General features: G+C 67.4%; 42 protein-coding genes and 1 tRNA gene. 38 read left to right on the top strand and 5 right to left on the bottom strand.

Features of this window, described 5'->3' with window-relative positions; genetic code table 11:
- Positions 1-94: 94 nt before the first annotated feature.
- Positions 95-1,678, top strand: a complete 1,584-nt coding sequence (locus EFAMC1_RS06105) for a YbhN family protein (protein ID WP_154053418.1) — start codon at positions 95-97, stop codon at positions 1,676-1,678.
- An 816-nt stretch (positions 1,679-2,494) separates the two neighbouring features.
- Here EFAMC1_RS06105 and gltX read toward each other — a convergent pair.
- Both gltX and EFAMC1_RS06095 read right to left on the bottom strand, forming a co-directional pair.
- Positions 2,495-3,985: a glutamate--tRNA ligase gene (gene gltX / locus EFAMC1_RS06100; protein WP_154053417.1), complete on the bottom strand. Its 1,491-nt coding sequence runs from the start codon at positions 3,983-3,985 to the stop codon at positions 2,495-2,497.
- A gap of 211 nt (positions 3,986-4,196) precedes the next feature.
- A complete protein-coding gene (locus tag EFAMC1_RS06095) occupies positions 4,197-4,973 on the bottom strand; it encodes an aldo/keto reductase (protein WP_154053416.1) in 777 nt (258 codons plus the stop codon).
- 384 nt (positions 4,974-5,357) lie between these two features.
- On the opposite strand from EFAMC1_RS06095, the gene adhE reads away from it, so the two are divergent.
- Positions 5,358-7,979 carry a bifunctional acetaldehyde-CoA/alcohol dehydrogenase gene (gene adhE / locus EFAMC1_RS06090; protein WP_154053415.1) on the top strand — a complete coding sequence of 874 codons (2,622 nt, stop codon included), beginning with the start codon at positions 5,358-5,360 and terminating at the stop codon, positions 7,977-7,979.
- A gap of 103 nt (positions 7,980-8,082) precedes the next feature.
- Positions 8,083-8,847 (top strand): phosphotransferase family protein, encoded by a 765-nt coding sequence (locus EFAMC1_RS06085; RefSeq protein WP_154053414.1) that lies wholly within the window; start codon positions 8,083-8,085, stop codon positions 8,845-8,847.
- A gap of 496 nt (positions 8,848-9,343) precedes the next feature.
- On the opposite strand, the gene EFAMC1_RS06080 is transcribed toward EFAMC1_RS06085, so the two are convergent.
- Complete coding sequence (locus EFAMC1_RS06080) at positions 9,344-11,572, bottom strand: YhgE/Pip domain-containing protein (protein WP_154053413.1); 2,229 nt, start codon at positions 11,570-11,572, stop codon at positions 9,344-9,346.
- Complete coding sequence (locus EFAMC1_RS06075; protein WP_154053412.1) at positions 11,572-14,286, bottom strand: YhgE/Pip domain-containing protein; 2,715 nt, start codon at positions 14,284-14,286, stop codon at positions 11,572-11,574. The genes EFAMC1_RS06080 and EFAMC1_RS06075 overlap by 1 nt, the downstream gene beginning before the upstream one ends.
- 954 nt (positions 14,287-15,240) lie before the next feature.
- On the opposite strand from EFAMC1_RS06075, the gene EFAMC1_RS06070 reads away from it, so the two are divergent.
- From EFAMC1_RS06070 to rpoD, 22 genes are all read left to right on the top strand, one after another.
- Entirely contained in the window at positions 15,241-16,572 is a 1,332-nt protein-coding gene (locus EFAMC1_RS06070; RefSeq protein ID WP_154053411.1) for a hypothetical protein, read from the top strand.
- A gap of 319 nt (positions 16,573-16,891) precedes the next feature.
- Complete coding sequence (locus tag EFAMC1_RS06065; RefSeq protein ID WP_261981800.1) at positions 16,892-18,208, top strand: MFS transporter; 1,317 nt, start codon at positions 16,892-16,894, stop codon at positions 18,206-18,208.
- Between the two features lie 520 nt (positions 18,209-18,728).
- The gene (locus tag EFAMC1_RS06060; RefSeq protein ID WP_187324580.1) at positions 18,729-19,409 is read left to right on the top strand and encodes a cyclodeaminase/cyclohydrolase family protein; all 681 of its coding nucleotides are present in this window, start codon (positions 18,729-18,731) and stop codon (positions 19,407-19,409) included.
- Positions 19,410-19,477: 68 nt separating this feature from the next.
- Positions 19,478-20,380, top strand: a complete 903-nt coding sequence (locus tag EFAMC1_RS06055) for a bifunctional 5,10-methylenetetrahydrofolate dehydrogenase/5,10-methenyltetrahydrofolate cyclohydrolase (RefSeq protein ID WP_154053409.1) — start codon at positions 19,478-19,480, stop codon at positions 20,378-20,380.
- A 1,024-nt stretch (positions 20,381-21,404) separates the two neighbouring features.
- Entirely contained in the window at positions 21,405-22,709 is a 1,305-nt protein-coding gene (gene metK / locus EFAMC1_RS06050; RefSeq protein ID WP_154053408.1) for a methionine adenosyltransferase, read from the top strand.
- A 242-nt stretch (positions 22,710-22,951) separates the two neighbouring features.
- A complete protein-coding gene (gene yhbY, locus EFAMC1_RS06045) occupies positions 22,952-23,245 on the top strand; it encodes a ribosome assembly RNA-binding protein YhbY (RefSeq protein WP_154053407.1) in 294 nt (97 codons plus the stop codon).
- A 791-nt stretch (positions 23,246-24,036) separates the two neighbouring features.
- Complete coding sequence (locus EFAMC1_RS06040) at positions 24,037-24,438, top strand: GntR family transcriptional regulator (protein ID WP_154053406.1); 402 nt, start codon at positions 24,037-24,039, stop codon at positions 24,436-24,438.
- Between the two features lie 178 nt (positions 24,439-24,616).
- Entirely contained in the window at positions 24,617-25,729 is a 1,113-nt protein-coding gene (locus EFAMC1_RS06035; protein WP_154053405.1) for a DUF1648 domain-containing protein, read from the top strand.
- A gap of 135 nt (positions 25,730-25,864) precedes the next feature.
- Positions 25,865-26,899 carry an RluA family pseudouridine synthase gene (locus tag EFAMC1_RS06030; protein WP_261981799.1) on the top strand — a complete coding sequence of 345 codons (1,035 nt, stop codon included), beginning with the start codon at positions 25,865-25,867 and terminating at the stop codon, positions 26,897-26,899.
- Between the two features lie 54 nt (positions 26,900-26,953).
- On the top strand, positions 26,954-28,273 hold the full coding sequence (locus EFAMC1_RS06025) for a glycosyltransferase family 2 protein (protein ID WP_154053404.1): 1,320 nt from the start codon (positions 26,954-26,956) through the stop codon (positions 28,271-28,273).
- Positions 28,274-28,422: 149 nt separating this feature from the next.
- On the top strand, positions 28,423-29,934 hold the full coding sequence (locus tag EFAMC1_RS06020; protein ID WP_154053403.1) for an IMP dehydrogenase: 1,512 nt from the start codon (positions 28,423-28,425) through the stop codon (positions 29,932-29,934).
- Between the two features lie 111 nt (positions 29,935-30,045).
- Positions 30,046-32,613, top strand: a complete 2,568-nt coding sequence (gene leuS, locus EFAMC1_RS06015) for a leucine--tRNA ligase (protein ID WP_154053402.1) — start codon at positions 30,046-30,048, stop codon at positions 32,611-32,613.
- 106 nt (positions 32,614-32,719) lie between these two features.
- Positions 32,720-33,196, top strand: a complete 477-nt coding sequence (locus EFAMC1_RS06010; protein ID WP_154053401.1) for a PASTA domain-containing protein — start codon at positions 32,720-32,722, stop codon at positions 33,194-33,196.
- A gap of 276 nt (positions 33,197-33,472) precedes the next feature.
- On the top strand, positions 33,473-33,967 hold the full coding sequence (gene rimP / locus EFAMC1_RS06005) for a ribosome maturation factor RimP (RefSeq protein WP_154053400.1): 495 nt from the start codon (positions 33,473-33,475) through the stop codon (positions 33,965-33,967).
- 30 nt (positions 33,968-33,997) lie between these two features.
- Positions 33,998-35,254, top strand: coding sequence for a transcription termination factor NusA (nusA, locus tag EFAMC1_RS06000; protein ID WP_154053399.1), 1,257 nt, complete (start codon positions 33,998-34,000; stop codon positions 35,252-35,254).
- A gap of 49 nt (positions 35,255-35,303) precedes the next feature.
- Positions 35,304-37,970, top strand: coding sequence for a translation initiation factor IF-2 (gene infB / locus EFAMC1_RS05995; protein WP_154053398.1), 2,667 nt, complete (start codon positions 35,304-35,306; stop codon positions 37,968-37,970).
- A 187-nt stretch (positions 37,971-38,157) separates the two neighbouring features.
- Positions 38,158-38,577, top strand: coding sequence for a 30S ribosome-binding factor RbfA (rbfA, locus tag EFAMC1_RS05990; protein ID WP_154053397.1), 420 nt, complete (start codon positions 38,158-38,160; stop codon positions 38,575-38,577).
- A gap of 7 nt (positions 38,578-38,584) precedes the next feature.
- Positions 38,585-39,619 carry a DHH family phosphoesterase gene (locus tag EFAMC1_RS05985; RefSeq protein ID WP_154053396.1) on the top strand — a complete coding sequence of 345 codons (1,035 nt, stop codon included), beginning with the start codon at positions 38,585-38,587 and terminating at the stop codon, positions 39,617-39,619.
- Positions 39,616-40,551 carry a tRNA pseudouridine(55) synthase TruB gene (truB, locus tag EFAMC1_RS05980; RefSeq protein WP_154053395.1) on the top strand — a complete coding sequence of 312 codons (936 nt, stop codon included), beginning with the start codon at positions 39,616-39,618 and terminating at the stop codon, positions 40,549-40,551. Before EFAMC1_RS05985 ends, truB begins: the two co-directional genes overlap by 4 nt.
- Positions 40,548-41,723, top strand: a complete 1,176-nt coding sequence (locus tag EFAMC1_RS05975) for a bifunctional riboflavin kinase/FMN adenylyltransferase (RefSeq protein ID WP_154053394.1) — start codon at positions 40,548-40,550, stop codon at positions 41,721-41,723. The genes truB and EFAMC1_RS05975 overlap by 4 nt, the downstream gene beginning before the upstream one ends.
- Before the next feature lie 2 nt (positions 41,724-41,725).
- Entirely contained in the window at positions 41,726-43,714 is a 1,989-nt protein-coding gene (gene dnaG / locus EFAMC1_RS05970) for a DNA primase (RefSeq protein WP_154053393.1), read from the top strand.
- 220 nt (positions 43,715-43,934) lie between these two features.
- Positions 43,935-45,275, top strand: coding sequence for an RNA polymerase sigma factor RpoD (rpoD, locus tag EFAMC1_RS05965; RefSeq protein ID WP_154053392.1), 1,341 nt, complete (start codon positions 43,935-43,937; stop codon positions 45,273-45,275).
- Between the two features lie 457 nt (positions 45,276-45,732).
- Here the strand turns inward: rpoD and EFAMC1_RS05960 are convergent.
- Positions 45,733-45,807: transfer RNA gene (locus EFAMC1_RS05960), tRNA-Asn, on the bottom strand.
- A 266-nt stretch (positions 45,808-46,073) separates the two neighbouring features.
- Here EFAMC1_RS05960 and EFAMC1_RS05955 point away from each other — a divergent pair.
- The 13 genes from EFAMC1_RS05955 (at position 46,074) to thiI (ending at position 57,572) form a co-directional block, all read left to right on the top strand.
- Complete coding sequence (locus EFAMC1_RS05955) at positions 46,074-46,883, top strand: ABC transporter permease (protein ID WP_154053391.1); 810 nt, start codon at positions 46,074-46,076, stop codon at positions 46,881-46,883.
- 11 nt (positions 46,884-46,894) lie between these two features.
- Positions 46,895-47,677, top strand: coding sequence for an ABC transporter ATP-binding protein (locus tag EFAMC1_RS05950; RefSeq protein ID WP_222838656.1), 783 nt, complete (start codon positions 46,895-46,897; stop codon positions 47,675-47,677).
- A 5-nt stretch (positions 47,678-47,682) separates the two neighbouring features.
- Positions 47,683-48,807 carry a glycosyltransferase gene (locus tag EFAMC1_RS05945; protein ID WP_154053390.1) on the top strand — a complete coding sequence of 375 codons (1,125 nt, stop codon included), beginning with the start codon at positions 47,683-47,685 and terminating at the stop codon, positions 48,805-48,807.
- Between the two features lie 324 nt (positions 48,808-49,131).
- Positions 49,132-49,716 (top strand): bifunctional pyr operon transcriptional regulator/uracil phosphoribosyltransferase PyrR, encoded by a 585-nt coding sequence (gene pyrR / locus EFAMC1_RS05940; protein WP_154053389.1) that lies wholly within the window; start codon positions 49,132-49,134, stop codon positions 49,714-49,716.
- Between the two features lies 1 nt (position 49,717).
- The gene (locus EFAMC1_RS05935; protein WP_154053388.1) at positions 49,718-50,650 is read left to right on the top strand and encodes an aspartate carbamoyltransferase catalytic subunit; all 933 of its coding nucleotides are present in this window, start codon (positions 49,718-49,720) and stop codon (positions 50,648-50,650) included.
- A complete protein-coding gene (locus tag EFAMC1_RS05930; RefSeq protein WP_154053387.1) occupies positions 50,637-51,926 on the top strand; it encodes a dihydroorotase in 1,290 nt (429 codons plus the stop codon). The genes EFAMC1_RS05935 and EFAMC1_RS05930 overlap by 14 nt, the downstream gene beginning before the upstream one ends.
- Positions 51,927-52,026: 100 nt before the next feature.
- Positions 52,027-52,824 (top strand): dihydroorotate dehydrogenase electron transfer subunit, encoded by a 798-nt coding sequence (locus EFAMC1_RS05925; RefSeq protein WP_261981798.1) that lies wholly within the window; start codon positions 52,027-52,029, stop codon positions 52,822-52,824.
- 59 nt (positions 52,825-52,883) lie between these two features.
- Positions 52,884-53,792, top strand: coding sequence for a dihydroorotate dehydrogenase (locus EFAMC1_RS05920; RefSeq protein WP_154053433.1), 909 nt, complete (start codon positions 52,884-52,886; stop codon positions 53,790-53,792).
- Between the two features lie 309 nt (positions 53,793-54,101).
- Positions 54,102-54,833, top strand: a complete 732-nt coding sequence (gene pyrF, locus EFAMC1_RS05915; RefSeq protein ID WP_154053386.1) for an orotidine-5'-phosphate decarboxylase — start codon at positions 54,102-54,104, stop codon at positions 54,831-54,833.
- Between the two features lie 180 nt (positions 54,834-55,013).
- Positions 55,014-55,322 (top strand): integration host factor, actinobacterial type, encoded by a 309-nt coding sequence (gene mihF / locus EFAMC1_RS05910; RefSeq protein ID WP_154053385.1) that lies wholly within the window; start codon positions 55,014-55,016, stop codon positions 55,320-55,322.
- A 2-nt stretch (positions 55,323-55,324) separates the two neighbouring features.
- Positions 55,325-55,891 carry a guanylate kinase gene (gene gmk / locus EFAMC1_RS05905; RefSeq protein ID WP_154053384.1) on the top strand — a complete coding sequence of 189 codons (567 nt, stop codon included), beginning with the start codon at positions 55,325-55,327 and terminating at the stop codon, positions 55,889-55,891.
- A gap of 12 nt (positions 55,892-55,903) precedes the next feature.
- On the top strand, positions 55,904-56,191 hold the full coding sequence (locus tag EFAMC1_RS05900; protein ID WP_154053383.1) for a DNA-directed RNA polymerase subunit omega: 288 nt from the start codon (positions 55,904-55,906) through the stop codon (positions 56,189-56,191).
- A 4-nt stretch (positions 56,192-56,195) separates the two neighbouring features.
- Positions 56,196-57,572 (top strand): tRNA uracil 4-sulfurtransferase ThiI, encoded by a 1,377-nt coding sequence (gene thiI, locus EFAMC1_RS05895; protein WP_154053382.1) that lies wholly within the window; start codon positions 56,196-56,198, stop codon positions 57,570-57,572.
- Positions 57,573-57,671: the final 99 nt, after the last annotated feature.

Here is a 57,671-nt window from a genome sequence, read left to right as displayed (position 1 = left end):
ATGCTGTGAGGGTGAAGGTCGGCTCAGGGCAACAGGGTAGAATTGTTAGGTAATCGTTAGACGGCGCCATCGGCGCAGGTATCGCGGGAGCCACATGACGCAGTTGGACGACAAGAAGACTGGTGCGCTCTCTTTGGGAGACGCTCGCGGAGAGGTACGGTCATCGGCGGCGGGCACTCCCATACCTGTGGCAGCCGGGGCCAATGGCCTGGCCGCCGACGACTCGCAGGGCTCGGCATCCGCGTCGGCTCACACGTCTACCAACGCTGTGACCTCTGCCCAGTCCGTCGCATCCGCTTCTGCACGCGATTCGTCTGCCGAGGCCGACCATTCCGCTCACGATTCGTCTGCCGAGGCTGGCCATCCTGTTACTCAGACACCGCACAAGCCCCGTGCCCCCAAGCCACGCATCGCCGGCTCCTCGCGCGTTGGCGCACGCCCTGGCTTCCGCAAGCACGGCTCTCGCGAGGAGGAAAAGGCTGCCGACCCCGACAAGAAGCAGGCCGCTCACGGAGCCCAGTTCATCGGCCTCGTCTTTGGCGCGTACGTGGCGTTTCTGTTCTTCTCCGGCCAGATCGAGGAGTTCGTCACGGCGTTCCAGAACCTCGAGTTCGGCTGGCTCGTGGGTGCGCTTGTGTGCATCGGCATGTACTTCGTGCTGGGGACGCTTGCCTACGTCACCGCGGTCTACCTCGACCATGACTCGCCGGTGGGAATCCGCGACCTCATGGCCGTCGAGGCCTCGGGCAACTTCTTCGGCAACCTCACGCCCATGCAGATGGGCGCACTGCCCTCGCAGATCTACCAGCTCACCAAGGCTGGGCTCTCCGTTGGCGCTGCCTCGGCCACGCAGTTCACGCGCTTCATCATGTTTCAGCTGGGCGTGGTGCTGTTTGCCGCGGTGATGCTCTGGGCCAAGCTGGGCTTCTTCATCGACAGCTACGGCGACATCGTGTTCCTCAACCTGCTCGTGTTCGCGGGCCATGCGCTCGAGCTCGTGGGACTCTTCGTGGTGTGCCTCTGTCCGGGGTTCGTGCGGCGCGTGGGCGGCTCAATCCTTCGTTGGGCGAGCGGGCACGGCTGGGTCAAGAACCGCGCCAAGTGGGACGAGATGCTGAACGTGCAGGTGGGCCAGTTCTCGAGCGCGTTTCGGCGCTCGGCGGCCAACGTGCCTGACATGGTCATCACGCTCGTGATCACCATCCTGCAGCTCGCGTTTCTCTACACGATTCCCTGGTTCGTGCTGCATGCGTTTGGCGTCGAGGCCGACTTCGTGACCTGCCTGGCTGCCGGGTCGATGGTGCAGCTCGTGTCGAGCGCCGTGCCGCTGCCGGGCGGCACGGGCGGTGCCGAGGGCGGCTTTGCCCTCTTCTTTGGCGAGATGTTCGGCGTCTATGCCACGGCGGGCTTTCTCGTGTGGCGTGTGGTGACGTTCTTCGTGCCCACGTTCATGGCGGTGCCGCTCATTGGCCTCAAGAGCTCGCATCGCGACAGCATCTACCACAGGCTTCACCGAGTGATTGGCCACGGGGTTCGCGGCGGGCGGGGCGCGCGCGGTGGGATTGCCTACAAGCCCAAGCAGGCTGCCGCGACGTCGCATTCGGCCGGGACCATTAAGTCCGGCGTGAGGTTCGTGGTAAAGTCGCCCCGCGGGGACGGGGCGTCCAAGCCCCGCTAGTGCGCTTCGCTCTCACTTTTTCCAAAGCTGTCCAGCCTTCTTGTCATGCAGCCTCGTTGCTTATGGGCGTGGGAGCCGGGCAGCTCTGGATGGTTTGTCTTGTGGGTTGCGCTGTCTGAATGTGACTATCAAGGGCCACCGAGGGTGCTTTGCGATCTATTTTCTTCTTTGCTGCCACGAAAACGCAGTTTGTGGGAAACGGTCTCACGGTCGGGGTCTCTGCGCGCCAGGCTGATCTCTTGGCGTTGGTCGGCCGAGCAATCAAAACTGCTGTCAAGCTATGATGACACGAACTCGATTTCTCTGGTTTGCCAAATGGAAAGACACTTCTGCGCTCATGCGGTGGGACGTTCCTGTAAAGGGCAGCTGGTTGTTTCCCACAAACTGCGTTTTCGTGGCAGAAAAGGCAAAATCTCTTCGCGGCGGTTCTGGGCTTGCAAGCAGTGCGTCCCATGTGGCCTTTCCTGTTTACCTTCAGGTCCATTCTCATAGATTTGCTAAGCAGGGCGGTGAGGCCTTGCTTTGGGCATTCTGCTTCGTGAGGATGCGGACAAGAACTTGGGTCGCCTGGTCCTGGAGGAGGCCCGCACGTATGATTCCGATGACGTGGAGCTTTCGATGCTCGCGCCGGCGGAGGGCATGAGCCCCAGGGAGGCCGGGGAGCTCGTCGGCACCGGGCGGGGACCGTCCGCCGGTGGGCGGCGGGTCTGTCCTGACAACGAAAGCCTGGTCGGAGGCGGGACGGTCTCGAAATCAAAAAAGCCGGCCACGACGGTTGCGTCGTGGCCGGCCTTGCACTGAGCAAGTTGCCTGTACCTACTTGGCCATCGTCTCCGCGCGCGTGATGCGGGCGAGGGCGTCGGACTTGCCGACGAGCTCGAGCACGACGCCGAGCGGCGGGCTCACGAGGTTGCCGCAGACGGCCGCGCGGATGGCCTGGAAGACCACGCGCTTCTTGGCATCCAGCTCGTCGGGCAGTGGGTCGAGAGCGGCGTCGATGGCGTCGGCGGTCCAGCCGTCGTCCGGGATGGCCACGAGCTTGGAGCTCGCGGCCACGAGGATCGGCTTCACGCCCTCCTTGGCAAGGCCCTTCTTGACGGCCTTCTCGTCATACTCGAGCGTGTCGGCCGTGCCAAACACCATGCCGCAGATGCCGGCCACGTCACCAAGGTGCTTCGTGCGCGGGCGCACCACGCTCGCAAGCGTGAGCAGCCACTCGCGCGGGCGGTCGTCGCCAGAGCCGACGAGGCCGGCGCGCACGAGCTCGGGCACCATGACCTTGTCGGTGAACTCTGCATCGCTCATGGCGTCGAGGTAGGCGGCGTTGATCCAGTCGAGCTTGGCCGGGTCGAACGTGGCCGGGTTCTTGGACACGCGCTCGAGCGAGAAGGTCCGGGCCAGCACGTCACGCGGCACGATGGTGGTCTCGCCGTCGGGGCTCCAGCCGAGAAGCGCGAGGTAGTTCACGAAGGCGTCGGGCAGGTAGCCGGCGTCGCGGTACTCCTCGACGCTCGTGGCGCCGTGGCGCTTGGAGAGCTTCTTGCCGTCGGCGCCGAGGATCATCGAGATGTGCGCGAACATCGGCACGGGCGCGCCAAGCGCCTCGTAGACCATGACCTGGCGCGGCGTGTTGGAGAGGTGGTCGTCGCCGCGGATGACGTGCGTGATGCCCATCATGGCGTCGTCCACCACGGTGGCGAAGTTGTAGGTGGGTGTGCCGTCGGAGCGGAAGATCACGAAGTCGTCGAGCTCCCTGGCGTCGAAGGTGACGTCACCGTGCACCGCGTCGTGGATCACGACGTCGCCGCGGTCCTCGGGCACCTTGATGCGCAGCACGTAGGGTTCGCCGGCGTCGATGCGGCGCTGGGCCTCCTCGCACGAGAGGTGACGGCAGCGGCGCTGGTAGCCCTGGAACGGGTCGTGGCGATCCTGGGCCGCCTTCTTGTCGGCCGCGAGCTGCTCGGGTGTGCAGAAGCACGGGTAGGCGTGGCCCTCGTCCCAGAGACGCTGGGCGGCCTGCCTGTAGAGGTCGAGTCGCTCGGTCTGCTTGTAGGGGCCGTAGTCGCCGCCCACCTCGGGGCCCTCGTCCCAGTCGAGGCCCAGCCAGCGCATGGCGCGCAGGATGATCTGGGTGTTCTCCTCGGTGGAGCGGGTGGGGTCGGTGTCGTCGATGCGCAGGATGAAGGTGCCGTGGTTCGCGCGGGCAAAGGCCCAGTTGAAGATGGCCGTGCGCGCGCCGCCCACGTGGAGCTTGCCGGTGGGCGAGGGTGCGAAGCGAACGCGTACGGGCTTGGTGTCGTCGGACATGTATCGTCCTCCCTGGAGGCTGGTCACATACGTCGAAAGTATACCTCGGCTTGGAATGGCCAGCGGGAGGGACGAGTCGGCGGTGCAAACGGGAGGGGGCTGGAGCGCCGTTGGCGGGAGGGTGATGCAATGGCTCGACTGGAAAGGGGAATGGACGGCAGTGCGACTGGAGGCGGCCCAGGCCGTCCAGCCCGGGCCGCCCGCAAGCGGACTATGCCTTCGCCAGCCCCGACGCCTCGTCGATGGCGGCGAGCTCGTCGTCCGTGAACGTCGTGTTCTCGAGCACCTTGACGTCGTCGACGACTTGCTGGGGCTTGGGGGCCCCGATGAGCACGCTCGTCACGGCCTTGTGGGCAAGCAGCCACGCCACGCTCATCTCGGCGAGGGTCTGGCCGCGCCCCTGGGCGATCTCGTTCAGCCGCACGATGGTTGCGTGTGCGCGCTCGACGTCGGTGGGGTGCAGGAAGCGCGGGTCGTGCGCGGCACGCGAGTCGGCGGGGATGCCGTCGAGATAGCAGTCGGTGAGCAGGCCCTTCGCGAGCGGAGAGAAGCAGATGAGCCCCTTCTGCAGGCGCTCGGTGGCCTCGAGCAGGCCGTTGTCCTCGACCGTGCGGTCGAGGATGCTGTAGCGGTTCTGGTTGATGACGAACGACACGCGCAGGTCGGCCAGCACGCGCGTCGCGGCCTCGAGCTGCTCGCCGTTGTAGTTGGAGAGCCCCACATAGAGCGCCTTGCCGCTCGTCACGGCCTGCGCGAGTGCGCCCATGGTCTCCTCGAGCGGGGTGTCGGGGTCGGGGCGGTGGTGATAGAAGACGTCCACGTAGTCGAGCCCCAGGCGCCCCAGGCTCTGGTCGAGCGGGGCCGGTGCCCACGCGCGCGGAATAGCCGCAGGACAGGCGGCGGAGGGACGCCGACACGCCGCCGTTCGCGGAATCGGGCGATTCGGCGAGCGGGCGAACGGTAGGTTTTCGCAGGTGAGCGGTACCATCCCACAACTCGTCCAGAGATTGCTCGGCGCGTCGGCAGACAGGCCTCGCTATGCATGGCCCTCACGGCTGACCAGGCCGGTATACAGCGGGTCATTGTCCCCAGCTAATGTGAAATAAACAACAATATACTTAAAATATGCAATTACCATTACTCTTGAACAGCCTGACCTAGTCAACTGCCCGTCCCATCCGGCCGTCTAGATGACCATGCTATTCTGCTCAAGCGCAGGTAGACGAACTACCGCTCACCCTATGCGTCAGATTTGAGGCACATTCTCCGGTATCATTGATGCCAGGCACAGAGGCATGGTTTTATGCATGCCCAAGGTTCCGTGGTCATTTGGGCGCCCCAGCGGCGTCCCGTATCCAATCTGGAGGTAGCTATGGCAAAGGCGGAAAAGGTCATCGACAGCCTCGACGCGCTGAGCTCAAGGCTCGCGTCTATGCGCAAGGCCCAGGCCGAGTTCGCGACGTTCAGCCAGGAGCAGGTCGACAAGATCTTCCACGCGGCGGCCATCGCGGCCAACAAGGCGCGCATCCCGCTTGCGAAGGACGCCGTGGCCGAGACGGGCATGGGCATCGTCGAGGACAAGGTCATCAAGAACCACTACGCGGCCGAGTACATCTACAACAAGTACAAGCACATGAAGACCTGCGGCGTCATTGAGGACGACCAGGAGTTCGGCTACAAGCGCATCGCCGAGCCCTACGGCATCGTGGCGGCGGTCATCCCCACGACCAACCCCACGTCGACGGCCATCTTCAAGTGCCTCATCTGCCTGAAGACCCGCAACGCCATCATGATCAGCCCGCACCCTCGCGCCAAGAAGTGCACCATCGACGCCGCGCGCATCGTGCGCGACGCCGCCGTCGCCGCCGGCGCGCCCGAGGGCATCATCGACTGGATCGGCTCGCCCTCGCTCGAGCTCACCAACGAGCTCATGCGCTCGGCCGACATCATCCTGGCCACCGGCGGCCCCGGCATGGTCAAGGCCGCCTACTCCTCCGGCAAGCCCGCCCTGGGCGTCGGCGCCGGCAACACGCCCGCCATCATCGACTCCACGGCCGACATCAAGCTCGCCGTCAACTCGATCATCCACTCCAAGACCTTCGACAACGGCATGATCTGCGCCTCCGAGCAGTCCGTGACCGTCCTCGCCGACGTCTACGACGAGGTCAAGGCCGAGTTCAAGGCCCGTGGCTGCTACTTCCTCAAGGGCGCGGAGCTCGATAAGGTCAGGAAGACCGTCATCATCAACGGCTCCGTCAACGCCAAGATCGTCGGCCAGAGCGCCCATACCATCGCTAAGCTCGCCGGCTTCGACGTGCCCGAGAAGACCAAGATTCTCATCGGCGAGGTCACGAGCGTCGAGCCGTCCGAGGAGATGGCCCACGAGAAGCTCTCGCCGGTGCTGGCCATGTACAAGGCCCAGACCTTCGACGAGGCCATCGACAAGGCCGAGCACCTCGTCATGGACGGCGGCCCCGGCCACACGAGCTCCCTCTACGTCGCCACGACGGAGAAGGAGAAGATGGCCAAGCACGCCAATGCCATGAAGACCTGCCGCATCCTCGTCAACACGCCCAGCTCCCAGGGCGGCATCGGCGACCTCTACAACTTCAAGATGGCCCCGTCGCTGACGCTCGGCTGTGGTTCCTGGGGCGGCAACTCCGTCTCCGAGAACGTCGGCCCCAAGCACCTGCTCAACTACAAGACGGTCGCAGAGAGGCGGGAGAACATGCTCTGGTTCCGCGCACCCGAGAAGGTCTACTTCAAGAGGGGCTGCCAGCCGGTGGCACTCGACGAGCTTGGCACGGTCATGCACAAGAAGCGCGCCTTCATCGTGACCGACCAGTTCCTGTTCAAGAACGGCTACATCAAGCCGATCGAGCAGAAGCTCGACGAGCTGGGCATCGAGCACGCCTGCTTCTGGGACGTTGCCCCCGACCCGACGCTTCAGTGTGCGCGTGAGGGTGCCAAGATTCTCACGAGCTTTGAGCCCGACGTGATCATCGCCTTCGGCGGCGGCTCGGCGATGGACGCCGGCAAGATCATGTGGGTCCTCTACGAGCACCCCGAGGCCAACTTCGAGGACATGGCCATGGACTTCATGGACATCCGCAAGAGGGTCTTCACCTACCCGGAGATGGGCTCCAAGGCCTACTTCGTGGCCATCCCCACCTCCTCGGGCACGGGCTCGGAGTGCACGCCGTTCTCCGTCATCACCGACGCCGACACGGGCATCAAGTGGCCGCTCGCCGACTACGCGCTGCTGCCCAACATGGCCATCGTCGACGCCAACAACATGGACTCGCAGCCCAAGGGCCTCACCTCCGCCTCCGGCCTCGACGTCCTCACGCACGCCCTCGAGGCCTACGTCTCGGTCATGGCGAGCGACTGGAGTGACTCCATGGCGCTCAAGGCCATGAAGCTCGTCTTTGAGTACCTGCCGCGCGCCTACGACAAGGGCGCCGCCGATCCGGAGGCCCGCGAGCGCATGGCCAACGCGAGCTGCCTCGCCGGCATGGCCTTCGCCAACGCCTTCCTCGGCCTCAACCACTCGATGGCGCACAAGCTGGGTGCCTACCACCACATTCCGCACGGCCTGGCCAACGCCGTCATCCTCACGCGTGTCATGCGCTACAACGCGGCCGAGAGGCCCACGAAGATGGGCACCTTCCCGCAGTACGCCTACCCGCACACGCTCGAGCGCTACGCCGAGGCTGCCCGCTTCTGCGGCGTCACCGGCAAGACCGACCAGGAGGTCTTCGATAAGTTCGTCGACAAGATCGAGGAGCTCAAGGCCCACTGCGGCGCCAAGAAGACCATCGCCGAGTACGGCGTGGACGAGAAGTACTTCCTCGACACGCTCGACGAGATGACCGAGAACGCCTTCAACGACCAGTGCACGCCGGCCAACCCGCGCTACCCGCTCATGAGCGAGATCAAGGAGCTCTACCTCGACGCCTACTACGGCCGCGAGCCCAAGAGCTACGAGGACTAGGCAGGTCTGTGCCGGCCGTGGCGCACGGACTCGGTGCGTCTCCCGAGGCGCCCCACGGCCCGGCCGGCATGCAATGGAGGGTCAACCCAAAGGAGGGTGAGCCATGGAGCTTCCCGAGAGCAAGGTCGAGCTAGTCCGGCGCGGCAACAAGGTCGTCTACGACTGCGGCGACCGCATCGTCAAGGTGTTCAACGTCTCCAAGCCCGAGAGCGACGTCTTCAACGAGGCGCTCAACCTGGCTCGCATTCAGGAGACGGGCATCCGCGTGCCCAAGATCCTCGAGGTCTCGAAGAGCCCGGAGGGCTGGGCGCTCGCGACGGAGAAGGTGCCGGGCACCACGCTGGCCGAGCGCATGCAGGCCGACACCAAGAAGAACCAGGACCAGTACCTGGAGCAGTTCGTGCGGCTGCAGCTCGAGGTGAACGGCCATACGGCGCCTCTGCTCAACCGTCAGCGCGACAAGTACGCGCGCATGATCAATGGCCTTACCGAGATCGATGCCACCACGCGCTACGAGCTGCTCATTCGCCTCGACGGCATGAAGGCCGAGAACAAGGTCTGCCACGGCGACTTCAACCCCACGAACGTGATCGTGGGCGAGGACGGTCTGCTCTACGTCTGCGACTGGGCGCACGCCACACAGGGGTCGCCTGCGGCCGACGCTGCCATGACGTACCTGCTCTTCGCGCTCGAGAACCTGGACCTGGCGGACAGGTACCTCATCATGTTCTGCAAGATGGCGGACATGCCGATGCAGGTCGTACGCCGCTGGACGAGCATCGTGGCCGCGAGCGAGCTGGCGCGTCACCGTGACGCCCACGAGGAGGAGTTCCTCCGCAGCTGGATCGACGTGGCCGAGTACCAGTAGGCCATGGCGCGGCCGACTTTTCCGGCCTTGCTTGTACGTTCGAGGGGCCTGCAGGCGGCGGTTGCCGACCCGCAGGCCCCTTTATGCTTGCTTTCGATAGGCGGGGATTGCTGTTTTGAGCGTACTGATGCTGCGCGATAAGGTTCCGTCGCCGTTCTGGCCCCCTGTTTCGCGCCCTTCCGTACGTTGCCTGCTGGCATCAGGTGGGGCTGGTGCAGTTGTTGCGGATGTGTGTATCGACTTCGAGGGGCCTTCATAGTTGCGTGCAGTTTTGTCGGTAATGGGTGCTTGCTTGTTACCCATAACCGTCAAAAACGCACGCAGTTTGACTGGCGTTACGAGGGGATACCCATTGCCGTCTAAAACGCACAACCAGTCAACGAGGCACGCAGAACTGGGTGCTCGGGGCGTCTACGTTACGACGAGAAGCGCAGGGCTGGGCGCCCAGGTGCGTCTACATCGCGGCGACGTGCGCAGGCCTGGGCGCTCGGAGCGCCTACATCACCTTGGTGCTCTCGATCTTGTGCTCGACCCACTCGTTGAGGCGGATGACGGGCCGGCGCAGCACGAGGCCAAGCAGAAGGAATGGGATCGTGAACGAGAGCAGCGTGACGAGCTCGGCCCAGTAGTCGGCGCCGTAGAGGCCGAACATCGCCGCGCGCATCGCGTTGGCGCTGTGAACGAACGGTAGGTAGGGATAGATGGCCTGGAACGGTGCGGGCAGCATCTGCATCGGGAAGGTGCCGCCCGAGCCCGCCACCTGCAGCACCATGAGCACCACGGCGATGGCCTTGCCCACGTCGCCGAACGACGCCGTGAGCGCGAAGATGATGTTGATGTAGGTGAACGACGACACGAGCCCCGCGAACACGAAGAGCACGGGGTGCGCACACTGGACGCCCAGGAAGTAGAGGTCGCCCAGGCAGATGAGCAGCGTCTGCAGCACGCCCACGCTCAGGAACAGCGCGATGCGACCCACATAGGACTCGCCGTGGCCGCAACCCGTCTCGCGCAGGGCCGCCTCTGAGGGCGAGGCCTTCACGAGGGCGCACAGGATGACGCCGCCGATCCAGATGGAGAGTGTGGTGTAGAACGGCGTCATGGCGCTTCCATTGTTCTCGATGGGGAAGATGGCGTTGCGGTCGATGCTCACCGGTGCGGAGATGAACGAGGCCAGCTGGCTGGGGCTCGCCGAGAGGATGTCACGCACCTGGTTGATGTCGTCGGAGTCGAGCGCGTCCTTGACCTGGGCCTGCAGGCCCGAGAGGCGCCCGGCGAGCTGGTCGAGCTCCGAGGCGGTGGCGTCGAGCGAGTCCTTGGCGCCGCCGAGCGAGCCGGAGGCGTCCTGGGCGGCCGAGCCCACCGAGTCGAGCGTCTGCCTGATGGAGCCCACGATGCTGTCGGCGTTCGCGGCGGCGGAGTCGATCTGGCTCGCGAGACCCTGGAGCGACCCGCGAACGCTGTCCTCGTAGTCCTTTTGCACCTGAGCAAGCGACCCCTTGGCGCTCGCCACCTGGTCCTTGAGCTTGTCACGGGCGGTCTGGGTGTCGGCTGTGCCGGCCTTGAGGTCGTTGATGGTTTTCTCCAGCTCGTTGGAGAGACCCGTGAGCTGTCTGATCGTCTCCTGGACGCTCTTGTTGAGGCCCTGGATGGTGAGGCGCGTCTCGTGGATGGTGGTGATGGAGGCGTCGCCCTCCTGGAAGCTCTCCTCGAAGGACTTGTAGAGCGTGTCGGAACCGGCGAGCTTCTCGGACAGGGCCTTGAACTGGTCGTTTATGGCGTCGACGGAGGTCTTGGCCTGCGCGAGGCCGTCCTCGAGCTTGCCCACCTGGCCGTCTGCGGTGTCGAAGGCCTGGTCGATGGCGCCCGACACCGAGTCGACGCTCGAGGCACCCGTGGCGATGGCGTCGTTGATGGAGTCCGTGGTGCCGTCGAGGGCGTTGCCGAGCCCGCGGATGCCGTCAGCGGTGTCGCGCAGCGTGCCGCCCACGTTGGCCGCGCTCTCGAGCGAGGCGGACGCGAGACCCGAGCCGCTGCCGAGCAGGTCCTGCGTGGAGGAGATGATCGCCGAGTAGGCGCGCACGTTCTCCGTGACGTCGCCCACCTGCGAGATCGAGCTCGTGAGCGCCTGGTCGAGCTTGCTCGCCGCCTGCATGACCTGCGCGTCGGAGAGGGTGGAGTCGAGCTCGTCGAGCAGCGACGTGCCCACCTTCACCACCGATGACGAGAACGAGGTCTCGATGTCTTGCTGGATCTGGGTCGAGGACTTGTCCGTCACGATCGTGGCGATGGAGTTGGCCTTCTCGTTCTGGTAGAACTCGACCGTGGGCTGGGTGGGGGAGTCGGACAGGATGCTCATCATGTTGCGCGAGAACTCGGCCGGGATCACCACGGCCGCGTAGTACTTGCCCGAGCGCACGCCCTCGACGGCGTCGTCCTCGCTCGTGACCTCGTAGCCGAAGGTCTCCGTCTCGCGCAGGTCTGACACGACGCGCTCGCCGGCGTTGACCTCGACGGGCGCGAGCTCGCTCGCGTAGCCCTCGTCGTTGTTGGCGACGGCGACCTTGAGGTTGGCGGTGTTGCCGTAGGGGTCCCAGCTGCCCGCGATGTTGAACCATGCGTAGAACGTGGGCACCACGATGATGCCGAAGATCACGACGAGCGCGATGACGTTGCCCCTGAGGTGGGCGATGTCCCTGCGGATGAAGCGAAGGATGTGGCGCATCAGCGCTCGCCTCCCGTCTGGTCGTGGTCGTCTGGGAGCTTCTCGGTGGGCTGGGCTGGGGCCACCTGGGTGGCGTCGGCGGGGTCCTCCTCGCGTGCCTTGCGGTCGAGGCGCATCTTCTGGATGGGCGCGAACGCCATGAGCTCGCTTCTCAGCTCGTCGTCGAGAAGGCCGTAGAGCTGCTCCCTGTCCATGCTCGCGAGTGCCGTCTTCTGGCCGATGCGGCTGTGGAGGTACTCCACCACGATGAGGAAGGTGCAGATGGCGATCATCGACGCGATCCACAGCACGAGCATGAGGTACTTGGCCGGCAGGATGAACAGGAGCGCCACGAGCAGAAGCGGGATGGCCACGAGCGCCTGGAAGCCGCGGCGCACGAGCGTGGGGTACATGAGCTCGAACTTGGCCGCGCGCTGCAGGAACACCTGGCGGTAGCTGCCCGAGTCCATGAGCACCTTCACGATGGTGGACAGGCGGAAGTAGGAGCCCCTCATCCCCACGCGCTCGGTGTACATCATGTCGGTGTCGGCGAGACGGCGGTCGAAGAGCGCGTTGATGTTGAGGAGGTGACGGCGCGCGGCGATGCCGATGAGGGCCGCCGGCACGAGGTAGACGAGCAGGACGGCGATGTCGGTGGCGTAGTAGCCGTCATAGAAGCCCGCGATGGCCTCGCGCATGGCGTTGATGCCGTAGGTGAACGGCAGCCATGGGTGCAGGGCCTGGAAGAAGTCAGGCTGGAGCTCGATGGGGTAGGTGCCCGAGGCGCCCGGGATCTGCAGGATCACGAGAAGCACGCCGAGTGCCTTGCCGATGTGCTTGAACGCCACCGAGATGGAGTAGATGAACGACACGTACACGAACGAGCACACCATGCCCGCGCCCACGAAGGCGGCCGGGGACACGCACTGGATGCCGAGGAGCAGGTCTCCCAGGCAGCAGATGAGCGCCTGCACCTCGCCGAGCAGCATCATGAGCAGCCATCGGCCGAGGAACCCCTGCCAGGGCTTGAAGGTGCCGATGCCCTCGCGGTCGACCTCGAGCTTGTAGATGGCCACGAGCACGAAGCCGCCCACCCAGAGCGCCAGGTTGGTGTAGAAGGGCGTCATGCCCGAGCCGTAGTTGGCCATCGGGAAGATGCGGTTGCCCTCCATCTTCACCGGCGCGCCCAGAAGCGTGCCCGTCTCGTCCGGGTCGAGCCCGAGGACCTTCTGCACGGCGTCGAGCGACTGCAGGCTCTGGATGCCGGCCACGTCGTCGGCGAGCGACCCCACGTTGTCGGCCGCCTTGTCGAGCAGGCCCGCGGTCTGGGTGAGGGTGGTGGCGCCCTGGGCCAGGATGTTGTCGAGCTCGGCGAGCGACGAGTCGGCCTGGCGAAGCATCGGCGAGAGCGCGCCCACGGTGCCCACGAGCTTGCCGCCGGCGTCGGAGAAGGAATCGAGCGAGCCCGAGAGCTCGGGCATCGTGGTGCTGGCGAGCTTGGACTGCAGGTCGACGAGGCCCTGCGTGCTCTCCTGGATGGTGTCGTTGACCGAGCCGGAGAGGTTCCTCACCGAGTCGTTGTCGGCCTTGATGTCGTCGGATATCTGCTTCAGGCGCGCGAGCTGGTCCTTCTGCGTCTTCGTGAGCTGGACGAGGAGGTCGACCTCCTGCTGGAGCTCGGTCTCGACCTTGTGCTTGGTCTCCCCTGTGGCGCCGTCGGGCAGCTTGATGCTCGTGATAGTCTCCTTGGACGTCTCGAGCGTGGTCTTGAGGCTCTGGGTGGTGCCGTCGAGCGCCTGGATCTGCGCGATGGCGGCGTCGACCTTGCCTTGGGCCCAGCCGATGTCGCCCGTGATCTGGCCGATGTCGTAGTTGGCCGTCGACGAGATGCCCGAGACGGTGGAGACGCCCGTGCCGAGCGCCTGCGAGAGCTTGGTGGTGAGCGTCTGGGCGCGCTTGCGCGTGTCGGAGAGCGAGCCCATGGCGTCGTTCAGGGTGCCGGAGAGCGAGTCGGTGGTGCCGGCGAGCTTGGTGAGCGTGCCGCGTGCGCTCGAGATGGCGTCGCGCGTGCCGGAGATGGAGCCCTGCGCGTCCGAGAGGTCCTGCGCGAGCCCCGAGAGCGAGGACTGGGTGTCGCGCAGCTCGCCCACGATGCTTGCGTTGGCGTCGTCGACCTTGCCCATGGCCTCGGATACGCCCTGCTGGAGCTTCTCGGACACGGTGGAGCCCACGACGCTCACGAACTGCTCGGCGATCTGCTGCTCGAGCGTGGTGGCGCCGGTGTCGGTGACCTTGGGCGAGATGGCGTTGACCTTCTCGTTGACGTAGTAGGCGATGTGGGCCTGGTCGGTGTTGCCGTCGAGGACGTCGGCGAGCGAGGAGGTGAAGTCCGACGGGATGACGAAGGCGGCGTAGTAGGTGCCGGCCTCGACGCCCTGCTTGGCCTCGTCCTCGTCCACTAAGGTCCAGCCCAGCTGCGTGTTCTCCTCCAGCCGGTCGTGGATCATGTCGCCGGCGTTGGTGTAGCCGATGCCGGGGATGTCGGCCCCGGCATCGTTGATGGAGACGGCCACGGGCACGGTGCTCGTGTTGTTGTAGGGGTCCCAGTTGGCGAGGATGTTGATCCAGGCGTAGAGGGAGGGGATGAGGCACACGCCGAACGCGATGATGACCGTGACCGGGTTGATGGCTATTCGCTTGAAGTCACGCAGGAAGATGCGCAGGGCTGTCTTCACGTCGTATCCCGTCTGTCGAGCGTGCGCGGCTGGGGCGTCGCACGGTGTCGTGTCCCCTGCGGCCGAGGTTGCGGCTGGGGGTGGAGGCGCCGGGTGCGATGGTGGTGTGATGGCGTCCTGCTTGCGGCCGGGGTGGGTCCGGCCTGGGGCTGTGAGCCCCCTGGTTGTGGGCACGGGCGAGCGAGTGCGGCACCCGACTTGGGCCTGGGGGCTGTGGTCTGGTGTCGAAGTCTAACGTCTACCCATTGTAGGGAGGCCATGCCCTCGCCCGCATGCGACAACGGACAAGTTTACATAATTCTGGCATAGCCGGTTGCGGAGGGCGAGGTGGCGGCTGGCTCCGGGGCGCGACCTTCGGGTCGTCGTGATTCCCCGTCGCCCGTCTCCTCTGCGCCGCTCCGCGCCCGACTCCTCTGCGCCGCTCCGCGCTCGCCTCTGCTGCGCCGCTCAACGCCAGCCTCCGTTGCGCCGCTCCGCGCTCGCCTCCGTTGCGCCCCCCAACGCCAGCCTCCGCTGAATCCCGCCTCCCTCTCCTCCACTGTCTCTCTTATCGAACGTGCGTTCAACCGACTTTTTTGGCTTGTGACGGCCTCTATTTCTCGGTTATCCGCACGTTCGATCGGGGAGCAGCGATCGCAGCCTGGCTTGCCCGCACCGGTGGAGGCCTCTCCCGCTGTGTCGCCTCCTGTCGCGCTACCTTCTCCGCGCCGCCTCCCGTCGTGTCGGTTGCGCGCCTGCGGGTCCGTGCGGCTCCTGCCTTGGTGTATAGTCATTGCAGCTTGGACGTGGGGTCGGGGCTCGTTTTTCCCGCCGGGCGTCTGCATTTTATATATGTACTCGAGTGGCGGCACACGAAGATGACACGAACCCAGCCGTTGCCCGATCGGTCGCCCGCCGCGCGCGGGCCGGCCCGTCGAGCGCAGTCACCTGGCCGCCCCGGAGGGGGATTGGCACATGGGAATCGTGCGTCGCAATCCGGCCGTCTACGCCGGCCTTGCCGGGGCGCTCGCCTGGGCGAGTCCCGTCTCGGCGTCTGCCCTCTCCGTCTTTGGCCGCGAGATTCCCTCGGGAGATCCCGGGGTGGCCTTCGTGTCGGGTGCCGTCATGGGTGCCTTCTGCGCCACGTGCGTGACGCTCGTGGCGACGCACGCGGGCAGGCGGCGCGAGGCTCGTGGCGATGCTTTTGCCTCCGCTTATGGCGTGCGCGGCGTCGGTGCCGCGGATTCGGCTGAGGAGGGGCCCGTGGGCGAGCGGCCGGTCCGGTCGGGCACGCACGCGGCCGTGCGCCGGGAGGGCGCGCCTTCGCACGGGGTGCCCCTCGAGCCCGCCGACCTCGTGGAGGTGGACGCCGACGTCACGGCCTCGGAGGTTGGCGGGCCCCATCGCAAGCGCTCGGGCGTGACCGGTTCCATCTACCTGCCCGACCTCGACGAGGCCGCCGGCGCCTCCGCGCTCGCCGACGCCATGGAGGCCGAGCGACGCTCCGCGGAGGTGCGCCCTGGCGAGGCTGGTGCTTCGAGCGGTCCCGCCCGCGAACTCTCCGACCTCGAGGAGGCGGCCGAGCGCTACGTGCGTGGCTTGGAGCTGGGGCGTCGCATGGCTTCGAAGGCGCGCGGCGTGGCAAGCGTGCTCGCGGAGCGTCTCGAGACCTCGCACATGGATGGCATCCCCGTGATCGAGCGCGCTGACGGTACGGTGGCCGACCTCGGAGAGCCGTGGTGGAACGGGGCCATGGGCGACCACGTCGTCGCCGGTGCTGAGACCCGCGCGCCCGGCGGCGAGGGCGTCGAGGATGGCTTGGCCGGAAACAGCGTGGCCCTCTTCACGGCGCAGACCTTCGAGGAGGATCAGGCGGCGCGCGAGGCGTGGCTGAGCACGCAGGCCGAGAAGGGCGCGTGGGCCGAGGGCGCCACGGCTGCCGCCCCGCCCGCTCGGGCCGCACTGGCTCCCGTCGCCGGTCCGGCCAGGCGCGCGCCCCGCCACATGGCCGCGTCAGACAGCTTTGGTGCAGAAGCGTCCGAAGCCTCGACACCCGAGGACCCCATCGACCATCATGTGGAGGAGCTTGTCTGGCAGGAGATGCTCTCCAGGAGGCACTCCCCGCGCCACGCCGCCAAGTCGGGCCCACGCCACATGGCCGACGTTCCCGCGCACGACCAGTACGCCGTCCGCGCGCCCGAGCCCAAGCCGCGCCGGCGCTTCCGCCGCCCCTCGGACTCGCACGGCTACCTGCGTGTCATTGACGGTACGGGCCCCTTCGCGCACCACGGGGCGCGCGAGCAGTAGGGCGCGGGCGTCTCGTGAGGCTGTGGCTTGCCTGGGGGCGGCCGCTGCTTCCCGGCCCGTCTCGCCCTGGTGTCTCGCCTTGCCTGCGTGCCTCTCCTTCGCATCCCTCCTCGGCATGGCCCGCGGCCCTCGGCGTGCTACACTGGGCCCCGACGAGTTCGTGCATCCAACGCACATAGGGTGGGACCGGTCATCGTGGCTGGTCCCGCCTTTTTTGTTGGCCCGGGCCCGTCGCGCGGCACCCGTCGCGCGGCGGCGGCCCAGGCCGGGTAGTCCCGGCGTTGGCGGGGTGCCGTCCCGACAAGCGGCAGAGAGGCTTGTGGTCCTTGTGGGAGAGAGCGCGACTGGCAGCGGCGTCCGCGGCGGGCAGGGGAGCGGCGGGCGCACCTTCAGCCGATGGGCGATTCTGCTCACCGTCCTCGTCATGACGTTCATGGTCTGCCTCGACTCCAGCATCGTCACGGTGGCCCTGCCCGTGATGCAGAAGGAGCTGGGCGTGGGCATCGACCAGATCCAGTGGGTCTCGTCGGTCTACCTCATCAGCACCTGCGTGGGCGTGCTGTCGTTCGGCCGCCTCGGCGACTTGCGCGGCAAGGTGTACGTGTTCCAGGCGGGCGTCGTCATCTTCACGGTGGGCTCGCTTCTGTGCGGCCTCGCCCAGACGATGCCGATGCTCATCGTGGGCCGCGTCGTGCAGGGCATCGGTTGCGCGGCGGCGATGGCCAACAACATGGGCATCATCACCGAGGCGTTCCCGCAGCATGAGCTGGGACGCGCCATGGGGCTGCTCGCCACGTTCGTGTCGCTCGGCATGATGGCCGGTCCCTTGCTGGGCGGCATCATCGTCTCCACCTACGCGTGGGAGGGGATCTTCCTCATCAACGTGCCGGTGGGCATCGCATCGTTCGTGGTCGGACTCAAGACGCTGCCTCACGTGCGGCCTTCGGCCGACGCCTTCTCCCGCGCGGGCTCGATGCTCGACGCCGCGCGCCTGTGCTTCTCGAACCCCACGTTCGCCATCAACCTCCTTACCATGCTCATCGTGTTCATGGGCATCGGCTCCTACGAGTTCGTGCTGCCGTTCTACTTCCAGGACGCCCACGGGCTCTCGGCCGGCGTGTCGAGCCTGCTGTTCATGGTGCTGCCCATCGTGAACGCCGTGGTGGGGCCCATCTCGGGCTCGGTGAGCGACCGCGTGGGGTGCGAGGTGCCCACGTGCGTGGGGCTGGGCGTGTACGTGGCGGGCCTCCTGGCTGCCTCGACGCTCGACGAGACGAGCCCCATCTGGCTCGTCGTCTGCTTCGTGGGGCTCATCTCGATGGGCAACTCGATCTTCCAGGCGCCCAACAACTCGCTGTTCATGGCCTCGGCGCCGACGAGCGCGCTGGGGTTTGCCGGAAGCGTGTCGAGCCTGGCGCGCTATGCGGGCATGGCCGTGGGCATCTCGAGCGCGTCGGCGATGCTCTATGGGCGCATGGGCCAGGCCGCGGGGCATGCGGTCACGGGCTATGTGGAGGGACGGCCGGACATCTTCCTGGCGGGCTTCTCGTTCGTGTTCTACGTGCTGGCGGCGGTGGCGGCCGTGGGCCTCGTGCTCACGCTCGTGCGCCTGGTGCTCAGCCGTCGCGAGGGGTAGCGAGGGTTGGCCCGGCTCGGCTGGGGGCGGCGGGTTCGTCGTCCTGCCTCGGCTTGGCCTGGGAACGGCGGATGCGTCTGCCCGGCCATCCAGGCCAGAGGACGTTTCTGAAAAAGGTATTTCGTGCAATTCCCTTTTCAGAAACGCCCTTTGCGGTTGTGGCAGAGGAATCCCTTTTCAGAAACGTCTTTTGGTCGGGCTGCGGGACAATCCCTTTTTCAGAAACGTCTTTTGGTCGGGCTGCGGGACAATCCCTTTTCAGAAACGTCTTTTGTCCGCGCCTTCGGCCTGGCGGGTCGTTGTGACTGGTGGGCCGTTGCGTTACTTTCCGCCGATGAGAGCCTTTATCGGAATCCTTTCGCCGGCCGAAACGGGCAGGCCGAGAAGGGTGAGCCGAGGCGGGCTGGTCAACCAGCCCGACCCCGTGGCCTCGCCATGGGGTGGTACCATCTCGCACGGAGGAATCCGAGGGGTTGGCGCCGCCGCATCGCGCGCTGCCGGCCAAAGACGGGGTGGTTGGATGAGCACAGAGAAGCTGGAGTCGGGCGAGGCCGCGGAGCCTGTCGCCCCGGCTCGCGTCACGGACGACACTCTCGAGGGATACCTCGACGCGGTCGCCTCGACGGCGCCGGTGCCGGGTGGCGGCGGCGTGTCGGCGCTCGCGGGGTCGCTCGCCTGCGCGCTTGGCTGCATGGTGGCCGGTCTCACGGTGGGCAAGCGCGCCTGCGCCGACTTTGACGAGGGCGCCCGCGAGGCGCTCAGGAGCTGCGAGGAGCTGCGCCGCCGCATGCTCGAGCTCTCCAACGCCGACGCCGAGGGCTTCGTGCCGGTGACAGCGGCGCTCAAGCTGCCGCGCTCCACGCCGGAGGAGGCCGCCGCCCGCGCCCGCGCGCTCGACGACGCGCTGCTCGGCGCCTGCGACGCGCCGCTCGAGGTCCTGAGCCTCTCGCTCTCGGCGCTTGGGGCCCTCGGCGCGCTGGCCGAGCGTGGCAGCAAGATCGCCGTGGTCGACGTGGGCGTGGCCGCGAGCCTGGCACGCACCGCGGCCGACGGCGCCGCGCTCACGGTGCATGCCAACGCCCGCATGATGGGCGACCAGTCCCGCGCCAAGGAGCTCCGGGACCGCGCCGACTCGCTCGCGGGCCTCGCCGAGGTGCGCTCGCGCGAGGTGTACGTGACGGCCAAGCGCCGCTACCTGTGACGATATGACGACAAGCCGCGCCAGGGCAGATGCTCTGCGCCGGTCCGGGGCGCGGGGGAGAAGTGACCATGGAGAACGAGAAGAGCGCGGGCGCCGATTGTGCCGGCCGTGAGCCCCGCGAGCTCAGGGGCGCACCGGTGGCCAAGGCCATCTGCGGGGCCCTGGCCCCGCGCGTCGAGAGGCTCGCGGATGCTGGCGTGACGCCGAGGCTCGCGATCGTGCGCGTGGGCGAGGGTGCCGGCGAGCTTGCCTACGAGCGTGGTGCGCGCTCGAGGATGGCCAAGGTTGGCTGCGAGGTCCAGACCTCGGCGCTTGCCTCGGACGTCTCGCAGGCGGAGCTCGAGCGCACGCTGCGCGAGCTGGCCGACAACCCCGCCGTGCACGGCATCCTCATGATGCGGCCGCTGCCGCCCGGGCTCGACGAGGCCACGGCCATCGCCTGCGTGCCGGCTGCCAAGGACGTCGACGGCATGACGACGGGCTCGCTCGCCGCGACCTTCTCCGGCACGGGCGAGGGGTTCGCGCCCTGCACGGCCGAGGCGGTCGTGCGCCTGCTCGAGCACTACCAGGTGCCGCTTGCGGGCGCGCGCGTCACGGTCCTGGGCCGGAGCCTCGTGGTTGGCCGCCCTGTGGCGCAGCTGCTGCTTGCATGCAACGCCACGGTGACCGTGTGCCACTCCAGGACGCGCGACCTTACGGCCGAGACGCGCCGCGCCGAGGTGCTCGTGAGCTGCATGGGCCGGGCGCACGCCGTCACGGCCGACATGGTGTCGCTGGGCGCGGTGGTCGTCGACGTGGGCACGAACGACGACGGCAACGGTAGTATCACGGGCGACGTCGACTGCACGGCTGTCTCGCAGGTGGCCGCCGCCGTAACCCCGGTGCCGCGGGGCGTCGGCTCGGTCACGACCTCGGTCCTCGCCGAGCACGTGGTCGCCGCCGCCGAGCGTGCGCAGGCCGCGGCCCGTTAGTTTCGGCCTGTCCGGTTGGCGGCGTCGTCTGATCGCGCGGATGTCGTCCGGATGAGCCTCCTTATTGCGTTGGGCCCCTGAGGGTCAGAATGTTGTACCAATTTGGCCGACGTGCTGACCCCAGGGGGCCTACGCGTTGGGGCGGCTTAGTTAGTTGCGTGTGCGGCGGTTATCGGGTGCCGGAAGGCCGGTTGACTGCCGCATGCGAGACGGAGGCCGTGAGGTTGTCTTGTCGGATGCGAGGGTCCAGTTGGCCGCAGGGACTGCTGGGTTTGCAAAGCGAACGTGCGGAAAACCGAGAAATAGTGGCTGTTGTGGCGTCTGGAACTCGGTTTTCCGCACGTTCGATTGGATGGGCCTCTGGCTGAGGCCGATTGGACAGGCCGCGGCTGTGGACAGCGGTGCGTGCGGGCTTGCGGCGGATGCGGGCTAGCGGCGGATGCGGGTAAGCGGCGTCCGCGGGGTAAGCGACGGGTTAGCGGCCGAGGGCGTTGGCGGGCGAGTCGTCGCCGACGAGGGGCCGTGAGACCGCACCCCGCATCGCCAGGCCCCGCGCGGGTGCGCAGCCTGGTGGCGAAGAAAACAGGTTTACACATTATCGATTGGGGAATACACTGACCGTGTCCTTACGAGGACGCTCGTCAAGAGGCGCATGCGGAGGGCGGCCACACCTGTCCAAGGGGTTCCAAGATCGGCACCAACAACCCCGTCTGCCTGCGCAAAGAGCCGAGGGACCGAGCCCTGTGACGCTCCGGCAACCCACCTCGCGGCGCACGCCGCCGGGCAGGGTGCCAAGTCTCGGCGGCCGCGCAAGAGCGTGGTCGGAAGACGGGGGAGCAGTGACCAGGCTTGGCTGTCATCGACGTCCCCTTTTCGGAGGGGACGTTTTTCGTTCCCGGGTGGGCATGCGCCCGCCGCGCCCATCTGCCCGGGCGCGGGGAGGCCTGCCCGCCTGCAGAGCCGGGACGCGCACGTGCGGGCGCGGCCCACGTCCGGCGAGACCCTCGCCGGGAAGGAGCTCAGGATGGCAGACAAGGCAACCAACGTGACGGCCGCGGGCGACGTGCCCGAGAGCGGCAGCTACTACTTCACCTCCGAGTCGGTGACCGAGGGGCACCCCGACAAGATCTGCGACCAGATCTCGGATGCCGTGCTCGACGCGATCCTCGAGAAGGAGGCGCGCCTACAGGCCGACGGCTACATCGCGCCCAACGGCCAGCCCGCCAACGTCGACAACGTGCGATGCGCGTGCGAGACGTTCGTGACCACCGGCACCGTCGTCATCGCCGGCGAGATTCGCACGCAGGCCTACGTGGACGTGCAGCACATCGCCCGCGAGACCCTGTGCCGCATCGGCTATGACCGCGCCAAGTACGGCTTTGACTGCGACACCTGTGGCGTCATCAACATGATTCACGAGCAGAGCCCCGACATCGCCCAGGGCGTGGACGAGTCCTACGACGCCCAGGCCGGCAAGACCGTCGACCCGCTCGACCTCATCGGCGCGGGCGACCAGGGCATGATGTTCGGCTACGCCTCCGACGAGACCGACGTGCTCATGCCGATGCCCATCTACCTGGCGCAGAGCCTGGCCAAGCGCCTCGCCGACGTGCGCAAGTCCGGCGAGCTTCCCTACCTGCGCCCGGACGGCAAGACGCAGGTGACCGTGCGTTACGAGGGTGGCAGGCCCGTCGCGGTCTCGGCCATCGTGGTCTCCACGCAGCACGCGCCCGAGGTCAAGGACATAGGCATCATCAAGCGCGACGTCGCCGAGCACGTTATCGCGCCGGTGCTCGATGAGGTGGGCATCGAGTGGCGCGGCGCCGAGATCTACGTGAACCCCACCGGCCGTTTCGTGGTGGGTGGGCCCATGGGCGACACGGGCCTCACCGGCCGCAAGATCATCGTCGACACCTACGGCGGGATGGGTCGCCACGGCGGCGGCGCGTTCTCGGGCAAGGACTGCACCAAGGTCGACCGCTCGGCCGCCTACGCCGCGCGCTGGGTTGCCAAGAACATCGTGGCCGCGGGTCTCGCCCACAAGTGCGAGGTGCAGCTGGCCTACGCCATCGGCGTGTCGCACCCGCTCAGCATCCTCGTGGACACAAAGGGCACGGGCAGCGTGAGCGACCGCGTGATCGAGCGCGCCGCCGAGCGCGTCTTTGACCTGCGTCCGGGCGCGATCATCCGTGACCTCGACCTGCGCCGCCCGATCTTCGAGAAGACGGCCGCATACGGCCACTTCGGCAGGAACGACCCCGACTTCACCTGGGAGGCCACGAACCGCACGACCGAGCTCCGCGAGGCCGTCGCCGACCTCACCCGCTAGTTCGCCTGTCACATTTCCTTCCGGATGATTTGTCACATTCTGGCGGGCCGCTTTCGGGCGGCCCGCCCTTTTGTGCCCCACATCAATGGCAATAAGAGAGAAATGTGGCAACAAGAGAGAAATGCCACGGCCTGGCGGATCCGAGTGCGCGGAGGCGATGGAGGGGAGGTCGATGCCGGGGACACCCCCTCCTCGCGCCATGGTAGAATTTCCAACCGTTCATCCTGAGGAAAGTAGGATACATGGCTCTTACAGGCGCCCAGGTTCGCGCGCTGCGCTCGAAGGCTCACCATCTCGACCCCATTGTCTCCGTTGGCAAGGCTGACATCACGGATGCTGTCATCAGCCAGGCGGATACGGCGCTCGAGAACCACGAGCTCATCAAGTGTGGAGTTCAGAACGGCAGCACGCTCTCCACTCGCGAGGCCGCCAACATGCTCGCGGCTGCGGTCAAGGCCGAGGTGGTGCAGGTCATCGGGCACAAGTTTTCCCTGTATCGCCTGAGCCACAAAGAGGACGTCGAGCACGTTCTCTAGTATGGGGTGACTATTCGCTCTTCCAAACATGGCCGTGGGCCTGAATCGTCTCTTTGCCCGCCTCAGCGCCTTGGACTAGGGATCAGTCCGAGGGGTGGGGGGTCTTTGTTCGAAGGCTCTTTTTTGCGGCATGAGCGGTATGGCACGGCGTTCGTTTTTGCATCTGTGGTCACGAACACACGATAGTTGGCACCTCGGTCAATCATCGAGGCCGAGGCGACGTCCTTGTGACGGGAAACTCTTTACATAAGCCCTGATAATTCGTCTGTTATTGCGCCGGATCTGCTTGCCTTGGCTTTGGTTGATAAACCGCCCGGCGTAAAACCGGATGCTTGGGCGGATTCTACCGCGTATTCCGGCGAGAAAAAGCCAACTATCGTAGTGCCGTGACCATCGTCTTAATCATGAATGACCGTGCGAAGCGCACTGGCGCCGTAACGTGGATATCAAATGGACAGACAAGGCAAAATAGACGTGCTGCCTACTCGTTTGCCGTCAATCCAGGCCCCGTGCATGGCTTTCCAATGGCGCGTCCGCCGGAGTGGCCACGGGAAGTTACGTAGGCGGGGTGCCCGTTGAATAGTCTCGTGTCAATTCGACGTCTCCGCCCTGTTTGGCCGCATTCCGGGCTCAGGCTTTCAACGAGTACGCTGTGATGGCGGCTCTATTCCCAAAGACTGTAAACTCATTGTACTACTTGTACTATAACAGTATAATGTAGTGATTGCCGTATTCTGTACCTTCCGGTCATTTTGCATGACGAGGACCAAATATGTGGGGAGGGGCTGGACATGGCGCTTGTGATAACCGTCGACAAGCTCAGCGAAGAGCCGCTGTACGAGCAGATTCGCAGGCAGGTTGTCGCCGCGATCGCTGCGGGAGACATTCGACCCGGTGACGCGTTGCCAAGCGTTCGCTCGCTGGCGCAGGACCTGGGCATCAACCTGCATACGGTCAACAGGTCCTATGCGACGCTTCGCGACGAGGGCTTTGTAATTCTACTCGGCAGGCGCGGGGCCTTCGTGGCCGATGTGGCGTCCGAGCCCTCGACGGGACTGGGGGAGGCTGAGCTGGAACGTAGGCTTGCTCGTCTTGCCACCGAGTTCTTCGCGAGTGGCGGCACTGGCGAGGAGTTCCTTGCTGCCGCGAGTCGCGCGGCATCCGCTTCTTCCAGGCGCGTGACTTCCTCCTGACGCATCCATATCGGGGCGCTCGCGAGGCCTCGGTTGCAAGCGCATCGGGGCGCTCATGAGGCCGCGGTTGCATGTGCATCGGGACGCTCGCGAGGCTGCGGCCATTGCGGAACCCGTCACCGCGTGTCATAAGTCCCGCTTGCCAGGACTAGAACGTAGCCCTTAGAAAGGGGTTGCCATGTTCGATTCTCCAGAGGCCATGACTTTTGGCGTGCGCATCACGCTGCTCGTCTGCGTGCTTGCCCCGGGACTGCTCACGGCCGCGACACCCTGGCTCATGCCAAGGGGCGAAGTCTTTGCCGTGACGCTGCCCGCCGCTGCCCTGCGTGACCCACGGCTGCTGGGACTGCGCCGCCGCTACGCGCTTACCATGGTCGCCCTGACCTTCATCCTTGTCGTCATTGCGCTGCTCAACATCGAGAACGTCGCGATCTTCGTCGCAGTCTCGCTGCTTCTGCCGATCGCCGGCTTCTTTGGCATGCTCGCGTGCCGGTCTCGCGTTCTTTCCCTCAAACGCTGCGAGGGCTGGAGCCTCACGGGGTCCCGCACCATGTCTGTCAAGCTGCCGCCGGAGGCTCCCGGCCCCATCTCGCTTCGGTGGAACCTGCTCTATGTCCCCATCATCCTCGCAACTATCGTCCTTACGGTGGAGCTCTATCCCGCGATGCCCGAGCGCCTCGTCATGCAGGTGGGCTTTGACGGGCAGGCCACCAGCTTTGCTGGCAAGACGCCGTGGTCGGCGGGCCTTCCCGTCATCATGCAGCTCTTCATGTCGGGGGTCCTCGTGGCGTGCCACATCGCCATCGCCCAGAGCAAACGGCCTGGTGCGTCGGCCTCGCCGATCGCAACGGCGCTGGGCTACGGCATGTTCGCCCAGGGACAGACCATCGTGCTGCTTGGCACGGGCCTCGGCCTTACGGCGGGCATGGCGACGATCACGCTCGCAGATGCCGGGATCGTCAGCCTGACCTCCGCGGTTGCCGTGCTACTGGCGGTGACCCTTGCTGCCCTGGCGGCGTCGATTATGGTCGCGCTTCGCTATGGGCAGGCTGGCTCCCGGCTTGGCGCGGACGTCGAGGAGTCGGCTGCGCCAGACTCCGCCACGTCCGACGATGACGCCCATTGGAAGGCCGGTGTCATCTACGTGAATCCGGGCGACCCGAGCGTCGTGGTGCCAAGGCGCTTTGGTGTTGGATGGACGCTCAACCTGGGCAACTGGCGCGGCTGGCTTGCGCTTGCGGTGCTGGTGGGCGTGACCGTCCTGTTCTGCGCTGCCGTCGCGGCAATCTGATTCCCGGTCTGCCGCGCGTCAGTCCGTGGACGCGGAAGCCCCGCCGTGGCGCGTCCCAACCCGCGCGTGCTATGGTCTTTTGGCGCGCCGGCGCATTCCGGCGCGTTGCCCGATACAGAACGTCGAGGAGCCCCCGTGTCCCAACGCATCGTCAACCTGCTCGTCGGACCGGAGTCCGAGGACATGCGCCTCGACGCCTTCCTCGCCTCCGGCGCCGGCATGCCGTCACGGTCGGCCTGCGCCAAGCTCGTCGAGGCGGGCCAGGTCACCATAAACGAGACGCTGGCCACCTCCAAGTCCGAGAGGGTGCTGCTCGGCGACCGCGTTCGCGCCCTCGTCGACGAGCCCGACCCCGCCACCTCAGACCCCACGCTCGCCCCCAACCCCTACATCCCGCTCGACATTCGCTTCGAGGACGAGCACCTCATCATCCTCTCCAAGCAGGCGGGGCTCGTGTGCCACCCCAGCCCCGGCCACGTCGACGACACGCTCGCCAACGCCCTCGTGGCCCACTGCGGCCCCGAGCACCTGGGGCGCCTCCAGGGAGACGACCGGCCTGGCATTGTGCACCGGCTCGACATGGACACCTCGGGCCTCATGCTCGCGGCCAAGGACGACGCCACGCAGAGGGCGCTCCAGGACCTCATCCGCCTGCGCACGCTCGACCGCCGCTACGTCACACTGGTCTGGGGCTACGTCGCGGCCGATTCGGGCACCATCGACACCGGCATTGCCCGCTCCACGCGCGACCGCATTCGCATGGCCGTCTCGGACGACCCGGGTGCGCGCGAGGCCATCACCACCTTCCGCGTCCTCGAGCGCTTCGAGGCGGGCCGGCGCGACGAGGGCTACACGCTGCTGGAATGCCACCTCTACACGGGCCGCACCCACCAGATCCGCGTGCACATGCGCCACATCAACCACCAGTGCATCGGCGACCCCCTCTACGGCAGGGGAGACCTCGCCCAGAACCTGGGTCTTACGCGGCAGTTCCTCCACTCGTGGCGCGTGAGCTTCGCCCACCCCGTCTCGGGAGAGACCATAGAGCTTTGCGACACGCTGCCGGACGACCTCGCGGCTGCGCTAGAATCGCTGGATGGCCGCTCCATGGGCCGCACGCGGGCGGGCGACGAGATCGTGCCCCGGCTGCTCGGCGAGCCAGCGGCCTAAGGCGTCGCCCCTGGCCCCGCCGCCTCGACATGACCGCACGTGGAAGGGTCTTCCGTGCAACTCAACCGCCTGGGCCTCACGCCCATCGTCATCTTCAACCTCATCGTGTGGGCGTTCTTCACGTTCGCGTACTTCTACCAGTTCGTCTACATCTTCGTGACGTGGCGACGCGGCTCGGTCCGCCTTCCCAAGGCCAGGCGCAACCACCGCTACGCCTTCTTCATCGCGGCGCACAACGAGGAGAGCGTCATAGCCAACCTCGTGCGCTCCATCAAGGAGCAGGACTACCCTGCGGAGCTCATCGACACCTTCGTGGTGGCCGACGCCTGCACGGACAACACCGCCGAGGAGGCCCGCCGCGCCGGGGCCATCGTCTACGAGCGCAACGACCTCGCGCGCAAGGGCAAGAGCTGGGTGCTCGACTACGGCTTCGACCGCGTGCTCGACGAGTACCCGGGCAAGTACGAGGCCTTCTTCGTCTTCGACGCCGACAACCTCCTGAGTCCCACCTACGTGACCGAGATGAACAAGGTCTTCGACGCGGGCTATCTCGTCTCCACGAGCTACCGCAACTCCAAGAACTTCGACTCCAGCTGGATCAGCTCGGCCTATGCGCTGTGGTTTTTGCGCGAGGCCAAGTTCCTCAACAACTCGCGCATGCTCCTCGGCACGAGCTGTGCCATCTCGGGCTCGGGCTGGATGGTGAGCTCGCGCGTCATCCAGGGCATGCACGGTTGGGACTTCCACACGCTCACCGAGGACATCCAGTTCTCGACCTTCTGCGCGGCCAACGGCATCCAGATCGCGTACGCGCCGGCCGAGTTCTTTGACGAGCAGCCCATCACCTTCGCGGCCTCCTGGACGCAGCGCATGCGCTGGACCAAGGGCTTCTACGAGGTGTTCTTCTCCTACGTGGGCGACCTCTTCCACGGCATGGGCAAGAAGCGCTTCGCCTCCTACGACATGCTCATGACCATCGCGCCGGGCATGCTCCTCACGCTGCTCTCGGCCTTCGTGAACGCCACCTACCTCATCATCGGCGGCATGAGCAGCGGCTACCTCGCCACGTCCAACGAGCTCGCCATGTGCGTGGGCTCGCTCGTAATGACGTTCGGCTCCATGTACGTGACGTTCCTCATCCTCGCCATCATCACGACGGTCTCCGAGCGCAGCCACATCCGCGTGCGCAAGAGCCGCCGCTGGCGCGTCATCGCCAACATATTCACGTTCCCGCTCTTCATGATGACCTACATCCCCATCACGGTGGCGGCGCTCTTCAAGAAGGTGGAGTGGGTGCCCACCAAGCACACGGTGTCGGTCTCAATGGAAGACATCGAGGCCGAGCCCACCGACGCCGCCGAGTCCGCGAAGTAGGCGCCGGCCACGCCGCTCCCGCGTGCGGCGGACGCGGGCCCGCCCGTGGCCCTGGCCGAGGCGGCGCGGCACCGAGGTCGCGTTGCGCTACAATACCGACCAATTATGTCCAGCTAGTGGCCGCGCATGCAGCCGGAAGGGGCTACCACATGGCAACGTTCTTCGAGGGCGAGTCGCACACCTTCTCCGAGTACCTGCTAGTTCCTGGCTATTCATCCCACGAGAACATACCTGCCAACGTGTCGCTCAAGACGCCGCTCACGCGCTACCGCAAGGGCGAAGAGCCCAGGATCACCCTCAACATCCCCATGGTCTCCTCCATCATGCAGTCGGTCTCCGGCCCGCGCATGGGCGTGGCGCTTGCCACCGAGGGCGGCATGAGCTTCATCTTCGGCTCGCAGACCGCCGAGTCCGAGGCCGACATGGTCCGCTGGGTCAAGGACTACAAGGCCGGCGTGGTCGAGAGCGACTCCACGCTCACCCCGGACATGACTATGGAGCAGGTCATGGACCTCAAGGCCAAGACCGGCCACTCCACCATGCCCGTGACCGACGACGGCACCCCGCACGGCAGGCTCCTCGGCATCGTGACGAGCCGCGACTACCGCCCCAGCCGCGACGACCACCAGGCCAAGGTCGCCACGTTCATGACGCCGCGCGAGAAGCTCGTCGTGGCTTCCGAGGACACCACGCTCAAGGTCGCCAACGACATCATCTGGGAGCACAAGCTCAACGCGCTGCCGATTGTCAAGGCCGACGACACGCTCGTGGGCATCGTGTTTCGAAAGGACTACGACTCGCACAAGTCCAACCCCGACGAGCTGCTCGACGCCAACAAGCGCTACATGGTGGGCGCGGGTATCAACACGCGCGACTACGCCACGCGCGTGCCGATGCTGCTCGAGGCCGGCGCCGACGCCCTCTGCATCGACTCCTCGGAGGGCTTCTCCGAGTGGCAGAAGCTCACCATCGACTGGATCCGCGAGCACTACGGAAACGACGTCATCGTGGGTGCCGGCAACGTGGTGGACGCCGAGGGCTTCCGCTACCTCGCCGACTGCGGCGCCGACTTCGTGAAGGTGGGCATCGGCGGCGGCTCGATCTGCATCACGCGCGAGACCAAGGGCATCGGCCGCGGCCAGGCCACGGCGCTCATCGACGTGTGCCGTGCACGCGACGAGTACTTCGAGCAGACCGGCGTCTACGTGCCCGTGTGCTCCGACGGCGGCATCGTGTACGACTACCACATGACGCTCGCCCTCGCCATGGGCGCCGACTTCATGATGCTCGGCCGCTACTTCGCCCGCTTCGACGAGAGCCCCACGCAGCGCGTGAACGTGAACGGCCAGTACATGAAGGAGTACTGGGGCGAGGGCTCGGCGCGCGCCCGCAACTGGCAGCGCTACGACCTGGGCGGCGCCGCCAAGCTCAGCTTCGAGGAGGGCGTCGACTCCTACGTGCCCTACGCGGGCGCGCTCAAGGATGGCGTTGAGTCCACGCTCTACAAGGTCAAGTCCACGATGTGCAACTGCGGCGCCAAGACGATCAAGGAGCTACAGGAGAAGGCGCGACTAACCCTCGTGTCCTCCACGTCCATCGTCGAGGGCGGCGCGCACGACGTCGTCCTCAAGGACCACAACCAGTCCGTGAGCTACCGCTAGGCCCCCGCGCCCGTGCCGGTGGCAATACCTGCACCGACGCGCCCGCACGTAACAACCGCAATGCCGCGTCGCACCTGCCCTGGCGGGTGCGACGTCTGTGAAGGAGCAAGCATGCCCGCACCCACCAAGGACTTCCCCGCCTACGACGCCGAGGCCATCGAGACCAAGTGGCAGCGCGTCTGGGAGGAGAACCAGACCTACAAGACCGACACCGACCCCACCAAGCCCAAGAAGTACGTGCTCGAGATGTTCCCGTATCCCTCGGGCGACCTGCACATGGGCCACGCGCGCAACTACACCATCGGCGACGCGATGGCGCGCCAGGCGCGCATGAGGGGCTTCGATGTGCTGCATCCCATGGGCTTCGACGCCTTTGGCCTGCCCGCCGAGAACGCGGCCATCAAGCACCATACGCAGGCCAAGAAGTGGACCTACGAGAATATGGACAACGCGCTCGCCACGATGCGGCGCATGGGCTTCTCGTACGACTATGACCGTCTCGTGCGCACCTGCGATCCCGAGTACTACAAGTGGGGCCAGTGGATCTTCGAGAAGATGTACGAGCGCGGGCTCGTCTACCGCAAGAAGAACCCGGTCAACTGGTGCCCGAAGTGCAAGACCGTGCTCGCCAACGAGCAGGTTACCGAGGGCCGCTGCTGGCGCTGCGACTCGCTCGTCGAGAAGCGCGACCTCGACCAGTGGTACCTCAAGATCACCGACTACGCCCAGGAGCTGCTCGACGACCTCGACAAGCTGCCCGGCTGGCCCGAGCGCGTGAAGCAGATGCAGGCCAACTGGATCGGCCGCTCCGAGGGCGCCGAGGTGGACTTCATCCTTTGCGACAGGGACGGCGAGCCCATCCCCGGCGACGAAGGCAAGATCACCGTCTTCACCACGCGTGCCGACACGCTCTTCGGCTGCACGTTCTTCCTGCTCGCGCCCGAGTACAAGGGCCTCATGGACCTCGTGGCCGGCACCGAGTACGAGGCCGCGGTCAAGAAGGTCGTCGACGATGCCGAGAAGGTCTCGGCCGTCGAGCGCGCCCAGGGTGACCTCGAGAAGCACGGCGCCTTCACGGGCCGCTACGTGGTGAATCCCATCAACGGCGACAAGGTGCCCGTGTGGGTGGCCGACTACGTCATCTCCGACTACGGCACCGGCGCCGTCATGGCCGTGCCCTGCGGCGACCAGCGCGACTTCGAGTTCGCCCGCAAGTACGACCTGCCCATCGTGCCCATCATCCTCACCAAGGACGACCCGCTCTATCCCGAGCTCAGGGACGAGCGCGACAAGCGCTTCACGACCGTCAGCTGGGACGGTGCCATGGCCGCCGAGGGCACGCTCGTTCAGAGCGGCAAGTACACCGGGCTCACGGGCGGCAAGCACTCAGAGGGCGAGAGCGCCGTCGTGGCCGACCTCGAGGCTGCCGGCACCGGCCGCCGCAAGGTGAACTTCCGCCTGCGCGACTGGCTTATCTCGCGCCAGCGCTACTGGGGCAACCCCATCCCGATGGTCCACTGCGACCACTGCGGCTACGTGCCCGTCCCCGAGGACCAGCTGCCGGTGACGCTTCCCGAGAACCTCGACCTCGGCGCCGGCGAGACGCTCGCGAGCTGCAAGGACTTCTACGAGACCACCTGCCCTGTCTGCGGCCGCCCCGCCCGCCGCGAGACCGACACGATGGACACGTTCACGTGCTCGAGCTGGTACTACATCCGCTACTGTGACCCGCACAACGACAAGCTGCCCTTCTCCAGGGAGGCGACCGACCGCTGGATGCCGGTCGACAACTACATCGGCGGCATCGAGCACGCGATCCTGCACCTCCTCTACAGCCGCTTCTGGACCAAGGTCCTGCGCGACCTGGGCCTCATCGACTGCGATGAGCCCTTCACCAACCTGCTCTGCCAGGGCATGGTGAAAGACGAGCACGGCGACGTCATGAGCAAGTCCAAGGGCAACGTGGTGCCGCCCAAGAGCGTCATCGAGCCCTACGGCGCCGACACGATGCGCCTCACGATCCTGTTCATCGCCCCGCCCGAGAAGGACTTCGACTGGGACCCCAACGCCGTGGCCGGCTGCAACCGCTTCCTCAAGCGCGCCTGGAGGCTCGTGTGGGAGCTCGCGGGCACGCCTGGCGCCGACGCCGCCGGCTCGGTCGACACCGGCAGGCTGGACGAGAAGGCCTCCGCACTCTGGCGTGAGCTGCATCGCCTGGGGGCGCGCTGCACGGCCGACTTCGACCGCCAGCAGTTCAACACCGCCATCTCCGCGGTGATGGAGCTTGCCAACGCGGCCGGCGCCTGGGTGGCCGACGTGAGCGCCGAGGACCGCGACGCCGCGCTCGCCGCGCGCGTGGCCCACGACATGGTGGCCATGCTCGCGCCCATCTGCCCGCACTGGGCCGAGGAGCTCTTCCACGCGGCGCTTGGCCGCGAGGGCTCGGTCTACGACGAGCCGTGGCCCGAGTTCGACGCGAGCCTCGCCGTGGCCGACACGGTCGAGATCGCCGTGCAGGTCATGGGCAAGGTGCGCGGCCACGCCACGGTGGCGGCCGACGCCAGCAAAGACGAGATGCAGGCCGCGGCGCTCGAGGCCGTGAGCTCGCTTCTCGAGGGCAAGACGGTGCGCAAGGTCATCGTCGTGCCGGGTAAGCTTGTGAACGTGGTGGCCAACTAGCCCATACGAGCGGCGGTGCCCATGCGGCACCCTGCTCTCGTGCGCGGACGGCGCGGCGTGGGCCTCGCGTGCCCTCGCACGAGAGCGGCTGCGGAAGGGGGAGTCGATGAAGTGTCCCAAGTGCGGCAAGGACCTCGGGGAGGGTCTCCTGCCGGCCAGGTGCCCGTCGTGCGGCGCCAACCTCTCGCCCGACGTGGGCCACAGGAACGGCGCGCGCATGGCCGCGGCTTCGCGGGCGAGCGTCGAGGGCCTCTCGGGCGTGGGCCGCGGCCGGCGCGACCGGTCGTTCACGGCCAAGCGGGTCGCGCGGCTCGTCATCGGCTTCGCCATCGTTGCGGCCTTCGTGGGCATCGTGTACGTGATCGCGTACCAGATGGAGTTCATCGGCGGAAAGACCGTACCCGACGTGGTGGGCTGGAGAAGCGAGCGCGCGGTCAAGGAGGTTGAGTCGGCCGGGTTCGAGGCTGAGACCAATGAGATCGACTCCACCGCGCAGCCCGAGGGCATGGTCGTGGCCGCGCACCCCGGTGCCGGCACCCGCGCCGACGCCGGCTCCACCGTCACCCTCGACGTCGCGAAGTGAGTGGTGCAGGTGGGGACGTGTTCGTTCTGCACACCCCGGGGCGTGCAGAACGAACACGTCCCCACCTGCACCCCCACCTGCACCGAATTGTGGAGATATGGGTGAGATGGGCGCACGCGGGCCGGCGGAAACGTCGCACTTGACGCGTGAGCAGGTTGTTTACTACACTCACCAGGATTTGAGGTTGTATCGAAGGGAAGTGGGGTGGAGTTTTCGCCCCGCTTCTCTTTGTCTGTAGGGGCACCGCGCGCTCGCGGGCCCGAGGAAGGAGGCGCCATGGCGCAGGACAGGGCCGCCGGCATCCTCGCCGCGCTTGAGACCGCGGCAGGGGCGCACGGCGTCGACGTGGTCGACGTCGAGGTGGTCGGTGCCACGAAGGCCCCCACGGTTCGGGTCCGCATCGACTGGGCCGACGAGGCGCGCGGCACCATCTCGCTCGACGACGTCGCGGCGCAGACCGGCTGGGTCTCCGAGGCCATCGACGAGCTCGACCCGTTCCCTGGCTCCTTCACGCTCGAGGTGAGCTCGCCGGGCCTCGACCGGCCGCTTCGCCGCGCGCGCGACTTCGAGCGCTTCGCCGGCCAGCAGGTGAGCCTTACCACCACGGCAACCGAGGGCAGGCGCCGCTTCACGGGCACGCTCGAGGGCATGCGCGAGGGCTCGGTCGCCCTCTCGACTGACGAGGGCGAGGTCCTCATCCCGCTCGACCAGGTGCGCCGCTGCACCATCAAGCCAGACTTCTCGGCCGCCACGAAGAAGTCCTCCAAGTAACCACGACTCCCGAGAAAGGGGAACCACCACATGGCATCCGAGATGATGGAAGCGCTCATGCTGCTCTGCCAGGAGAAGCACATCGACGAGCTGTACCTGCTCGACCGCCTCGAGCAGTCCCTCGCCAAGAGCTACGCCGACGTCCTGCACCTGCCCTGGGGCGCCAAGGTCACCATTGACCGCACCACGGGCAAGATCTACGTCTACCGCCTCGAGCCCGTCGACGACTCGATGGACGAGGAGGGCAACTACACCCAGTTCAACGAGATCGACGTCACGCCCAAGGACACGAGCCGCATCGCCGCCCAGCACGCCAAGGCCGAGATTAACGCCATCGTGCGCAACGCCGCGCGCGAGCAGATCTACCAGGAGTTCTCGCAGCGCATCGGCGACATCATCACCGGCACCGTGCTGCAGTCCACGCCCGACTTCACCATCGTGAAGATCCGCGAGGGCGTCGAGGCCGAGCTTCCGCACTTCGACCAGCACCGCTTCCCCGACGAGCGCAACGAGCGCCCAGCCGGCGAGCGCTACAGCCACAACCAGCGCATCAAGGCCATCATCATCGACGTGCGCGACCCCAACGCCAACGTGCAGCCCATCCGTGGCGAGCACTCGCGCCCCTCGATCGTGATCAGCCGCACCCATCCCGACCTCATTCGTCGTCTCTTCGAGCTCGAGGTCCCCGAGATCTACGACGGCGTGGTCGAGGTCCGCTCCATCGCCCGCGAGGCCGGCGCCCGCTCCAAGGTGGCCGTCTCCTCGCTCGACGACCATCTCGACCCCGTGGGCGCCTGCGTGGGCCCCAAGGGCAGCCGCGTGCGCACCGTCGTGGGCGAGCTCCGCGGCGAGCGCGTCGACGTGGTGCTCTGGAGCGACGACCCGGCCCGCTGCGTGGCCAACGCCCTCTCGCCGGCCAAGGTCTCGCGCGTGCTCGTGGACGAGGAGAACAACTACGCCACGGTCATCGTGCCGGACGACCAGCTCTCTCTCGCCATCGGCAAGGAGGGCCAGAACGCCCGTCTCGCCGCGCGCCTCACGGGCATGCACATCGACATCAAGAACGAGAGCCTCGCCGCCGGCGTCCTCTCCAAGATGAGCGCGCCTGCCGCCGAGGAGCCGGAGGACCTCATCGACGAGGAGGGCCACCGCTGCGAGTACGTGAGCCCCTCGGGTGTGCGCTGCCGCAACATGGCCCGACCCGGCTCCAAGTTCTGCGGCGTCCACGAGAAGATGGCCCTCGTCGATTCCGCCGAGGTCTCGAGCGACCCCGACTCGCTTATCTAGTCCTGCGGGCACGACCCGCCCCATCCACGCCCGCACGGAAAGGTGACACATGGCAAAGACCCGCGTACATGACCTTGCCAAGGAGTTCGGCATGACGAGCAAGGAGATGCTCGGCCACCTTGCCGACATGAAGATTCCGGCCAAGTCTGCCTCGAGCACCCTCGAGGACGTCTACGTCTCGCTCGTCCGCAAGAAGATGGCCCCCATTCTCGAGGCCCGCGCCGCCGAGATCGAGGCCCAGAAGAAGGCCGAGGAGGAGGCAAAGGCCAAGGCCGAGGCGGAGGCCAAGGCAAAGGCCGAGCAAGAGCGCATCGAGGCCGAGAGGCGTCGCGAGGCCGAGCGCGCCAAGGAGGCCGCCGAGCGCGCCGCACAGGAGGCCGCGCGCAAGAAGGCCGAGGCAGAGCGCGCCGAGGCCGAGCGCAAGCGCAAGGAGGAAGAGGAGCGGAACCGCGTGCGCGACAACGCGCCCAAGTCCATCCCCTCCATGACGAGCCTGCTCGACCAGATCGCCCAGCAGGAGAAGATCCTGAAGGCCCAGCGCGAGGAGGCCGCCGCCAAGAAGGCCGAGGCCAAGGGCGAGGGCAACCGCCGCCAGCGCTCCGGCCAGCAGCGCCCCGAGCGCTCGGGCGGCGCGCGCGGCCAGCGCTCGCGCCAGGATGCGGCGCCTGCCGCCGAGAGCGCCCCGGCCGGCCCCGCGAGCCCTGAGAAGGCCCAGAAGGCCTCCCGCGGCAAGCATCGCGCCCACCACGGCGAGGAGGGCGAGGACCGCTACAGCCGCATGGCCAAGGCCGCCGAGGAGTACAACCGCGAGCGCGTCCTCGAGGAGGCGCGTGCGAGCGTGGACGAGGCCCAGCGCGAGAGCCAGGGCCGCCGCAAGAAGCGCAAGGAGCGCCGCCAGAAGCAGCAGGCGGAGGCTGCCAAGGAGCAGGCGATCGAGGAGGCCATCGCCAACGACCAGAACGTGGCCGAGATCGGCATGGTCAAGGTCCCCACAGGCTCCACGGTGGCCGAGCTCGCCGAGCTCCTCAACGTGCCCGCGTCCGACATCGTCAAGCGCCTCTTCCTGCTCGGCAACCCCCTCACGCTCACCCAGAGCATGTCCGACGACCTCATCGAGCTCGTCGCCGACGACCTGGGCCGCGAGGTCAAGGTCATGAGCAAGGAGGAGGAGAACTCCTTCCCCTTCTACGACGACCCCAAGGACCTCCTGCCGCGCCCGCCCGTGGTCACCGTCATGGGCCACGTCGCCCACGGCAAGACGAGCCTGCTCGACGCCATCCGCCACACCGGCGTGGCTGAGGGCGAGGCCGGCGGCATCACGCAGGCCATCGGCGCCTCCGAGGTGGTCATCAATGGTCGCAAGATCACGTTCATCGACACGCCTGGCCACGAGACCTTCACGGCCATGCGCGCCCGCGGCGCCAAGGTGACCGACATCGTCATCCTCATCGTCGCCGCCGACGATGGCGTCATGCCCCAAACGGTCGAGTCCATCCACCACGCCAACGCGGCCAACGTGCCCATCATCGTGGCGGTCAACAAGATCGACAAGCCGGGCGCCAACCCCGACCGCGTGCGCCAGGAGCTCACCGAGTACGGTCTGGTGCCTGAGGAGTGGGGCGGCCAGACGATGTTCGTGGACATCTCGGCCAAGAAGAAGATCGGCATCGACGACCTGCTCGAGACCGTCCTGCTCCAGGCCGACGTCCTCGAGCTCAAGGCCAACCCCAACACGTTCGCCTCCGGCAACGTCCTCGAGGCCAAGCTCGACCGCGGGCGCGGCTCGGTGGCCACCGTCCTCGTGACGCGCGGCACCCTGCACATCGGCGACGCCGTGGTGGCGGGCCTCGCCTACGGCCGCGTGCGCGCCATGCTCGACCCCAAGGGCCGCCCGGTCAAGGAGGCCAAGCCCTCCGACCCGGTCGAGATTCTGGGCCTGCAGAGCGTGCCGGCCGCCGGCGACGAGTTCCGCGTCTTCACCGACGAGCGCGACGCGCGCAACCTCGCCGACGAGCGCGCCCTCAAGGCCCGCATCGAGGAGCAGAACCGCGTCAAGCACGTCACGCTCGAGACGCTCTTCTCCACGATGGAGGACGCCGATGTCAAGGAGCTCAACCTCGTGATCAAGGCCGACGTCCAGGGCTCGATCGAGGCCCTGCAGGACTCGCTCGACAAGATGGACCAGTCCGAGGTGCGCATCAACACGATTCACTCCGCGGTGGGCGCCATCACCGAGACCGACGTCACCCTGGCCGACGCCTCCAACGCCATCATCATCGGCTTCGGCGTGCGCCCGGATGCCAAGGCTCGCTCGGCGGCCGAGCGCGAGGGCGTCGAGATCCGCACCTACAGCGTCATCTACAAGGCCATCGAGGACATCGACGCGGCCCGCATCGGCATGCTCAAGCCCACCGAGAAGGAGGTCTCGACCGGCAACGCCGAGGTCCGCGACACCTTCAAGGTGCCCAAGGTCGGCATCGCCGCGGGCTGCATGGTCACCGAGGGCGAGATCGGCCGCGACGACTCCGTGCGCCTCGTGCGCGACGGCATCGTGGTCTTCGAGGGCAAGATCGCCTCGATTCGTCGCTACAAGGATGACGTCAAGAGCGTCAAGGCGGGCTTCGAGTGCGGCATCGGCCTCGAGAACTTCCAGGACATCCACCCCGGCGATGTCATCGAGGGGTACAAGATGGTGGAGGTCGCCCGCACCGAGTAGGTCGTGCGGGCGGGGGTGCGGCGCCGGCTTCGGCTGGGGTATCGCCGCGCCCCAAGGCCCGCGCCCCCGCCGGGCGCTCCGTGCAAACGGGTGCGTATTCTTGTCCGGTAAGGGTGCGACGATGTCCCCACGCAAGGTTTCAGGTCTGGCGGCCCCTCGGGGCCGCCTCCCATAGGCAGGTGAGAGCATGAAGCAAAACGCCGCGTCGAGGCGCTCGGGCCAGATTGCCCGCGAGAAGCTCGCGAGCATCCTTCTGTTCGAGGTCTCCGACCCCGAGCTCGATCTCGTGACGGTCACGGGGGTCGACGTCTCGGTCGACCGCACGTTCATGCGGGCCTACGTCTCGTGCGCCCCCGAGCGCTACGACGACGTCATGGCGGCGCTCGGTCGCGCCAAGGGCCGCATCCGCTCGCTTCTGGGCCACGCGCTGGGCTGGCGCGTCACGCCCGAGCTGGCATTCTCCATCGACACCTCCACCGACGAGGCGGAGCGCATCGCGCGCGCGCTCGAGCAGCGCCCGCCCACCATCGACGTGGAGAAGGACGAGAACGGGTACCCGGTCGAGGACGCGCCCGAGGTGGCCGCGTCCGACACGAACGAGGCGTGAGGGAGTCATGAACGCGGGCGACGAGCAGGTCTTCGCAGAGCAGAGAGAGTCCTTCGGGCGCATCAGCGGCCTCATCGACGAGGCCGAGAGCATCGTCATATGCGCCCACACCAACCCAGACGGCGACGCCTTGGGGTCGGGCCTTGCCCTGGGCCAGCTGATCCGGCAGCACTGGGAGGGCAAGCGGGTCACCAACCTCCTGGCCGACGACGACGTGGTGCCGAGGCTCTACCGCTTCCTGCCGGGCGCGGACTCGTTCGTGCGCGCGAGCGAGTACGAGGGCGACCCCGACCTCTTCATCGTGGTCGACCTCTCGGTGACGCCCCGGCTCAACAACGCCCGGGTGGTGCTCGAGCGCTCGCGCCACGTGGCCGTGATGGACCACCACCCCTCCAACGCACCCTTCGGCGACGTCTTCCTCGTGCGCCCGGACGCGGCGGCCTCCGGCGTCATCGTGGCCGAGTTCGGCCTCTTTTTGGGCGCGCACATCACGCCGGACATCGCCAACTGCCTGTTCTGCGCCATCGTCACGGACACGGGCCGATTCCAGTACCAGAACGCCGACTCCGAGGCCTTCGAGTGCGCGAGCATGCTCGTCGACGCCGGCGCCTCGCCGTCGATGATCTCGCTCAACGTCTACCAGAGCTTCCGCCTCGCCTACCTGCACCTTGAGAGCCTGGTCATGGGCCGCATCGTCACCTTCGACCACGGTCGCATCTCCTACTCCTACGCCACGGCGGCGGACCTCGAGCGCACCGGGGCCCTGCCCGACGAGTGTGACGGCCTCATCGACGTCGTACGCAGCGTCGAGGGCACTGAGGTGGCGCTCTTCCTGAAGGAGCTGCCGGACGGCTCGGTCCGCGGCAACCTGCGCTCGAAGGGCGAGCACGACATCTCCGGCGTGGCCCGGTCGCTTGGTGGCGGCGGCCACAAGGCGGCGGCCGGCTTCACGTCCACCACGGGTATCGATGCCACGCTGGCCACGGTTCTGCCCCAGCTCCAGGCCGTGCTCGCCTCCTCCGACGTGGGGACGGCGGGATGAGGCGGGGCACGAGCGGCATCAACGCGCTCATCGCCGTCGACAAGCCCGTGGGCATGACCTCGCACGACGTGGTCTCGCGCGTGAGGCGTGCGGTGGGGGAGCGTCGGGTGGGGCATGCCGGTACGCTCGACCCGGCCGCCTCTGGCGTGCTCGTGGTGGGCATCGGCCAGGGCACTCGCCTCATGGGCCTGCTCACGGCCGAGCGCAAGGGCTACGTGGGCCTCGTGGCCCTCGGCAGCGAGACCGACACCGACGACGCCGAGGGCACCGTCACGCGCGAGGCTCCCGCGCCCGTCTGGGTGACGGACGCCGGGCGTGCCGGCGAGGCCGTGGCGGCGCTCGTGGGTGACGCCATGCAGGTTCCGCCCGCGTACTCGGCCATCTCGGTGGGTGGCGTGCGCTCCTACGCCCGGGCCCGCGCCGGCGAGAAGTTCGAGCTACCGGCCCGTCCCGTGACCATCCACGACGCGCGGCTCCTCGCCGTGCAGGAGGTGGGTGGGCGTCCCGCGTGGCTCTGCTCGTTCGACGTCTCCAAGGGCTGCTACATCCGCTCCATCGCGCGCGACCTGGGCCGCGCGGTGGGCTCGGCCGCGCACCTCGAGGCGCTTCGCCGCACGAGCTCGGGCCTGGTCTCGGTCTCCGACTGCGTCTCGCTCGGGGGGCTCGAGGAGCTGGGCCCCCGTGTGGTCGAGCGCGCGCTCGACCCGGTGCGCGCGCTCGGGCTTGCCGTGCGCCCGCTCTCCGAGGGCGAGGCGGCCGACGTCGCCTGCGGCCGGAGGGTCCCCGTGGGCCCGCTTGCCTCCACGCTCGCCGAGGGCCAGGCCGCCTGCCTCGTGCGAGACGGGCGGCTGCTCGGCATCTGGCGGCGCCAGGGAGAGCAGCTCGCCTGTTCCACAAACTTTCCGGGAGGAGTCACGGGGGTGCGCTCATGACCTCACACAATCGAGACATCCAGCCCCTCGGGCCCGCGTGGGAGCGTCCGCTCGCCGCGGCCGAGCTCGCGGGGATGCTCGAGCGGGAGCCCGCGCTTCTGCCCAAGCTGCCCGAGCCCATCGCCTGCGTGCGGGGCATCCGACTCTATGCCAGGGGCGAGGCCTGCGCCCACGCGCTCTGGCAGGGTGACGAGGGGGCATCGCTCTCCTCCTCGGTCTGCGCGCTCGGCGCGTTCGACGGCGTGCACGCGGGGCACCGCGCCCTCGTGGAGGCCACCGTCGCCGAGGCCCGCGAGGCCGGCGTGCCCGCCCTCGCCGTCACCTTCGACCCGGACCCGGCCGACGTGCTCACGGGCCCCCGTCCCACGTCGCAGCTCCTGTCCATTGCCGACAGGGCCCGCCTGCTGCTCGCACTCGGCCTCGACGGGGTGCTTGTCGTCCCGTTCACGCCCGCCCTCGCGGCCACCTCGCACGCGGACTTCATGGCCTCCGTGCTCGTGCCCGTGGCGCATCCCTCCTCGGTGCACGTGGGTAGCGACTTTCGCATGGGCAGGGGCGGCGCGGGCGACGTCGCGGCACTTGCCGAGGTGGGCGCGCGCATCGGCATGGCGGTGCGGCCGCACGACCTCGTCCGCTCGCTCGGCGAGACCGTGAGCGCCACGCGCGTGCGCGACCTCGTGCGCTCGGGAGACGTCGAGGGCGCGGCCCGGCTGCTCTGCCGCTATCACGCGGTCTCGGGCACTGTCGTCCACGGCAGGGGAGAGGGCACGGCCTTCGGCTTCCCCACGGCCAACGTCGAGTGCGCGACCGAGGCCTGCCTGCCCGCCGAGGGCGTCTACGCTGCCGTGGCGCTCGTCGACGGCCATGCCTGGCCCACGGCCGTGAACGTGGGCAAGCCCAGGACCTTCTGCGGCGAGCAGGGCGCCGCCTTCATGGAGGCCACGCTCGTGGGCTTCTCGGGCAACCTCTACGACCGGCCGGCCACGGTCTGCTTCGTCGCGTGGCTCCGCGAGCCGAGGAAGTTCGCCTCGCTCGAGGAGCTCGAGCGCACGGTGCTCGGCAACATCGAGTGGGTCCGCCGCTACCTGGGCGCGGGCGAGGTCTCGCTGGGCGAGGCCGCCGCCCCCGACGCCGCCGCGCAGGGTGCCGCATCCGTCTCCCGGGACGCGTAGCCGTGATCAGCGACGAGGACAAGGAGCGCGTCCGCCAGGCGACCGACATCGTGGCGCTCGTGAGCGAGACGGTGGTGCTGCGCCCGCGTGGCAGCAACGACTTCTGGGGCTGCTGCCCCTTCCACCACGAGAAGAGCCCGAGCTTCCACGTCACGCCGTCGACGGGCCTCTGGCACTGCTTCGGCTGCCATGCCGGCGGCGACGTCTTCGACTACGTCATGAGGCGCGAGGGGCTCGACTTCCTCGACGCCGTGCGCTACCTCGCCGAGCGTGCCCACATCGACATCGACGAGGGCGGGCCCGCCGAGCGGCACGGGCCCAAGCGCACCCGCGTCATCGACGCGCTCGAGGCGGCCCAGGAGGCCTTCTCGCTGCGCCTCATGCGCGGGCGCGGCGCCGGGGCCGACGAGGCGCGCCGCTACTTCGCCTCGCGCGGGTTCAACTCGGGCATCTGCGCCCGCTGGCACCTCGGCTACGCGGACCCGTCGGTGTCGCTGTGCCGCGAGCTCCAGCAGCGCGGCTTTGCGCGCGACGAGCTCATCGCGGCCGACCTCGCGAGCAACCGCGGGGGGCGTCTGCGCGACCAGTTCTTCAACCGCGTCATGTTCCCCATCCACGACGAGCAGGGCCGCTGCATCGGCTTTGGCGGCCGCGTCATGGGCGACGCCAAGCCCAAGTACCTGAACACGCGCGAGACGAGCGTGTTCCACAAGTCGAAGCACCTCTTCGCCTTCGACTACGCCAAGGAGAGCATCACCGCCAAGGGCTACGCCATCGTGTGCGAGGGCTACATGGACGTCATCTCCATGCACGAGGCCGGCTTCACCAATGCCGTGGCGGCACTTGGCACGGCGCTCTCGCTCGACCACGTGAAGACCCTCTCGCGCTTCGCCAAGACCATCGTTTGCATGTTCGACGGCGACGCGGCGGGCCAGCACGCGGCCGAGGCCTCGCTTCGCTACATCGAGAGCACCACGGCGGCGCTCTCGTGCGTGGTGCTGCCCGACAACCTGGACCCCGACGAGTTCCTCAAGGCCCACGGCGCCGACGCCATGGCCGACCAGCTCAGGCGCGCGCGTCCCCTGCTCGACTTCGTGCTCGACAAGAAGCTCGACGGCTTCGACCTCTCGAGCCCGGGCCTGCGCCTGCGTGCCCTCGAGGAGATCGCGCGGCTGCTCGCACCGCTCAAGCACTCCTACCTGCTGGACTCCTATGCACAGCAGGTGGCGGGCAGGCTTGGCGCGGAGGCGTCCGTGGTAAAGGAGCGCATCCGCTCCGCGCCGATCGAGCGCGTGGAGGAGGAGCGCGAGCCCGTGCTTCGCGACGGCCCCGGCCGTGGGCGCGCGTGGGGCCGGGGCGGCGCCCCACAGTCGGCGGCGCAGTCTTCAGAGGCCGACCCCCACGAAGACATGCCGCCCTATGACGACGTCCCGCCCGACTACGACGGCGGCTACGCCGACGAGGGCTATGGCGCCGGGCCCGTGGGCGCGTCCGGCGGGGGAGCGCCGGCCCAGGAGGCCCCGGCGTCGCTCGCCGCGCTCTCGCCCGAGGAGCGCACGCAGCTCACGGCCGAGCGCAACCTCCTCACCATGCTCGCCGACCATCCGGACCTCTTCAGGCCCTACGCCGACCGCATCGCCACCTTCACCTGGGCCGACGCGCGCCACCAGACCATTGCGTGGGCTATCCTCGCCACGCCCGAGGGCACGAGCCCGGCCGACGCCGTGGTCGCGGCGAGCCGCGCCTGCCCCGACGCCCCGCGTGTCCTCTCCTCGGGCGCCTTCGCGGCCACAAGCTCGTGGGATGCGGAGAAGAATGTCGAGTTCGTCGTGAACGAGGCCGAGATCCGCTCCATCGACCGGCGCGTAGCCACGCTCACGGCGAGGCTGCAGGCAAGCGGCTCGGGCGCCGACTCGCTCGACGCCCTGCGCGAGCTTGACACCCTGCGCAAGCGCCGCCGCGAGCTTCGCGCCGCCCAGCCGCTCGAGTGACCTTGGCCCCTGCGGACGCCGTGGCCCTTTCTTCGCCCGACTGGACCCGTCTCCCCTCGGGTCTCTCTGCTGGGCTTCAATTTGTCCCCGTCCCCTCGGGCCTCCCCGTTGGGGCCCAATTTACCCCCACCCCCACATTTTGTGGAATCTGCCGGTTAATCGATGCAGAACGGGTAATATAGAACAACCTGTGCATCGACAGTGCGTCGAGAGGAACTACGTGGCAAGCAAGAAGGTTAAGAACGAGCCGAAGCTCTCTCCCGAACTCGAGGGGGCCCTCGGCCAGCTGGTGGACTCCGGCAAGTCCGCCGGAAGCGTCTCCGAGGATGACATCCAGCTCGCCCTGCGCGACGTTGACGTCGACGACGACGAGCTGGAGGACCTCTATGGGGCCCTGCGCTCGCGCGGCATCGACGTCGTGTCGTCCGACGAGGGGAATGACGTGTCCTCCGACATCGACGACGCCAACTCGGACTCCGACGACGACTCGGACGTTAACATCGACTCGATCGACAGCGAAGACGACCCGGAGTCCATGCCGGTCGAGAAGATCCCGGCCATCCCGGCCGCGCCCAAGCGCTCTAAGAAGGGCTCGAGCCTGAAGGCGCGCCGTCGTCAGGACGCCGCCACGGTCATGCTCACCGGAGACCCGGTTCGCATGTACCTCAAGGAGATCGGCAAGGTCGACCTGCTCACGGCCGCCGAGGAAGTCCACCTCGCCATGAAGATCGAGGCGGGCACTGACGCCGCCGAGAAGCTCGAGGCCCACGAGCGGGGCGAGCTCGAGCTCTCGCGCGTGCAGCTGCGCCGCCTCAACCGCATCGAGCAGGTGGGCCTCGAGGCCAAGCAGGCGCTCATCAGCGCCAACCTGCGCCTTGTCGTCTCCATCGCCAAGCGCTACGTGGGTCGCGGCATGCTCTTCCTCGACCTCATCCAGGAGGGCAACCTCGGCCTCATCCGCGCCGTGGAGAAGTTCGACTACACCAAGGGCTTCAAGTTCTCGACGTACGCCACGTGGTGGATTCGCCAGGCCATCACGCGCGCCATCGCCGACCAGGCGCGCACCATCCGCATTCCTGTCCACATGGTCGAGACGATCAACAAGCTCGTGCGCGTGCAGCGCCAGCTGCTGCAGGACCTTGGTCGCGATCCCACCCCCGAGGAGATTGGCGAGGAGATGGGCATGAGCGCCGAGCGCGTGCGCGAGATCCAGAAGATCAGCCAGGAGCCTGTCTCCCTCGAGACGCCGATCGGCGAGGAGGAGGACTCCCAGCTGGGAGACTTCATCGAGGACGCCCAGGCCGTGGCGCCCCCCGAGGCCGCCAGCGACTCCATGCTGCGCGAGCAGCTCGACCAGGTGCTCGACGGCCTGGCCGACCGTGAGCGCAAGGTCATCAAGCTGCGCTTTGGCCTCGAGGACGGGCACCCGCGTACCCTCGAGGAGGTCGGCCGCGAGTTTGGCGTCACGCGCGAGCGCATCCGCCAGATCGAGAGCAAGACCCTGGCGAAGCTTCGCCACCCCAGCCGCTCCGGCAAGCTGAAGGACTACATGGAGGAGTAGAACTCCCAGCAAAACCGCAGCTAGATGACTATGCATGACGGATATATTGACTAACTTTGCCTACGAGTCCTTAAGACTGGTCTCACGAACGCACGCCCAGCCCGCCGTGGAAGGCGCTCCTTTCCACGGCGGGTTATTTGTGTTGCGGATGCCAGCGCCAACGAGCGTCTCGACGGTAGCTACTCCCCGTTCCTCCCCATATTCGGCGAACGTAGCAGTTTTGGACACGCGCCTCTCGGCCAACTGGGGTTTTGCGATGCCTCTTGTCCTAAACTGCTACGTTCGCCTCAGCTGCTACGCTCCCGTGGGCGGGTGGGGAGGCGGCTTCTCATATGCAGTGACGAAGGGGCGAATTCAGCATTCGGAGAATGCGTGCCGTCCTCGCCGGAATGCAGCAATCCAATACCATGCAACAAAGAAAAACCCGCCAGTCCGAAGACTGACGGGTATCATGTACTGGCTCCTCGGGTAGGGCTCGAACCTACAACAGCTCGGTTAACAGCCGAGTGCTCTACCATTGAGCTACCGAGGAATTTGTCAAAAGCGCGGCTGGAAAGCTATTCTTTGAACCCCCTCCGCCGCAGCGCGATAGCTAGTATACAGAAGCTGTGAGTGAGCGCAAGGGTAAATTTAGAGATTTTTGCTGTGCTAGAATCTCGACCTACGAGCAGGCGACGCATCGCCGATTGTCGGGCCGGGCCTCACGGCTGACGGTCGCATCTTCAGGCAACCGGTCCCAGGGTATGGGCCCTGCGCCTCGCACGTCTGCTAAGCATCCGACAGGTCTGGAGCCGCCGCGTGTCACAAGCAAGCAAGAGCGCCTTCATCGAGGGACAGGGAGCCAAGGATTTCTTCATCCTTCGCGAACTCGTCACCAAGGACTTCAAGCTCAAGTACAGGAGAAGCGTTCTCGGCGTGGTGTGGAGCGTCCTGAACCCGTTGCTCATGATGATCGTCATGAGCTTCGTGTTCTCCTCCTTCCTGCGCTACGCGTCCATCGACCACTACCCGCTCTACCTCATCCTGGGCAACATCACGTGGTCGGTCTTCTCGGACTCCACGGGTGCCGGCGTGGTCTCCATCATCGACGCGGCGCCTCTGCTCAAGAAGGTCAAGGTCAACAAGCTCGTCTTCCCCTCCGAGCGCGTGCTGTTCTCGCTCGTGAACTTCGCGTTCTCGCTCGTCGCGGTCGTTCTCGTCATGGTGTGGGAGCAGGTGTGGCCCACGCCGGCGCTGCTGCTCCTGCCCATCTGCCTCGTGCTGCTCATGTTCTTCTGCATTGGCATGAGCCTGCTGCTCTCGGCCCTCGCGGTCTTCTTCCGCGACGTCATCCACCTGTGGGGCGTCCTCATGCTGGCCTGGATGTACGCCACGCCCATCTTCTGGCCGGTTGACTTCATCGCAGACGTTCCCTATGCCGCCGTTCGCCTCATCATGCTCGCGAACCCGATGTACAACTACATCACCTTCATGCGCATGATTTTCATCAACGGCCAGGTGCCCGAGCTCATCACCTTTGCCATGTGCGCGTTCTGGGCAGTCGCTGCCCTTGCGCTTGGCTTCTTCGTCTTCCACAGGCTCGAGCGCAAGTTCATCCTCTACATCTAAGGAGGGACGCAATGTCCGATTCCATTCTCATGCGTCCCGAGATCCCCGGCGAGGATGCTCCGGTCGTCGTGGACGTCAAGGACGTCTCGATGGTCTTCAACATGGCCTCCGAGCAGCTCAACTCCCTCAAGGAATACTTCATCAAGCTTGCCCGTCGCGAGCTGCTCTTTGAGGAGTTCCATGCGCTCGACCACGTGAGCTTCCAGGTGCGCAGGGGTGAGGCATTCGGCCTCGTGGGCACCAACGGCTCGGGCAAGTCGACGATGCTCAAGATCATCGCGGGCGTGCTCGAGGCCACAAGCGGCACGTGCGAGGTCCATGGCGTCATCGCGCCGCTCATCGAGCTTGGTGCCGGCTTCGACATGGAGCTCACGGCGCGCGAGAACATCTACCTCAACGGCGCGCTGCTTGGCTACAAGAAGGAGTTCATCGAGGACAACTTCGATCGCATCATCGACTTTGCCGAGCTCAAGGACTTCGTGGACATCCCGCTCAAGAACTACTCGAGCGGCATGGTGGCGCGCATCGCCTTCGCCATCGCCACGGTCACCACGCCCGACATCCTCATCGTGGACGAGACGCTCTCGGTGGGCGACTTCCTGTTCCAGCAGAAGTGCGAGCGACGCATCAAGAACCTCATTGACACCAACGACTGCACGGTGCTCCTCGTGAGCCACTCCATCGAGCTCGTGAAGAGCATGTGCGACCGCGTGTGCTGGATCGAGAAGGGCAAGCAGAAGATGCTGGGCCCCACCGACGAGGTCTGCGCGGCCTACGAGTCGTATCACGGGTAGGGGACATGGAGACCAAGGCAGGGCGTAGGCCGAGACAGCCCGCGGCCGACCGCGTCGACGTCACCGTCGTCGTGCCCGTCTACAACGTGGAGCGCTACCTCGATGCGGCGCTCGCCTCGATCGAGCGCAACGACCGCTGCTCGCTCGAGGTCCTCGTCGTGAACGACGGCTCCACCGACGGCTCGCTCGCCATCATGCGCGCGCACGAGGCCAAGGATGCCCGCGTGCGCGTGATCGACAAGGCCAACCAGGGCTACGGTGCCACCGTCAACCGCGGCCTTGCCGAGGCGCGCGGCACCTACGTGGCCATCATGGAGCCCGACGACTGGGTCGAGCCGCACATGTACGACGAGCTCATGGCCTTTGCGCGCAGCTTCTCGCCCGAGCTCGGCGCGGACGCGCCCGACGTGGTGAAGAGCCCGTACTGGCGCATCGTCGGCTGCGGCACGGGCCGCGAGCGGCGCCTGCGCTGCATCTACTACGGCTGCGTGCGTCCGGCCGGACAGCCCTTCACCATCGACCAGGCGCCGCGCCTCGTGCGCCACCACCCCTCCATCTGGAGCGCCCTCTATCGCAAGGCGTATCTGGAGGAGCGGGGCATCCGCCTCATGGAGCTGCCGGGTGCCGGCTGGGTGGACACGCCCTTCGGCTTCGAGGCACTCTGCGCGGCCAAGCGCATCGTCTACCTCGAGAGGTCCTTCTACTGCTATCGCGAGGACCTGCCCGGAAGCTCGTCCAACCGCCGCATCGGCGCGATGTCCTTCGAGCGCTGGGGCGCCATGGCCGACGTGGCCCAGCGCCTGCACGTCACGGACAGGGGCGTGCTCGAGGCGCTCTACTACGTGGGGCTTCGCTACGTGACGGGCGCGCGCCTCGAGGGCTCCCTCGACGACGCGGACGTGCGGCCCGCGCTCGACGCGATGTGCTCGCGCATGGACCCGGCCATCGTGGCCGGCATGACGGACGCCTCGCCGGCGGCCCGCGCCTTCGTGCTCGAGCGGGCGGGGCACGCGGTGCCGCGCATGTCGAAGGCCCGCTACCTGGCCTCGCTCGTCGCGGAGTTCGGGCGCTCGTGGCGCTCTAACGGGGCGGGCTACGCCCTCGGCCGGATCAAGTTGGCGTTTAAGTAGGGGAACGCGGTGCCTTACGTGGGGCCGTGGCCGGCGCCCGTATGGCCACCGGCCGAGCGGCACCGGCGCCAGCACCTGCGACATCATCTGCCGCCCGGCTTTCGCCGTCCCGCCCATGCGCCCGTCTCCGCCCTCGACAGAAATTCCAGACCCTGACGGCCCGGCAAAGCCCTACACTACAGGAGACCTTTAAGACGGCGCGGGACGCCGGCAAGGCTCATGAGCGCGACCCTGGGCACATGGCTCGCGCGCACAACATGGATCACCTCGCAGACGTCCCATGCCGCTCGTGGCAGGGCGTCTTTTTTTTGCGAAGGGAGCCACATGGAACAGCTGGGACCCAAGGCGACGATCATGGACGAGGCGGCGATGGCCAGAGCCCTCACCCGCATCGCCCACGAGGTCATCGAGAATAACGAGGGTGCCGCGAACCTCGCGCTCGTCGGCATCGTGCGCAGGGGCGCCAACCTCGCGACCCGCCTCGCCTCCGAGATCGAGGACATCGAGGGTATCCGCCCGCCGGTGGGCAAGCTCGACATCAGCTTCTACCGCGACGACGTGAGCCGCCGCGTGGCGCCGGTTCTGCACAAGACCGAGATTCCCTTCGACGTCGACGGCAAGGACATCATCCTCGTCGACGACGTGCTCTTCTCGGGCCGCACGGTGCGCTCGGCGCTCGACGCGATCATCGACTTCGGACGTCCGGCTACCATCCAGCTCGCCGTCATGGTCGACCGCGGCCACCGCGAGCTGCCCATCCGCGCCGACTACGTGGGCAAGAACGTTCCCAGCTCGCACGAGGAGGACGTCCGCGTCTTCGTGAGCGACCTCGACGGCAAAGACGCCGTCGAAATCTGGGACGTCGCCGCCGAGAAGCAGGCCATCAAGAGCGGGGAGGTCGACGCCTAGCATGCTGTCCGTTCGAAACCTCATCAACACCACCGACCTCACGGCCGACGACATCACGCAGATCCTCGACACGGCGCGCACGTTCGAGGAGGTCAACCACCGCACCATCAAGAAGGTGCCGGCGCTTCGCGGCCGCACGGTGGTGAACCTGTTCCTCGAGGCCTCCACGCGCACGCGCTCCTCGTTCGAGATCGCCGAGAAGCGCCTCTCGGCCGACTCGCTCAACGTCCAGGGCTCCAACTCGAGCGTCTCGAAGGGCGAGTGCCTCGAGGACACCATCAAGACCCTCGACTCCTACGGCATCGACATGTTCGTCTGCCGTGCCCGCAACGCCGGTACCGCCCAGCGCATCACCCGCTACACCGACGCGTGCGTCATCAACGCCGGCGACGGCAAGCACGCCCACCCCACGCAGGCCCTGCTCGACCTCTACACGATGCGCGAGCGCTTCGGCCACATCGATGGCCTCAAGGTGGCCATCGTGGGAGACCTGCTGCACAGCCGCGTCGTTGGCTCGCTCGCGCCGGCGCTGCGCACCATGGGCGCCAAGGTGACGCTCGTGGGCCCGCCCACCTTCCAGCTGCCCGACCCCGAGGTCTTCGGCTGCGAGGAGACCTACGACTTCGACTCCGTGATCGAGGACGCCGACGTCATCTACATGCTGCGCGTCCAGCTCGAGCGCATGGAGGGCGCCACCATCCCCAGCAAGCGCGAGTACAACCGCCTCTGGGGCCTCAACGCCGAGCGCCACGCCCGCATGAGGGAGGGCGCCATCGTCATGCACCCGGGCCCGATGAACCGCGGCATGGAGATCGACTCGGTGCCGGCCGACGCCGCCAACTCGTTCGTGACCAATCAGGTGGCGGCGGGCCTCTACACCCGCATGGCCGCCATGTACCTCTTGCTGGGAGGAGAAGAGAATGCTGCTGATTAGGGGAGCCCACGTCGTCGACCCGCAGGTGGGCCTCGACGCCGTCCGTGACGTCGTGGTCGAGGACGAGCGCATCGCCGAGGTGGCCGAGTCGGTGCAGGTGCCGGTGGGCGCCGAGGTCATCGACGGAACCGGCAAGTACCTCGTGCCTGGTCTCGTGGACATCCACGTCCACTTCCGCGACCCCGGCTACGAGTACAAGGAGACCATCGAGACGGGCTCGGCCGCGGCCGCCGTGGGCGGGTTCACCGACGTGGCCACGATGCCCAACACCGACCCTGTTGTCGACACGGGCGAGGGCATCCGCTACCAGATCGCCAAGGGCGATGCCTGCGGCCTCGTGCACGTGCGTCCCATCGGCGCCTGCACCAAGGGCGAGAGGGGTGAGCAGCTCGCTGAGATCGGTGACATGGCCCATGAGGGCGCCTGCATGTTCTCCGACGACGGCCATGGCGTCCAGAGCGCCGGCATGCTGCGCACCGTCATGGACTACGTGCGCCAGTTCGACCGCGTGGTGGCCTGCCACTGCGAGGTCGACTCGCTCTCCAACCACGGCCAGGTGAACGAGGGTCGCGCGAGCACGCGCCTGGGTCTCGCCGGGTGGCCGGCCGCCGGCGAGGAGGTCGAGATCGGCCGCGACATCGACCTCTGCCGTCTCACGGGCTGCGCGCTGCACATCTGCCACATCTCCACCGCCCGCGGCGCCGAGCTCGTGCGCGCCGCCAAGGCCGAGGGCCTGCCCGTCACGGCCGAGGTGTGCCCGCACCACCTCTTCCTCGACGAGACTGCCCTGGACGAGACCTACGACACCAACCTCAAGATGAACCCGCCCCTGCGCACGCCCGAGGACGCCGCCGCGCTGCGCGAGGCCCTCGTCGACGGCACGATCGACTGCGTCGTCACCGACCACGCGCCGCACGCGCCCTTCGAGAAGGAGCGCGAGTTCGAGGCCGCGCCGTTCGGCGTCGTGGGCCTCGAGACGAGCCTGCCGCTCGTGCTCACCAACCTCGTGGCCACGGGCAAGATGAGCTGGTCCCGCCTCGTCGAGGCCATGTGCGTGGCGCCCCGCCGCATCGCCCGTCTGGAGCCGGTGCGTGTCGAGGAGGGGTCGGTGGCTGACCTCACCCTCGTCGACCCCGCCTACGCCTTCGACGTGACACCCGAGCTCTTTGCCGGCAAGGAGTCCAACTCCGCCTTCCTGGGCGCGCACCTCACGGGTCGCGCCACCGACACGCTCGTCGCCGGCAGGCACGTCCTGCGCGACGCCAGGCTGGCCTAGGCCAGTCCCTCACCCTTCGATTCTGTGCGCCCGGGCCGGGGAGCCCGGGCGCCTCGCGCGGCGGCCCCGTGCCGCCCGGTCGCACAACGAGAGGAGCGACATGCCCATACCCACACCGCCCGCGGCGCGCATCCACGACTTCACCGTGGTGGAGAACGCGCCCGTGGCCGAAGGAATCTGGCGACTCACCATCGAGGCGCCCCGCCTTGCCCAGACGCTTCGGCCCGGACAGTTCATGAGCTTCGAGGTTCCGGGCGACAGTACGCAACTCGTCCGCCTGCCGGTCTCGTTCTCCGAGGCCAACGTCGAGGCAGGCACCGTCGAGACGTACTACGCCGTCGTGGGGGACGGCACGCGGCGCCTCTCGGAGATGGTGGCTGGGTCCGGCTCCACGGTGCTGGGCCCGGGCGGCAACGGCTGGCGCCTGCCCAAGGACGCGATGCGTGCGCTCGTGGTGGCGGGCGGCATCGGCATCACGCCGGTCATCGCCGCGGCGGGCATGTTCCAAGACGCCGGCGTGGCGCACGACGCCGTGGTGGGCACGCTCACGGCGGCCAAGCTCTGCGGCGCCGATGCCTTGGCCGAGCGCGGCTGCGGCGAGGTGCGCGTCACCACCGACGACGGTACGGCCGGCACCAGGGGCTTCGTCACGGCCGAGGTCGAGCCCATGCTCGCCACGGGCACCTACGACCTCGTGCTCACGTGCGGTCCCCAGCCGATGATGCGCTCGGTGGCACGTCTCGCCGAGCAGGCGGGCGTCGCCTGCCAGGTCTCGGTGGAGCGCATGATGACCTGCGGCTTTGGCGCGTGCAACACCTGCAACGTGGAGACGACGAGCGGCATGATGGGCGCCTGCACGGCCGGCCCCGTCTTCGACTCGAGGAGGCTGGTCTGGTGAGCGAGCAGAACATCGACGTCGCGGCCGGCGCTGCGGCAGACGCGGCCCCGCGCGTGGACATGTCGGTCGACCTTGGCCCCATCCACCTCAAGAACCCCATCAACACCGCGGCTGGCACCTACGGCTTCGGCTGGCAGTTCGAGGGCTTCTACGACGTGAGCCAGCTGGGCGCCATCACCACCAAGGGCTGCGCCGCCGAACCCTGGCAGGGAAACCCCGCCCCCCGCATGACCGAGATCTGCTCGGGCGTCATGAACTCCGTGGGCCTGCAGAACCCCGGGGTCCGCGGCCTCGTGGCAAGCTCGGGCGAGTACCTCCAGCAGCTCTCCGACAAGGGCACGGCCGTGATCTGCCAGGTGGCGGGCCACTCGGTCGACGAGTACGTCGCCGCCGTCGAGCTCTTCGAGGAGCTCGCGCCCTTCGCCGCCGGCCTCGAGATCAACATCAGCTGCCCCAACATCGCCGCGGGCGGCTGCGCCATGGGCTCCACGCCCGAGGGCGCGGCCGAGGTCATCCGCGCGGTGCGCGGCCGCACGAAGCGCCCGCTGCTCGTGAAGATGGCGCCGGCCCGCGTGGTCGACGTGGCCCGCGCGCTCGAGGTCGAGGGTGCCGACATCCTCACGGTCATCAATTCCATCCCAGGCATGGCCATCGACGTGCGCACGCGAAGGAGCAGGCTCTCGAGGCCGACGGGCGGCATGTCGGGCCCGGCCCTGCACCCCATCGCGGTGCGCATGGTGTGGGAGGTCCACAACGCCGTCAAGCTGCCGATCGTCGGCGTGGGCGGCGTCATGAGCGGCGCGGACGCGGCCGAGTTTATCCTCGCCGGTGCCACCTCGGTGGCCGTGGGCATGTCCAACCTCGTGCGCCCCGACTCCGCGCCGCGCATCCTCGCCGAGCTCACGGAGTGGGCCGAGGGCCAGGGCGTCTCGGGCATCCGCGAGCTCGTGGGCGCGTTCGAGGGATAGCGAGTGAGCCTCGTCGCTGACCCCGGCAAAGCTCGCGCCCAACTTTGATGGGTACCCGCGCGTAGGCGACCAACTTGGACGAGGGCTTGCGCATTCGCGACGTGCTTGGATGGTCGCCTCCGCCTTAGCGACCAACTCGGACGTTTTTCTCCCGCTTTTCGTCCGAGTTGGTCGGTGTTGCCCCTGGCGAGCCGTCGGGCGTCCGGGTTGGTCGCGTGTCGCAGCCTGACCGGGCGCCTGCTGGGACAGGCGCAGGAATACACGTGAGACGCGCCCGCGCGAGGCGGGCGAACGCAGAAGGAGAACCACATGGGACGTTTCGACAGCCTTCCCGCGCGCGATCGCATCATGGTCGCGCTCGACTGCACGCCCGACGAGGCCCGCGAGCTGGCGGGTCGCCTCGAGGGCCATGCCACGTGGCTCAAGGTGGGCATCACGCTCATCTACGCCGGCGGGCTGCCGCTCGTGCGCGAGCTCTCCGAGCGCGGTTTCAAGGTCTTCGTCGACGCGAAGTTCCACGACATCCCGCACCAGGCGAGAGGCGCCGTCCTCGCCGCCGCCACGAGCGGGGCCGATCTCATCACCGTCCACGGCTCGGGCGGCGCCGCCATGCTCGAGGCCTGCCACGAGGGCGCCGAGCTCGCCCGCGAGCGCCTCGGCCATGCCCCGCTGCTCGCGGCCATCACGGTGCTCACGAGCATGGATGCCGCAGCGCTCGCCTCCGTGGGCGTGCGACGCCCCATCCCCGAGCAGGCCGCCGCGCTCGCCACGCTGGCCCAGCGCTCGGGCATCGACGGCGTGGTCTGCTCGCCCAAGGAGGCACGCGAGATGCGCGACCTCCTGGGCCCGGACGCGCTCGTGGTGTGCCCCGGCGTGCGCCCGGCCGGCTCCGCGCTGGGCGACCAGAGCCGCGTGGCCACGCCCGCCCAGGCCATCGCCGCGGGGGCGAGCCACATCGTGGTGGGCCGTCCCATTACGCAGGCCCCCGACGCGGCCACTGCCTTCGATGCCATCGAGCGAGAGGTCGCGAACGCGCTCTAGCCGACATGCCAGTGCGCCCGCGGGCGGCGACGCAGGCCCCCGTCCGTGGTATATGGCGAGGAAATCGCATGTTTTACTTGCAAACTCGCCGCTAGATTGCCATAGTGTCATACAGCCGTTTCGCAGGGGGTACTTTACCCTGCGGTTTCTTGTTCGTTAGCACCTACGTTTGGAGGAAACATGGCTCTCCCTCAGCTTTCCGAGGAGCAGCGCGCTGCCAACCTGAAGAAGGCCGCCGAGGCCCGTCACGCCCGTGCCGAGCTTCGTGACAAGATCAAGACCGGCAAGGTCACGCTCGAGTCCGTCCTGAGCTCCGACGACCCCGCCGCCACGCGCATGCCCGTCCGCGCCCTGATCGAGTCGCTCCCGGGCTATGGCAAGGCCAAGGCCGCCAAGATCATGGATGAGCTCGAGATTTCCCCCAAGCGTCGCGTCCAGGGCCTCGGTGCCCGTCAGCGCGAGGCGCTCCTCGAGATCCTCTCGAAGTAGCCGTGTCTCGCACCCCAAGGCTCTTCGTCGTCTCCGGGCCGTCGGGAGCGGGGAAGGGTACGCTGCTCGCGGGCGTTCGCGAGCAGCGTCCCGACCTCGGCCTGACGGTCTCTGCGACTACGAGGGAGCCACGACCAGGCGAGCGCGACGGTGTCGACTACCACTTCCTGAGCGAGGACGAGTTCGAGTGCAGGGTCGCTGCCGGCGACTTCCTCGAGTGGGCCAACGTCCACGGTCACCGCTACGGGACGCTTCGCTCCGAGGTCGACAAGAACCTCGCCGCCGGGCGCTCCGTCATCCTCGAGATCGACGTCCAGGGCGCACTCAACATCCGTAAGGCCTACCCGGCCGCCGTGCTCGTGTTCATCGAGCCGCCCTCGATGGAGGTCCTCGAGCGGCGCCTTCGCGGACGTGGCACGGAGGACGAGGCGAACCTCGAGCTCAGACTCAAGGATGCCGCCGGAGAGATGGCGCTTGCGCCCCGCTACGACGAGCGCATCGTCAACGATGACCTCCAGGAGGCGACCGCGCGCCTGCTCGCCGCGCTCGACTCCCACGAGATGAATTGAGGTTTCACGTACATGTCTGTCATTAAGCCCGAGATCGACGAGCTGCTGGCCAAGACCGAGCACAACCCGTTCCTGCTGTGCTCCGTCGCGTCCAAGCGCGCCTGCGACATCAACAACATGCTCCGTGGCCAGCACCTCCGCGTGACGGCCATCCAGGACGTCGACGACATCACCACCGTCGTCTCCGGCCAGGACTCCACGTCCATCGCTATGGACGAGATTGCCGACGGTACCCTTGGCTACGTCCAGGAGGACTTCGACGAGGCGATCAAGGACACGACCACCAAGATTGCCGGGTAGTGCCGTGACGACGCGCGTCTGCATCGTCCATTACCACGAGATTGGCCTCAAGGGAAAGAACCGCTCCACCTTCGAGCGCCAGCTCATCACCAACCTCAAGCGCGCGCTCAAGGGTCGCTCGGCACATGTCGAGCGGCTCTCGGGCTACGTGCGCGTGAGCTTCCCCGATGGCGAGGTGCCCGATGGCGTCGTCGACCTTGTGTCGCGCGTGCCGGGCGTGGCCCGCGTGTCGCTCGCGTACCGCTGCGCCCGAGAGCCCGAGGAGTACGAGGCCGCCGCGGTCAAGGCCATGGGTGCCTGCGAGGGCTTCGAGACCTTCAAGGTCCACGCACGCCGCTCCAATACGGACTATCCCATCCACAGCATCGAGCTCAATCGTCAGGTGGGCTCCGTGCTCTGCGACGCCTTCCCCGACAAGCATGTCCAGATGCATCACCCCGACGTCACGGTGAACGTGCACGTCGTGCAGGGCGATGTCTATGTCTACGCCGATGCCACCTCGGTGCGCGGTGCAGGCGGGCTGCCCGTGGGCACGGCCGGCAAGGTCGTCACGCTGCTCTCGAGCGGCTTCGACTCGCCGGTGGCCACGTGGATGGTGGGCCGCCGCGGCGCCACCTGCGTGCCGGTGCACTTCTCGGGCCGTCCCATGACGAGCGACGACTCCGAGTGGCTCACGATCGACATCGTGCGGGCCCTGGGGCCTGCCGGCATGGTTGGGCGCCTCTACGTGGTGCCCTTCGGTGCCTGCCAGCGCGAGATCTCGCTCAAGGCGCCCCAGGCGCTGCGCGTCATCATGTACCGCCGCCTCATGTTCGAGGTGGCGCAGCGCGTGGCCGAGATCGAGGGGGCCAAGGCGCTCGTGACGGGCGAGTCGCTCGGCCAGGTCGCCTCCCAGACGCTCGACAACATCGCCGCCACCGACGACGTGGCCCAGATCCCGGTCTTGCGTCCGCTCATCGGCTCCGACAAGGTCGAGATCCAGGAGCGTGCCCGCCAGATCGGCACGTACGACATCAGCGCGCAGGACGTCTCCGACTGCTGCACGCTGTTCATGCCGCGCCGTCCTGAGACGCACGCGCGCCTCAGGGCCGTGCGCGAGGCGTGGGAGACCTTCGACCACGCGGCGATGGTCGAGCAGCTCGTGCGCGACATCGAGTACATCGACTTCGACGCGTGCCCCTCGTACCGCCCGCCCAAGGAGCTCAAGGCCCGCCATCGCGACCTCGCTCCCGCCGAGTGGAATGCCTCGCTGTCACATTTCCTTCCGTATGATTTGTCACATTTCGGGCGGTCCGCTTCATGCGGGCCGCCCGCTTTCTTTGCCCGAGTCGGGTTTGCGACCGCACGTGGTTGCGGTCTTGGCCTGGCTGGTCATGCCTGAAGGTGCGTGCCGTTGAGGGTTTTCAACACAGCTGCGACCTGCGCTTTATTGGTTATCAACAATTCCTGAGGCCCTCTTTTGCATCCAGGCCCCGATTCC

The sequence above is a fragment of the Olsenella uli genome (assembly GCF_901212675.1).
Classification (GTDB): Bacteria; Actinomycetota; Coriobacteriia; order Coriobacteriales; family Atopobiaceae; genus Parolsenella; species Parolsenella uli_B.
This window is presented reverse-complemented; position numbering and strand designations above follow the sequence as displayed.

Bases quoted from the DNA above. Each gene is read 5' to 3' on its own strand.
- truB (WP_154053395.1), top strand. From the start codon at position 39,616: ATGAGGCGGGGCACGAGCGGCATCAACGCGCTCATCGCCGTCGACAAG.
- pyrF (WP_154053386.1), top strand. From the start codon at position 54,102: ATGGGACGTTTCGACAGCCTTCCCGCGCGCGATCGCATCATGGTCGCG.
- EFAMC1_RS06020 (WP_154053403.1), top strand. From the start codon at position 28,423: ATGGCAACGTTCTTCGAGGGCGAGTCGCACACCTTCTCCGAGTACCTG.
- EFAMC1_RS06070 (WP_154053411.1), top strand. From the start codon at position 15,241: ATGGGAATCGTGCGTCGCAATCCGGCCGTCTACGCCGGCCTTGCCGGG.
- EFAMC1_RS05950 (WP_222838656.1), top strand. From the start codon at position 46,895: ATGTCCGATTCCATTCTCATGCGTCCCGAGATCCCCGGCGAGGATGCT.
- EFAMC1_RS05900 (WP_154053383.1), top strand. From the start codon at position 55,904: ATGTCTGTCATTAAGCCCGAGATCGACGAGCTGCTGGCCAAGACCGAG.
- EFAMC1_RS06010 (WP_154053401.1), top strand. From the start codon at position 32,720: ATGAAGTGTCCCAAGTGCGGCAAGGACCTCGGGGAGGGTCTCCTGCCG.
- EFAMC1_RS06040 (WP_154053406.1), top strand. From the start codon at position 24,037: ATGGCGCTTGTGATAACCGTCGACAAGCTCAGCGAAGAGCCGCTGTAC.
- EFAMC1_RS05935 (WP_154053388.1), top strand. From the start codon at position 49,718: ATGCTGTCCGTTCGAAACCTCATCAACACCACCGACCTCACGGCCGAC.
- gltX (WP_154053417.1), bottom strand. From the start codon at position 3,985: ATGTCCGACGACACCAAGCCCGTACGCGTTCGCTTCGCACCCTCGCCC.
- mihF (WP_154053385.1), top strand. From the start codon at position 55,014: ATGGCTCTCCCTCAGCTTTCCGAGGAGCAGCGCGCTGCCAACCTGAAG.
- EFAMC1_RS06060 (WP_187324580.1), top strand. From the start codon at position 18,729: ATGAGCACAGAGAAGCTGGAGTCGGGCGAGGCCGCGGAGCCTGTCGCC.
- yhbY (WP_154053407.1), top strand. From the start codon at position 22,952: ATGGCTCTTACAGGCGCCCAGGTTCGCGCGCTGCGCTCGAAGGCTCAC.
- EFAMC1_RS06105 (WP_154053418.1), top strand. From the start codon at position 95: ATGACGCAGTTGGACGACAAGAAGACTGGTGCGCTCTCTTTGGGAGAC.
- EFAMC1_RS06080 (WP_154053413.1), bottom strand. From the start codon at position 11,572: ATGCGCCACATCCTTCGCTTCATCCGCAGGGACATCGCCCACCTCAGG.
- EFAMC1_RS06085 (WP_154053414.1), top strand. From the start codon at position 8,083: ATGGAGCTTCCCGAGAGCAAGGTCGAGCTAGTCCGGCGCGGCAACAAG.
- pyrR (WP_154053389.1), top strand. From the start codon at position 49,132: ATGGAACAGCTGGGACCCAAGGCGACGATCATGGACGAGGCGGCGATG.
- EFAMC1_RS06035 (WP_154053405.1), top strand. From the start codon at position 24,617: ATGTTCGATTCTCCAGAGGCCATGACTTTTGGCGTGCGCATCACGCTG.
- EFAMC1_RS05975 (WP_154053394.1), top strand. From the start codon at position 40,548: ATGACCTCACACAATCGAGACATCCAGCCCCTCGGGCCCGCGTGGGAG.
- metK (WP_154053408.1), top strand. From the start codon at position 21,405: ATGGCAGACAAGGCAACCAACGTGACGGCCGCGGGCGACGTGCCCGAG.
- nusA (WP_154053399.1), top strand. From the start codon at position 33,998: ATGGCATCCGAGATGATGGAAGCGCTCATGCTGCTCTGCCAGGAGAAG.
- EFAMC1_RS06055 (WP_154053409.1), top strand. From the start codon at position 19,478: ATGGAGAACGAGAAGAGCGCGGGCGCCGATTGTGCCGGCCGTGAGCCC.
- leuS (WP_154053402.1), top strand. From the start codon at position 30,046: ATGCCCGCACCCACCAAGGACTTCCCCGCCTACGACGCCGAGGCCATC.
- EFAMC1_RS05985 (WP_154053396.1), top strand. From the start codon at position 38,585: ATGAACGCGGGCGACGAGCAGGTCTTCGCAGAGCAGAGAGAGTCCTTC.
- EFAMC1_RS05945 (WP_154053390.1), top strand. From the start codon at position 47,683: ATGGAGACCAAGGCAGGGCGTAGGCCGAGACAGCCCGCGGCCGACCGC.
- infB (WP_154053398.1), top strand. From the start codon at position 35,304: ATGGCAAAGACCCGCGTACATGACCTTGCCAAGGAGTTCGGCATGACG.
- rbfA (WP_154053397.1), top strand. From the start codon at position 38,158: ATGAAGCAAAACGCCGCGTCGAGGCGCTCGGGCCAGATTGCCCGCGAG.
- EFAMC1_RS06095 (WP_154053416.1), bottom strand. From the start codon at position 4,973: ATGGTACCGCTCACCTGCGAAAACCTACCGTTCGCCCGCTCGCCGAAT.
- EFAMC1_RS05925 (WP_261981798.1), top strand. From the start codon at position 52,027: ATGCCCATACCCACACCGCCCGCGGCGCGCATCCACGACTTCACCGTG.
- EFAMC1_RS05930 (WP_154053387.1), top strand. From the start codon at position 50,637: ATGCTGCTGATTAGGGGAGCCCACGTCGTCGACCCGCAGGTGGGCCTC.
- rimP (WP_154053400.1), top strand. From the start codon at position 33,473: ATGGCGCAGGACAGGGCCGCCGGCATCCTCGCCGCGCTTGAGACCGCG.
- adhE (WP_154053415.1), top strand. From the start codon at position 5,358: ATGGCAAAGGCGGAAAAGGTCATCGACAGCCTCGACGCGCTGAGCTCA.
- EFAMC1_RS05920 (WP_154053433.1), top strand. From the start codon at position 52,884: ATGTCGGTCGACCTTGGCCCCATCCACCTCAAGAACCCCATCAACACC.